At 63.1% G+C, this 41,102-nt stretch carries 43 protein-coding genes, 1 pseudogene and 1 riboswitch; of the genes and pseudogenes, 27 read left to right on the top strand and 17 right to left on the bottom strand.

Annotated elements, in window-relative coordinates; all coding sequences use genetic code 11:
- Positions 1–4 precede the first annotated feature (4 nt).
- Positions 5–1,723, bottom strand: a complete 1,719-nt coding sequence (locus tag NEI07_RS11250) for an OmpW family outer membrane protein (RefSeq protein ID WP_256034623.1) — start codon at positions 1,721–1,723, stop codon at positions 5–7.
- A 347-nt stretch (positions 1,724–2,070) separates the two neighbouring features.
- Between NEI07_RS11250 and purL the strand changes: the two genes are divergently transcribed.
- From purL to NEI07_RS11220, 6 genes are all read left to right on the top strand, one after another.
- Positions 2,071–4,317 carry a phosphoribosylformylglycinamidine synthase subunit PurL gene (purL, locus tag NEI07_RS11245; RefSeq protein WP_256034622.1) on the top strand — a complete coding sequence of 749 codons (2,247 nt, stop codon included), beginning with the start codon at positions 2,071–2,073 and terminating at the stop codon, positions 4,315–4,317.
- Position 4,318: 1 nt separating this feature from the next.
- Positions 4,319–4,549 carry a BolA/IbaG family iron-sulfur metabolism protein gene (locus tag NEI07_RS11240; RefSeq protein ID WP_256034619.1) on the top strand — a complete coding sequence of 77 codons (231 nt, stop codon included), beginning with the start codon at positions 4,319–4,321 and terminating at the stop codon, positions 4,547–4,549.
- 46 nt (positions 4,550–4,595) lie between these two features.
- Complete coding sequence (gene grxD / locus NEI07_RS11235; RefSeq protein ID WP_256034616.1) at positions 4,596–4,940, top strand: Grx4 family monothiol glutaredoxin; 345 nt, start codon at positions 4,596–4,598, stop codon at positions 4,938–4,940.
- A gap of 210 nt (positions 4,941–5,150) precedes the next feature.
- Positions 5,151–5,393: a hypothetical protein gene (locus tag NEI07_RS11230; protein WP_256034614.1), complete on the top strand. Its 243-nt coding sequence runs from the start codon at positions 5,151–5,153 to the stop codon at positions 5,391–5,393.
- 325 nt (positions 5,394–5,718) lie between these two features.
- Positions 5,719–6,717 (top strand): 4-hydroxythreonine-4-phosphate dehydrogenase PdxA, encoded by a 999-nt coding sequence (pdxA, locus tag NEI07_RS11225; protein ID WP_256034613.1) that lies wholly within the window; start codon positions 5,719–5,721, stop codon positions 6,715–6,717.
- Positions 6,718–7,674 (top strand): ribosomal RNA small subunit methyltransferase A, encoded by a 957-nt coding sequence (locus NEI07_RS11220; RefSeq protein ID WP_256034612.1) that lies wholly within the window; start codon positions 6,718–6,720, stop codon positions 7,672–7,674.
- Here the strand turns inward: NEI07_RS11220 and NEI07_RS11215 are convergent.
- The 4 genes from NEI07_RS11215 to mltG form a co-directional block, all read right to left on the bottom strand.
- Complete coding sequence (locus NEI07_RS11215; RefSeq protein WP_256034611.1) at positions 7,668–8,027, bottom strand: DUF488 domain-containing protein; 360 nt, start codon at positions 8,025–8,027, stop codon at positions 7,668–7,670. The genes NEI07_RS11220 and NEI07_RS11215 overlap by 7 nt on opposite strands.
- Before the next feature lie 31 nt (positions 8,028–8,058).
- The gene (gmk, locus tag NEI07_RS11210) at positions 8,059–8,700 is read right to left on the bottom strand and encodes a guanylate kinase (protein ID WP_256034610.1); all 642 of its coding nucleotides are present in this window, start codon (positions 8,698–8,700) and stop codon (positions 8,059–8,061) included.
- Positions 8,701–8,769: 69 nt separating this feature from the next.
- The gene (locus NEI07_RS11205; RefSeq protein WP_256034609.1) at positions 8,770–9,657 is read right to left on the bottom strand and encodes a YicC/YloC family endoribonuclease; all 888 of its coding nucleotides are present in this window, start codon (positions 9,655–9,657) and stop codon (positions 8,770–8,772) included.
- Between the two features lie 75 nt (positions 9,658–9,732).
- The gene (gene mltG, locus NEI07_RS11200; protein WP_328516978.1) at positions 9,733–11,424 is read right to left on the bottom strand and encodes an endolytic transglycosylase MltG; all 1,692 of its coding nucleotides are present in this window, start codon (positions 11,422–11,424) and stop codon (positions 9,733–9,735) included.
- Between the two features lie 91 nt (positions 11,425–11,515).
- Between mltG and NEI07_RS11195 the strand changes: the two genes are divergently transcribed.
- A complete protein-coding gene (locus NEI07_RS11195; protein ID WP_256034626.1) occupies positions 11,516–12,100 on the top strand; it encodes a hypothetical protein in 585 nt (194 codons plus the stop codon).
- A gap of 29 nt (positions 12,101–12,129) precedes the next feature.
- On the opposite strand, the gene fabF is transcribed toward NEI07_RS11195, so the two are convergent.
- The 3 genes from fabF to fabG all read right to left on the bottom strand — a co-directional run bounded on the left by fabF (position 12,130) and on the right by fabG (position 14,762).
- The gene (gene fabF / locus NEI07_RS11190; RefSeq protein WP_256034608.1) at positions 12,130–13,392 is read right to left on the bottom strand and encodes a beta-ketoacyl-ACP synthase II; all 1,263 of its coding nucleotides are present in this window, start codon (positions 13,390–13,392) and stop codon (positions 12,130–12,132) included.
- A 93-nt stretch (positions 13,393–13,485) separates the two neighbouring features.
- Positions 13,486–13,725, bottom strand: a complete 240-nt coding sequence (locus NEI07_RS11185) for an acyl carrier protein (protein ID WP_014891668.1) — start codon at positions 13,723–13,725, stop codon at positions 13,486–13,488.
- Between the two features lie 299 nt (positions 13,726–14,024).
- The gene (gene fabG, locus NEI07_RS11180) at positions 14,025–14,762 is read right to left on the bottom strand and encodes a 3-oxoacyl-[acyl-carrier-protein] reductase (protein WP_256034605.1); all 738 of its coding nucleotides are present in this window, start codon (positions 14,760–14,762) and stop codon (positions 14,025–14,027) included.
- A gap of 423 nt (positions 14,763–15,185) precedes the next feature.
- Here fabG and NEI07_RS11175 point away from each other — a divergent pair, with 423 nt between their 5' ends.
- Positions 15,186–15,959 carry an outer membrane protein gene (locus tag NEI07_RS11175; RefSeq protein ID WP_256034604.1) on the top strand — a complete coding sequence of 258 codons (774 nt, stop codon included), beginning with the start codon at positions 15,186–15,188 and terminating at the stop codon, positions 15,957–15,959.
- A 103-nt stretch (positions 15,960–16,062) separates the two neighbouring features.
- On the opposite strand, the gene fabD is transcribed toward NEI07_RS11175, so the two are convergent.
- Positions 16,063–17,019: an ACP S-malonyltransferase gene (gene fabD / locus NEI07_RS11170; RefSeq protein ID WP_256034603.1), complete on the bottom strand. Its 957-nt coding sequence runs from the start codon at positions 17,017–17,019 to the stop codon at positions 16,063–16,065.
- Positions 17,020–17,123: 104 nt separating this feature from the next.
- On the opposite strand from fabD, the gene NEI07_RS11165 reads away from it, so the two are divergent.
- From NEI07_RS11165 to NEI07_RS11155, 3 genes are all read left to right on the top strand, one after another.
- A complete protein-coding gene (locus tag NEI07_RS11165; RefSeq protein WP_256034602.1) occupies positions 17,124–17,690 on the top strand; it encodes a nucleoside deaminase in 567 nt (188 codons plus the stop codon).
- 71 nt (positions 17,691–17,761) lie between these two features.
- Positions 17,762–18,109 carry a type II toxin-antitoxin system RelE/ParE family toxin gene (locus tag NEI07_RS11160; protein WP_256034601.1) on the top strand — a complete coding sequence of 116 codons (348 nt, stop codon included), beginning with the start codon at positions 17,762–17,764 and terminating at the stop codon, positions 18,107–18,109.
- On the top strand, positions 18,109–18,402 hold the full coding sequence (locus NEI07_RS11155; RefSeq protein WP_256034599.1) for a helix-turn-helix domain-containing protein: 294 nt from the start codon (positions 18,109–18,111) through the stop codon (positions 18,400–18,402). The genes NEI07_RS11160 and NEI07_RS11155 overlap by 1 nt, the downstream gene beginning before the upstream one ends.
- Positions 18,403–18,461: 59 nt before the next feature.
- Here NEI07_RS11155 and NEI07_RS11150 read toward each other — a convergent pair.
- From NEI07_RS11150 to NEI07_RS11140, 3 genes and pseudogenes are all read right to left on the bottom strand, one after another.
- Positions 18,462–18,626: pseudogene (locus NEI07_RS11150) on the bottom strand (transposase); the annotation flags it as partial.
- Positions 18,627–18,659: 33 nt separating this feature from the next.
- Positions 18,660–20,594: an acetate--CoA ligase gene (acs, locus tag NEI07_RS11145; RefSeq protein WP_256034598.1), complete on the bottom strand. Its 1,935-nt coding sequence runs from the start codon at positions 20,592–20,594 to the stop codon at positions 18,660–18,662.
- Positions 20,595–20,789: 195 nt separating this feature from the next.
- Positions 20,790–21,422, bottom strand: coding sequence for a Crp/Fnr family transcriptional regulator (locus NEI07_RS11140; protein WP_256034597.1), 633 nt, complete (start codon positions 21,420–21,422; stop codon positions 20,790–20,792).
- A gap of 127 nt (positions 21,423–21,549) precedes the next feature.
- On the opposite strand from NEI07_RS11140, the gene NEI07_RS11135 reads away from it, so the two are divergent.
- The 6 genes from NEI07_RS11135 (at position 21,550) to NEI07_RS11110 (ending at position 27,261) form a co-directional block, all read left to right on the top strand.
- Positions 21,550–22,068, top strand: coding sequence for a DUF2243 domain-containing protein (locus NEI07_RS11135; RefSeq protein WP_256034596.1), 519 nt, complete (start codon positions 21,550–21,552; stop codon positions 22,066–22,068).
- An 87-nt stretch (positions 22,069–22,155) separates the two neighbouring features.
- On the top strand, positions 22,156–22,761 hold the full coding sequence (gene leuD / locus NEI07_RS11130; RefSeq protein ID WP_256034595.1) for a 3-isopropylmalate dehydratase small subunit: 606 nt from the start codon (positions 22,156–22,158) through the stop codon (positions 22,759–22,761).
- A gap of 133 nt (positions 22,762–22,894) precedes the next feature.
- Positions 22,895–23,887, top strand: coding sequence for an LPS export ABC transporter ATP-binding protein (gene lptB / locus NEI07_RS11125; protein ID WP_256034594.1), 993 nt, complete (start codon positions 22,895–22,897; stop codon positions 23,885–23,887).
- A gap of 346 nt (positions 23,888–24,233) precedes the next feature.
- Positions 24,234–25,802: an RNA polymerase factor sigma-54 gene (rpoN, locus tag NEI07_RS11120; protein WP_256034593.1), complete on the top strand. Its 1,569-nt coding sequence runs from the start codon at positions 24,234–24,236 to the stop codon at positions 25,800–25,802.
- Positions 25,803–26,053: 251 nt separating this feature from the next.
- Positions 26,054–26,629, top strand: a complete 576-nt coding sequence (gene hpf, locus NEI07_RS11115; RefSeq protein ID WP_256034592.1) for a ribosome hibernation-promoting factor, HPF/YfiA family — start codon at positions 26,054–26,056, stop codon at positions 26,627–26,629.
- A 167-nt stretch (positions 26,630–26,796) separates the two neighbouring features.
- Positions 26,797–27,261 carry a PTS sugar transporter subunit IIA gene (locus tag NEI07_RS11110; RefSeq protein WP_014891684.1) on the top strand — a complete coding sequence of 155 codons (465 nt, stop codon included), beginning with the start codon at positions 26,797–26,799 and terminating at the stop codon, positions 27,259–27,261.
- 13 nt (positions 27,262–27,274) lie between these two features.
- Here the strand turns inward: NEI07_RS11110 and NEI07_RS11105 are convergent, their stop codons facing one another.
- The gene (locus tag NEI07_RS11105; RefSeq protein ID WP_014891685.1) at positions 27,275–27,553 is read right to left on the bottom strand and encodes a con-10 family general stress protein; all 279 of its coding nucleotides are present in this window, start codon (positions 27,551–27,553) and stop codon (positions 27,275–27,277) included.
- Positions 27,554–27,711: 158 nt separating this feature from the next.
- Complete coding sequence (locus NEI07_RS11100) at positions 27,712–28,527, bottom strand: response regulator (protein ID WP_256034588.1); 816 nt, start codon at positions 28,525–28,527, stop codon at positions 27,712–27,714.
- A 174-nt stretch (positions 28,528–28,701) separates the two neighbouring features.
- Between NEI07_RS11100 and NEI07_RS19620 the strand changes: the two genes are divergently transcribed.
- The 7 genes from NEI07_RS19620 to NEI07_RS11065 all read left to right on the top strand — a co-directional run bounded on the left by NEI07_RS19620 (position 28,702) and on the right by NEI07_RS11065 (position 36,355).
- A complete protein-coding gene (locus NEI07_RS19620) occupies positions 28,702–29,094 on the top strand; it encodes a NepR family anti-sigma factor (RefSeq protein WP_328516977.1) in 393 nt (130 codons plus the stop codon).
- Positions 29,091–29,660: a sigma-70 family RNA polymerase sigma factor gene (locus NEI07_RS11090; RefSeq protein WP_256034587.1), complete on the top strand. Its 570-nt coding sequence runs from the start codon at positions 29,091–29,093 to the stop codon at positions 29,658–29,660. Before NEI07_RS19620 ends, NEI07_RS11090 begins: the two co-directional genes overlap by 4 nt.
- A gap of 63 nt (positions 29,661–29,723) precedes the next feature.
- Positions 29,724–31,121 carry a class II fumarate hydratase gene (gene fumC / locus NEI07_RS11085; protein WP_256034586.1) on the top strand — a complete coding sequence of 466 codons (1,398 nt, stop codon included), beginning with the start codon at positions 29,724–29,726 and terminating at the stop codon, positions 31,119–31,121.
- 202 nt (positions 31,122–31,323) lie between these two features.
- The gene (locus NEI07_RS11080) at positions 31,324–32,712 is read left to right on the top strand and encodes a M20/M25/M40 family metallo-hydrolase (protein WP_256034585.1); all 1,389 of its coding nucleotides are present in this window, start codon (positions 31,324–31,326) and stop codon (positions 32,710–32,712) included.
- Between the two features lie 26 nt (positions 32,713–32,738).
- Positions 32,739–32,942: riboswitch (cobalamin riboswitch) on the top strand.
- 110 nt (positions 32,943–33,052) lie between these two features.
- The gene (locus NEI07_RS11075; RefSeq protein WP_256034584.1) at positions 33,053–35,131 is read left to right on the top strand and encodes a TonB-dependent receptor plug domain-containing protein; all 2,079 of its coding nucleotides are present in this window, start codon (positions 33,053–33,055) and stop codon (positions 35,129–35,131) included.
- A 14-nt stretch (positions 35,132–35,145) separates the two neighbouring features.
- On the top strand, positions 35,146–35,745 hold the full coding sequence (locus NEI07_RS11070; RefSeq protein WP_256034583.1) for a DUF7676 family protein: 600 nt from the start codon (positions 35,146–35,148) through the stop codon (positions 35,743–35,745).
- Between the two features lie 55 nt (positions 35,746–35,800).
- The gene (locus NEI07_RS11065) at positions 35,801–36,355 is read left to right on the top strand and encodes a hypothetical protein (RefSeq protein WP_256034582.1); all 555 of its coding nucleotides are present in this window, start codon (positions 35,801–35,803) and stop codon (positions 36,353–36,355) included.
- Between the two features lie 84 nt (positions 36,356–36,439).
- Here NEI07_RS11065 and NEI07_RS11060 read toward each other — a convergent pair whose 3' ends face one another.
- A complete protein-coding gene (locus NEI07_RS11060; RefSeq protein WP_256034580.1) occupies positions 36,440–36,892 on the bottom strand; it encodes a hypothetical protein in 453 nt (150 codons plus the stop codon).
- 191 nt (positions 36,893–37,083) lie between these two features.
- On the opposite strand from NEI07_RS11060, the gene NEI07_RS11055 reads away from it, so the two are divergent.
- Entirely contained in the window at positions 37,084–37,761 is a 678-nt protein-coding gene (locus NEI07_RS11055; protein ID WP_256034578.1) for a sensor histidine kinase, read from the top strand.
- Positions 37,762–37,787: 26 nt separating this feature from the next.
- On the opposite strand, the gene NEI07_RS11050 is transcribed toward NEI07_RS11055, so the two are convergent.
- Complete coding sequence (locus NEI07_RS11050) at positions 37,788–38,069, bottom strand: hypothetical protein (RefSeq protein ID WP_256034577.1); 282 nt, start codon at positions 38,067–38,069, stop codon at positions 37,788–37,790.
- A gap of 122 nt (positions 38,070–38,191) precedes the next feature.
- On the opposite strand from NEI07_RS11050, the gene NEI07_RS11045 reads away from it, so the two are divergent.
- Positions 38,192–38,902, top strand: a complete 711-nt coding sequence (locus NEI07_RS11045) for a L,D-transpeptidase family protein (RefSeq protein ID WP_256034576.1) — start codon at positions 38,192–38,194, stop codon at positions 38,900–38,902.
- 53 nt (positions 38,903–38,955) lie between these two features.
- On the opposite strand, the gene NEI07_RS11040 is transcribed toward NEI07_RS11045, so the two are convergent.
- The gene (locus NEI07_RS11040) at positions 38,956–39,480 is read right to left on the bottom strand and encodes a cob(I)yrinic acid a,c-diamide adenosyltransferase (RefSeq protein ID WP_256034575.1); all 525 of its coding nucleotides are present in this window, start codon (positions 39,478–39,480) and stop codon (positions 38,956–38,958) included.
- A 328-nt stretch (positions 39,481–39,808) separates the two neighbouring features.
- On the opposite strand from NEI07_RS11040, the gene hemA reads away from it, so the two are divergent.
- A complete protein-coding gene (hemA, locus tag NEI07_RS11035; RefSeq protein WP_256034573.1) occupies positions 39,809–41,095 on the top strand; it encodes a 5-aminolevulinate synthase in 1,287 nt (428 codons plus the stop codon).
- Positions 41,096–41,102 lie beyond the last annotated feature (7 nt).

Here is a 41,102-nt window from a genome sequence, read left to right as displayed (position 1 = left end):
AATCTTAGAACAGCGGCGACAGGAGGCTGCCGCCGAAGCGATAGGTCAGGCCCGCGGAGATGACGATCGGATTGATCGGCAGCGACACCTTGACAGGAATGAAGATCGCTCCTGCCGCAGGCGCCTGGGGGGCGAAAGAGATGACGGTCGAGTGAACCATCGGATGCAGCCCGACATATTTGAAGTCGAGGTTCACGCCCCAATGATCGTTGAGCATGTAATCGAAGCCCGCCTGTCCGACCACGCCCCAGGAAGGAGAAACCGTGGCGTATTGGAACGTGCTGAGCACGGCCGGAACGCCGAGTGTGGAAAGGAAGGAGCCAGGCGCCATCGGGATACCCCAAACGTCGTTGTTGACGCGGGTGTTCCAGAAGGTGGTGAAGTTCACGCCAACGCCAAGATAGGGCTGGAAAGCGCCGAAATTGGTGACGTGATATTGCAGCATGACAGACGGCGGAAACAGCCAGGCGCGAGCGAAGTCGCTGGCGATCGTGCCGGTGCCCTGGATGTGATGCGGCGCGACGCAGCAAATCGCTTCGATCGCCCAATTCTTGTTGAGGTAATAGGCCACATCAAGCATCGGGATGATCGACGTCGAGGTGTTGGTGCTCGCGCCGGCGATCACGCCATTCGCGCCGGTCAGGCCCGAGCGCACGCCAATGGATCCCAAGCCGGCCGCAAGAGTCCCGGCGCCCGAGTCGTACACCGTGCCATGGCCGTCCAGCGGAATGACGCCGGCGACCTTCAGGCGGACCTGAAACGGCTGATAGCTGTCGACGAAAGCCGGCGGGGGTCCCTTGACGGACGGAAGAGCGCCGCCCGCGCTCGAAGGCGCCACAACCGCGAAGGGATCGAAGTGCCAGTTGATGCCAGCGCGAACCGTGTGAAAGCGGGTCGGCGAGCTCTGCGTTCCTGCGAACAGCGGCGTCGTGACGCCGAGGCCGATCGAGGGGACGCCGCCATTGAGCGGGACCGAATTCGCGCGCGTCGAGCCCAGATCGACATAGAGATATTCGGCCTTGAGCGACCACGTCGGGAACATGGAGGGCGACCATTCGAGGCCGCCGCCCGCCGCCCAGCCGACTTTGGTGTTGTCGTAGTAGCCGTGGCCGACCGAAGAGATCGTGGTGCCGATGAAATTATCGGCGAAGCCGACATTATGGACGACCTGGCCATAGGCGAAGCCGCCCGTGCCGTAAACCATCAGGTTGGGCATGGAGGGCAGCGTGAAGCCGACCCGGCCGCGCACCGTGCCGAACCAATCGACCTTCTTCGTCGAATTGACCGACTGCACATGAGGTCCTACGGCATCGACGATTCCCACCACCGCGTTGCCGTGGGACCCAATATCGGCGGCCTGGATGTCCGCCTCGGCGCCGAGAACGAGCCAGGGGTTGAACTGATAATTGTAGCCGAGCTGTCCGCCGCCCAGGACGCCTTGCAGATTTTGTCCGGTGGTCCAGGCCGAGCCGAGCGGCACTACGTTGACCGGAGGGTCGACGCCGACCGGAACTCCGGTGAGATAGCCGAGACCGCCCGTTTCCGAGGAGCTGGCCCCGAAGCCGTAACCAATGTTGACGCCCCCGTAGAGACCCGTCCAGGTGAACGCGGGCGGAAGCGGCGGCGGCGGAGCCTTATAGCTGGGCAGGTCGGCGGCCTGGGCGGCGGCGCCCACGCTCCCGACCAAAAGCGCGGCTAGCGCGCCGCGAACAAAATTCTTCATCGGAACCCCCGGATTAAATTCTGCGGTCGACGGTCGACGACGAAGGCGCCGAAGTCCCGTTCACGTTGCTATAAAATTTTTGTAATGCAACTAAGTCTGATGCAAAATTAGGCTGGGGCATGCTCATTCTTGGCTGCTGTGGCTCTCGGGCAACATTCCCTTGAGATTAATGTGAGATAGCAAGCATCGCTTTGCTGCAACCGCTGCCGTGCGCAGCGTCTTGGATGCGACTTTACCCATAGGCGCGGCTTGCCGCGCCAGACGGCGCGCAGTAATCCTTGCGCCGCCGCAGCGCGGCGAAGACGCTTGAAGCGCAGCTGAGATTTTTCACGTCAATGCGAGGTTAAGTGAGCGCGACCGAACCCGCCGTTACGCCGGAACTCGGCGCCGCGCATGGCCTCAAGCCCGATGAATATGCGCGCATCCTGACTCTCATCGGCCGCACGCCGAGCTTCACCGAACTCGGCATATTCTCGGCGATGTGGAACGAACACTGTTCCTACAAGTCGTCGCGCGTCCATCTGCGCAAGCTTCCGACCAAAGCTCCTTGGGTGATTCGCGGTCCGGGCGAGAACGCCGGCGTCATCGACATTGGCGATGGCGACGCCTGCGTCTTCAAGATGGAGAGCCACAACCACCCCTCCTTTATCGAACCTTATCAAGGCGCAGCGACGGGCGTTGGCGGCATTCTGCGCGACGTGTTCACGATGGGGGCGCGGCCGATCGCCTGCTTGAACCTCCTGCGCTTCGGCCGCCCTTCGCATCCGAAAACGCGGCGGCTCGTCGCGGGCGTCGTCGCCGGCGTTGGCGGCTACGGCAATAGTTTCGGCGTGCCCACCGTTGGCGGCTCGACGGAATTCGATCCCTCTTACGACGGCAACATTCTCGTCAACGCCATGGCGGTCGGGATTGCGCGGGCCGACTCGATCTTCTACTCGGCCGCCGCCGGCGTCGGAAATCCGATCGTGTATCTTGGCTCTAAGACCGGCCGCGACGGCATCCATGGCGCCACCATGGCTTCGGCGTCCTTTGAGGAGGACGCGGAGGAAAAGCGCCCCACCGTGCAGGTCGGCGATCCTTTTTCGGAAAAGCTGCTGTTGGAGGCCTGTCTGGAGTTGATGGCGTCGGGCGCGGTCATCGCCATCCAGGATATGGGCGCGGCCGGGCTCACGTCTTCGGCGGTGGAGATGGGCGCCAAGGGCAATCTCGGCATCGAGCTCGACCTCGACGCCGTTCCCTGCCGCGAAGAGGGCATGACCGCCTATGAAATGATGCTCTCGGAGAGCCAGGAGCGCATGCTCATGGTTCTCAAGCCCGAACTCGAAGAACAAGCCGAGGCGATCTTCAAGAAATGGGGGCTAGACTTCGCGATCATTGGCAGGACGACCGACACGCTGCGCTTCGTCGTCAAGCACCAGGGCGAGGTGAAGGTCGATCTGCCGATCAAGGAACTGGGCGACGAAGCGCCAGTCTACGACCGCCCCTGGACGCAAACGCCGAAGCAGCCCGCGCTCGATGCGGCGTCGATCAAATCGCCCCTGTCGAACCGTGAAGCGCTGCTGAAACTCCTGGCGACGCCGAATCTCTGCTCGAAGCGCTGGGTCTGGGAGCAATACGACCACCTCATTCTCGGCAATAGCGTGCGGCCTCCCGGCGGCGACGCCGCCGTGGTCAGGGTGAAGGAGGGACCCAAAGGACTGGCGCTGACCACCGACGTCACTGCGCGCTATTGCGCCGCCGACCCTTACGAGGGCGGCAAGCAGGCGGTCGCTGAAAGCTGGCGCAACATCACCGTGCGCGGCGCGACGCCGCTGGCGCTCACCGACAATCTGAATTTCGGCAATCCGGAGCGGCCTGAATATATGGGCCAGTTCGTCGGATGCCTTCAGGGGATCGGCGAAGCCGCCCGTGCGCTGGATTTCCCCATCGTTTCGGGAAACGTCTCGCTCTACAACGAAACGCAGGGCGCGGGCATCTTGCCCACCCCGGCGATCGGCGGCGTCGGACTGATCGCCGACGTCGCCAAGGCGGCGCAGACCGGCTTTGCGAGTGACGGCGACGCGATCCTGCTCATCGGCGAGACGAAAGGCTGGCTTGGTCAGTCAGCCTATGCGCACGATCTATGCGGGCGCACGGACGGCGCGCCGCCGCCGGTCGATCTCGCCGCCGAGCGCCGGAACGGCGACTTCGTTCGGGGACTGATTCTTTCCGGGCGCGCCAGCGCGGCGCATGATCTCTCGGATGGCGGTCTCGCCGTCGCGCTGGCGGAAATGGCGCTCTTAGGCGACAGGGGAGCCGAAATCGCGGCGCTCCCTTCGGGTCCTGGACACGCGACGCTGTTTGGAGAAGACCAGGCCCGCTATCTCGTCGCCATTCCACAGGGCGCGGACGCCGCCGAGATCGTCCGGGAGGGCGCCGCGGCAGGGGTGCATGTCCTGGCGATCGGCCGCGCCGGGGGCGACGCCTTGATCCTGCCCGGCGAGGCGCCGATATTGCTGATCGAGCTGCGCAAGGCGCATGAAGCCCCGCTGCCGGCCTTCATGGCCGGAGATGACAACGCGCTTTCGGGCGCTTTCCCGACACAGGTGTCATAAAATGCCCATGCCCTCCGCTGAAATCGAGCGTCTCATCAAGACCGCCATACCCGACGCGCAGGTGGAGCTGACCGCGCTCGTCAACGACGATGATCATTGGGCGGCGACGGTCGTCTCCGAAAGCTTCCGCGGCCTCACCCGCGTCAAGCAGCATCAGATGGTCAACGCCGCGTTCGGCGATCGGCTCGGCGGCGAATTGCATGCGCTGCAGCTGACTACGCGGGCGCCATAATCTCCTCCTCACCGGCGCCTTGAACGCCGCAACAAAGGCAAGCAAAATGTCCGACGACGCTAACGCCCGCATCAAAAGCGAAATCGAATCCTCCGACGTCGTGCTCTTCATGAAGGGAACGCCGCAGGCGCCGCAGTGCGGCTTCTCCATGCAGGTGGTGCAGATCCTCAACCACCTCGGCGTGCCTTACAAAGCCATCAACGTGCTCGCCGACGGCGCGATACGCGAGGGCATCAAAGCCTATTCCAATTGGCCGACCATTCCGCAGCTCTACGTCAAGAATGAATTCATCGGCGGCTGCGACATCGCCAAGGAAATGTTCCAGAGTGGCGAACTTGTCGCTTTGCTCGACAAAGAAGGCGTCCCTCATGCCCCGTCGGGCAAGGCCTAAGCCTCATCGCCGTTCAGCGTTGTGATGCGCGTCGCTCGCTGAGCGGCGCGCATTTGTTTTATCGATAGATGGTCGATTGCTGCGTCGCACACGCGCGGCGGAAGGGCTAAGTATCATACAGTTTATTATGACATGCAGATGAAGGATCCTTTCTCCACAGGGCGCCCGGGCATCCCCGCCCGCGAGCGCATTGTCAGGATGGAGAATACGATGTCCTTTAAACTCGTCTTTGCCGCCGCGGCGCTCGGGGTCGCGCTTTCAGCCGGCTCGGCCTTTGCGTATGAGCGGCACTATAATTTCCGCGAGGTCTGGGGCGACGCGGTGCGCGAGCACGGGCGCGATGAAGCCTTGAGCGCTACGCCGCGCGACGTCATGCGTCACTATCCGCGTCAGTTGACGGAGGACGGAGCGCACGATCCGAGCGGCAAGATCATTCTCGAAGGCGCGCAGTAGCCACGACCGCCAAGAAAAGCTTCGGCCGGCGCTTAAGACCAGCCGGAGCTTGTTTTGCAAAGCGCAATGGCGCCGCGAGCGTGTCCGCCGTCGGAGATTAAAATAAATATGCTTGTTTGCGGCGCAGTATTGGGACGGCGGCAGATAAATCTCTCTACTGCCTTGAGGCTAGCTTATGGGCTGAATCCATAGGTTCCGGCTATGCATCGTGGCGAGCGGGGGTTTGATTTCATGCCGCGTCTGCGGCACAGTCGCTCATGACCAAGCAGCGCCTGCGCAATTTCGGGTTCGGCGCCCGCGACTGCCGTGAGGGCAGCCAAGAGCCGTGACGCTCGCGCCCATTGCCCTGACTCAAGGCGACCCTTCAGGCATCGGGCCGGAGCTCGCGCTCATGGCCTATGTCATGCGCGAATCACGCGATCTGCCACCGTTTTTTTTGCTCAGCCATCCCGCTTTTATCGCCCGAGTCGCGGCCACTCTCGCGCTCGAAATCCAGATTGAAAGCACAACGGCCGCGCAGGCGCGCGATGTCTTCTCGCGCGCGCTGCCTATCGTCGATACGGGGCGTCATGTTGTTGGCGGCGCGCCAGGCCGTCCCGATTGTCACGACGCTCAATCAACGATTGGCTCCATCGAGCAGGCGGTGGAATGCGTCGCAAAGGGCGAAGCGCGCGCCGTCGTCACCAATCCGATCGCGAAATCGGTTCTCTATGAAGCCGGATTCAAACATCCCGGGCACACCGAGTTTTTGGCGGAGCTCGCGCATCGCCATTATGGCGGCGATTACCGCGCGGTGATGATGCTGTGGTCGGAGGAGCTCGCCGTCGTTCCGATCACGATCCACATTCCGCTCGCCGACGTCTCGAAAAAGCTGACGCGCGAACTGATCGTTAAGACGGGAGAGATTGTGGACCATGATCTGCGCGCGCGTTTTCACATCAGTAAGCCGCGCCTGGCTTTCGCCGGCCTCAACCCTCATGCGGGCGAAGAGGGCGCGCTTGGCCGTGAGGAGATCGACGCCATCGCGCCGGCGATCGCCGAATTGCGCGCGCGCGGCGTCCAAGCGTCCGGACCTTTTCCCGCCGACACGATGTTCCACGAATCAGCTCGCGCGAAATATGACGTGGCGCTATGTCCGACGCATGATCAGGCGCTAATTCCGATCAAGACGCTCGCTTTTGACCGCGGCGTCAATGTCACGCTCGGCCTTCCTTTCGTGCGCGCGTCGCCCGATCATGGAACGGCCTTCGACATCGCCGGCAAAGGAATCGCCGATCCGACGAGCCTGATCGAGGCGATCAAACTTGCAGGACGCATCAGTTAAGTGATCGACGCGCTGCCGCCGCTGCGAGAGGTCGTCGCCCGTTACGGACTCGACGCAAAAAAGTCGCTCGGACAGAATTTTCTGTTCGACCTCAATCTCACCGCGCGCATCGCCCGCGCCGCCGGGCCTTTCGATGACACGATCATCGTGGAGATCGGTCCCGGTCCCGGCGGGCTGACGCGTGCGCTGCTCGAGCAAGGCGCGCGAGTCATCGCCGTCGAACGCGATCCCCGTTGTCTGCCGGCGCTCGAAGAGATCGCAGCATATTATCCAGGCCGGCTAACGATCGTCGAAGGCGATGCGCTGGAGATCGATGTCGCGGCGCTGGTTCGAAGTTATGCGCCTGTCATTCCGGGCGACCGCGTAGCGGGCGATCCGGAATCCAATGCAAAATCCGATAGCGCTGTTGCACTGGATTCCCGATCAGGCCTTCGGCCTGCCGGGAATGACAGCCGTCCTTCCGCCCGCATTTGCGCCAATCTTCCCTACAATGTCGCGACGGCGTTGCTGACGAAATGGATCGCAGCCGAACCCTGGCCCTCGGTCTTCGACCGCTATGTGCTGATGTTTCAAAAAGAGGTTGCGCTGCGCATCGTCGCGACGCCGAAAGAGCGCGCCGATTATGGTCGGCTCGCTGTGCTGTGCGGCTGGCGCGCGCAGGCGCGCATTCTTTTCGATGTGTCGCCCGCCGCCTTCACGCCGCCGCCGAAAGTGACCTCTTCCGTCATTGAGCTGACGCCAAACCCCACGCCGCTTCACTGCGATCCGCGCGCATTGTCGCGCGTCACGCAAGCCGCGTTCGGACAGCGCCGTAAGATGTTGCGGCAAAGTTTGAAGTCGCTTGGCGTCGATGCGGCGGCGCTGCTCGCAGCGGCCGGAATAGAAGGAACCAAACGCGCGGAAGAAATCGACGTCGCCGATTTCGTCGCTTTGGCCAATGCCCTTTCGGCTCAGTGACGCTTGCGCAGATAGTCTCGCAGCACGACGGCGTTGTTCATCGACTCGTCGTGCGCCGCATAGAGCAATGTGACGCGGCCTTTGCGCGTCATGGCGCGAAGCGCCTCGACCTGCGTCTGCGCCTCGGGCGCGGCAAGCTCGGCGCGATAGCGCTTTTCAAATTCTTGCCAGCGTTCCGGCCTATGGCCGAACCAGCGCCGCAGCGCGGTGCTTGGCGCAACGTCTTTCGCCCAGAGATCAATGTCCGCCTTGTCCTTGCGCAAGCCGCGCGGCCAAAGCCGATCGACGAGCACGCGGGTTCCGTCTTCCGGCTCGGCGGGTTCGTACACGCGCTTGAGAGCAATAGGCGCCATGGTGACGAGATAGCGCGCCGCGCGCGAAGAGCTATTCGCTCAAGAGCTTGGCGACGAATTGCTCGATTTCCTTGTCGCGCCTTGGCCGCCGCTGCCGTTCGGCGCGCAGGATCGCGATCAGATCGTCGAAGGCGCGCTGCAGATCGTCGTTGACGATCACATAGTCGTAGTCTTTCCAGCGCGCGATTTCCTTGCGCGCATTCTCCAGCCGTCGCGCCATCGCGTCGCGCGTATCTTCGGCGCGCCGCTCGAGTCGGGCGCGCAGCTCGTCCATCGACGGCGGCAGAATAAAGACGGTGACGGCGTCAGCGCCCATCTTCTCGCGCACCTGGCGCGTGCCCTGATAGTCAATGTCGAAGAGGCAGTCGCGGCCTTGCGCGAGGATGTCTTCGACGGGCCCGCGCGGCGTGCCGTAGAAATTACCGTGCACCTCGGCCCATTCCAGGAGTTCGCCGGCGTCGCGCATCGCGACGAAGCGGCGTTCCGAAATGAAGCTGTAATGGATGCCGTCGACTTCGCTCGAACGTCTTGTGCGCGTCGTTACCGAGATCGACAGCGTCAAGTCGAGATCGCGGTCCTGCAGCAGCATCCGCGTCAGCGTCGTCTTGCCCGCCCCGGAGGGCGAGGAAAGGATGAGGACAATGCCGCGGCGGCTGGATGGAGTCGGAAGCATGACTTTTCGAGAGCGAGTAGCCAATATTGAGTAGCGAGTTAGCGAGTAGCGGCCTCGCTGTCCACTCGCTCACTCGATGTTTTGGACCTGCTCGCGCAGCTGCTCGACCTCGATCTTCAGTTCAAGCCCGATCGCCGAGAGTGCAGCGTCGTTCGATTTGGCGCAAAGCGTGTTGGTCTCGCGGCCAAGCTCCTGCGCCAAAAAATCCAGACGACGGCCGATCGGCCCGCCCGCGACGAGAAGTTTGGAAGCGCTGTCGACATGCGCCTTCAATCGGTCGAGCTCCTCGCGAATGTCGGCTCGAACCGCAAGCAGCGCCGCCTCCTGATGCAGTCGCGCCGGATCGAGGCAGTCGGCGTTCTCCAGGACGCGCGCGAGCTGCTGCTTCAGCCGCGCGCGAATTGCTTCCGGCTGGCGCGCCGGCGCCGCGTCGGCCTGCGCGGCGAGAGTCGATATGCGGTCGAGCCGCTGATGAAGAACCGCCGCCAGAGCGCCGCCTTCCGCCGCGCGGGAGGCGATCAGCGCGTCAAGCGCTTCGTCCAGCGATCCGAGAATACGCGCGTCGAGTTCGGCGCGATCGGCTTCTGACAGTTCGGGCTCGACGATCTCGACGACGCCGCGCACCGCGAGCAGACCATCGAGCGTCGCGGGGCCGATATTGGCGGGCGGCGGGCGTTCGGAGAGCGCGGCGAGAAGGGCGTCTAGAGCGGCGCGGTTGAGACGGGCGACCTGACTTTCGTCTTCGCGCTTTGCGACAAGATTGGCGAAGACCGCCCCGCGCGCGAGCCGCGCCGCGATTTTCTCCCGCGCCTTGATCTCCACGAAGTCAAAATCGGGCGGGGCGCGCAGACGCAGGTCCAGCCCCTTGGCGTTGACGCTCTTGAGCTCCCACGCATAGCGAAAGGCGGCGACGGCGCCCTGAACCCGGGCGAATCCCGTCATGCTGTGAATGCTCATTTGCGGCGGCGACTCCGAGACGGCGAATCGGCGTGAGGCCGACATGCGCCCCGCCTCACTATCGCCGCGCCGGCCTTACCGCAAATCGCTCGTCATAGGGACCGTTTTTGCCGAGGTGAGATCCCAGCTCTTGTCACGCAGCGGGTCGAGCGGCGTGCCTTCTGAAGCGTCGAAAGCGCGCGGACGAATGGGCCGACCGGTCGCGGCCAAAGCCGTGGCGCCCGCCGGCGGCGCGGCGTCCTGGGCAAGTCGTTCGCCGAGCGCTTCGCCGGGAAGCTCGTCGGAGCCTGCCGCAAGTCCAAGACGCGCCGCGCGGGCTCTCTGTTCAGCGCGCTGCGCCGGCGAGACAGGATAGGCGGCGATCTCGCCGCCGTCATCAGGTGAAACGTCCGGACTCTCTCGCGCGATCGTCGTCATATCCGGGTTAAGCCGCTCCTCCTCCTCAGGGGGCGGCGCCGGGCGGCCGGCGAGAAGCATCGGGTCGAACAGCGCCTTGGCGCGCAGTTGCACGGACTCTTCGGTAAAAAAGGGTCGCGCCCGCCGCAAGGCGGCAAATTCAGCCGCCTGGACCTGCGTGCGGTCGCCATGGCCGCCGAGGAAAAAATCGGCTTCGGCGTAAGCAAATTTGCCGAGCCGGTGAGTCGGCCCGTCATCCGGCGCCATGGCCCGGTTCGGCGGAAAGTCTTCGTGACTGTCGGCAAGCGTGACGAGGCGTCCGATGGGCGCTTGCGTGCGTTTATCGGGCTTGGGCGCGGCCGGCGCGGGGAGCCCGGGCGTGGCGCGATCAACCGCGCCATCGGTCTTTTCCTTCTCCAGACGCCGCCAGTTCTGGACGTTGCGCGAATGCTGGTCGAGCGATTCGGAGAAGACATGACCGCCCGTGCCGTCGGCGACAAAATAAAGATCGCGCGTCGGCGCCGGATGCGCGGCGGCTTCAAGCGCTGCGCGGCCAGGATTGGCGATCGGTCCCGGCGGCAGACCGTCGATGGCGTAGGTGTTGTAAGGCGTCCACTTCTCGATTTCGGCGCGCATGATCGGCCGGCCGAGCGTCGCTTTTCCGCCGACGAGGCCGTAGATGATCGTGGGATCAGACTGAAGGCGCATGCCTTTGCGCAGCCGATTGACGAATACGGCGGCGACGCGCGGCCGCTCTTCCTCCTTGCCGGTCTCCTTTTCGACGATCGACGCCAGCGTCACCAGTTCATAGGGCGTGCGCAACGGCAGGTCCGGGGAGCGCTTCGCCCAGATCGCATCGAGCGTCTTGCGCTGATCCTCCTGCATTTTCGTGAGGAGACGCGCCCGAGGGTAACCGCGCGGATATTTGTAGGTCTCGGGCAGCAGAGCGCCTTCCTTCGGCAAGTCGACGACATCGCCCGCCAGCAGTTCGGCCTCTTTCAGCTTTTGCACGATTTGTTCGGAAGTCAGACCTTCCGGAATGGTCACGCTGTGCATGATCTGGCGACCAGAGGCGATCTGATTGATCACGTCGCGCAGGCTGATGTTTTTCTTGAAGGCATATTCGCCGGGCTTCAGCTTGCCGAGCTTGCCTTCGAGAACGATCCCGAGCTGCATGAGCGTCGAACTGGCGATGACGCCTTCGCGCTCGAGTTGGGAGATGATCTCAAGCAGGTCGCTGCGGGGCGGAATATAGACGACCTTGTCGGCCGCGAGCGGCCCCGGTTCTTTCAGCTTGTGCATGGCGGCGATCACGCCGAAGACGCTGGCGACCAGCGCGACGAGCACGAAACTCAGGAAGCCGCTCGCCACCGAGAGCGTTCCCTCGCGGCGCTTACGCTTTTTGGGCGGAGGCGCCGCTTCTGCCTGCTGAGGGCTGGACCGCGCGGCGCGCCGCCCGAATATGCCGCCAAGGAAGGCGCCCTCGGGCTTTTTCGCCGAGGTCTGGCCGGGCGGTTGGAGCGACGGCGCTTCAGTTTTCGCCGCCGGTGACGGCGGCGGCGCTGTCCAAGACGCGGGAGTTGGCGATGGTCCCGCCGGCGGCGGTGGAGACGGCTTGGCGGTTTCGACGGCAGGCGCAACGCCGCTTGGCGTAACCGCTGGGGCCGCCTGCGCGGGCGGCGGAGCGCTCGAAGGGGTCGGAGCCACGGGCGGCTGGGAAAGTGGCGATTCGGCCTTAGCCGCAGTGGGCGGCGAGCTTGGCGGTTCCGGCGCAGCCGCGACCATGGCCGGCTCTTTCACCAATGCGGCGTCGGGCGGCGAAACTTCCCTTGGCGGCGCGCCAGAGCGCTCGGCGGCCGAGGTCGGCTCGCCGGGCGGCGCCGCTGCAGCGTCAGTTGGTTTTCCGGGCGCGCCTTTTTCCTCCGCTTCGCTCATCGCTATACGCCCACCAAACGTCGAAGATCTCACGCCGATTATCGCCGAGGACTTACACTATGCCTCATTATGGCGAATTCAGGAAAGCGCCGTTCGCAGGCTTCGGCGCTGAGCGAGAATGCGCCGGATGAGCCGCCATGCTCAGGATGCGCGGCGAAACAGCAGCGAGGCGTTCGTGCCGCCAAAGCCGAACGAATTCGACAAAGCGATATTGATTTCCTTCTCACGGGCCTTGTGCGGCACGAGGTCGATCGCCGTTGCAACGGAGGGATTGTCGAGATTGCGCGTCGGCGGCGCGACATTCGCCTGCATCGCCAGGATCGAATAGATCGCTTCGACGGCGCCGGCGGCGCCGAGCAGATGGCCGATCGCCGATTTCGTCGACGACATGGCGAGCTTGGGTTCGACATTGCCGAGAAGGCGTTCGACGGCCTTGAGTTCGATCTCGTCGCCGAGCGGCGTCGACGTGCCATGCGCGTTTACGTAATCGATCTCGCTTACGGAAACGCCGGCGCGCTTTAGCGCCGCCTTCATGCAGCGATAGGCGCCGTCGCCGTCGGGCGACGGGGCGGTGATGTGATAGGCGTCGCCCGACATGCCGTAGCCGATAAGTTCGGCGTAGATTTTCGCGCCGCGCGCCTTGGCGTGCTCATATTCCTCGAGCACCACGCAGCCGGCGCCTTCGCCCAGCACGAAGCCGTCGCGGTCCTTGTCATAGGGCCGGGAGGCGGCTTCAGGACGATCGTTGAACCCGGTCGACAGCGCGCGGCAGGCGGCGAAGCCAGCGACGCCAATGCGATTGACGGGCGATTCGGCGCCGCCGGCGACCATCACGTCGGCGTCGCCCATCGCGATGATGCGCCCCGCGTCGCCGATGGCGTGCGTGCCGGTGGCGCAGGCCGTCACCACCGCATGATTCGGGCCCTTCAGGCCATGCATGATGGAGACATAGCCTGCCACGAGATTGATGATTCTGCCCGAGACGAAGAACGGCGACACGCGGCGCGGTCCCTTCTCCCTCAGCGTGACGGAGGTTTCATAAATGCCGCCGAGGCCGCCGATGCCAGAGCCGATCAGAACGCCGGTCGATTCCTGCTTCTCCGGGGTGTCGGCCACCCAGCCGGAGTCTTTTAGCGCCTGCGTCGCGGCGCTCGCGCCATAGATGATGAAATCATCGACCTTGCGCTGCTCTTTGGGATCGAACCAGTCGTCAGGATTGAACGTGCCGTCCGCGCCGTCGCCGCGCGGCACGACCGCCGCGATCTGACATGCGAGGTCGGAGGCCTCGAATGTGTCGATACGTTTGAAGCCGCATTCTCCGGCGGCGAGACGGCGCCAATTGACGTCAACGCCGCAGCCCAAAGGAGATACGACGCCAAGACCGGTGACGACCACCCTGCGCATGGCTCTACTCTCGAACTTTTTCTTGTTGTCGGAATGGCGGCGTCGGCGAAGCCTCGCGAGAGGGTTCGCCGCGCGCTTGGATCGTTTAGTTCCTTAGGCGGCCTTCGCCTTTTCGAGGAACTTCACCGCATCGCCCACAGTGAGAATCGTCTCGGCGGCGTCGTCGGGAATCTCGACGCCGAATTCTTCCTCGAAAGCCATGACGAGTTCGACGGTATCGAGCGAATCGGCTCCCAGATCGTCGATGAAATTGGCTTTGTCGACGACCTTGTCGGCTTCGACGCCGAGATGCTCGACAACAATCTTTTTCACGCGCTCGGCGACATCGCTCATCTTCTTTGATCCCTGTCTGCGTTTGGCGCCTTACGCGCCGTATGGCGATTGAGAGCAGGCCTGCTGGCGCGCTCCATGATCGCCCTTCATCTCTTTAACCTGCAATCGCGCGCCGATTGTCCCTGATGTGTGCGAGACGCGTTGCGGCTTGCTCCACCGGGTTTAAATCGCGGCGACGCCGCCCCTCAGCGGCGAGGTCTGGTAGCATACTTCCCTGGGCATGGCGAGAGGCGCCCCCGCGTTCTCGCGGACGCGGCGAAAGGTCGCCGCAGACGGGTTTTTCCAGGGATTCGCCTCTCCTAGATCATCGCCATGCCGCCGTTGACATGCAGGGTCTGCCCGGTGACATAGGCCGCCTCGGCGCTGGCGAGATAGACGCAGGCCGCGGCCACATCCGCGCCGGTCCCGAGCCTTCCCGTGGGCACCATGCGCAGGATCGCCTCCTTCTGCCCCTCCGTCAGCGCGTCGGTCATCGGGCTTTCGATGAAGCCTGGCGCGACGCAGTTGACCGTCACGCCGCGCGAGGCGACCTCGGCGGCCAGCGACTTCGACATGCCGATCATGCCGGCCTTGGCGGCGGCGTAATTGCCCTGCCCGGGATTGCCGGTCACGCCGACGACCGAAGTGATCTGGATGATTCGGCCGAAGCGCTTTTTCATCATACCGCGCAGCGCCGCGCGCGACAGGCGAAAGGCCGACGTCAGATTGACGTTGATGACGGCGTCCCAGTCCTCGTCCTTGAGGCGCATGAACAACATGTCGCGGGTGATGCCGGCGTTATTGACGAGAATGTCCAGACCGCCCATCGCCGCCTCCGCCGCCGGCACGAGTTTCTCGGTCTCGTCCTTTTGCGAAAGATTGCAGGGGAGAATGTGCGTGCGGCCGTTCAATTCGCCGGCAAGCGCCTCGAGCGCCTCTTTCCTCGTGCCGGAAAGCGCCACGGTCGCGCCGGCGGCGTGAAGCGCGCGCGCGATCGCCGCGCCGATTCCGCCGCTCGCGCCCGTGACCAGCGCAGTCTTGCCGTTAAGATCAAACATATTCCCCCCTCTTCCCTCGCGTCGATGGCGCGAGCTTTATAGCTCAGTTCGCGGGAGTGGCCTTTTTTCAGCCGCGGTTCAACTTCAAACGACCGGCTCCACGACGGCGGACGCCGCCGATGCTCGGTCGGATTGCGAGAAAGTGGGCGCCGGCCCGGCTTCGTTTCGCAAGCGACGGATTCAAGACTGAATTGCTGAAACGACGCATCGGAATCGGCCTCAAATTTCATTGTGGCGCAACTGCAACAGTCGAAATCTTTTGGGTCTTTTGGGCCCGATTTTACCTTCTGTTTGTTGTTTCCCACGCGAAATTTGCGCACAGTCCGCCGTGCTTGGGGGTCAGCGTCCTTAAACGTCCGAGAGAGTCACGGGACTGACGCGCACCTATTAATTTGAGTTGGCTCGAAAATGAAGGATAGAGAGATGAAGACAGCGATCTCGGCCCTGGCTCTGGCGACGGCGCTTTTCGCCGGCGCCGCGAACGCCGCCGATCTACCCTCCCACAAGGCTCCTCCGCCGTACATCCCCCCGCCGCCGATCATGACCTGGACCGGGTTCTACGCCGGTCTTAACCTCGGCGGTGGCTTCTACGCCTCCAACTCGTCCAACCAGGGCTGGAATTGGGGCTGGAACAACGGCAACAACAGCACCGGCGGTGTCATCGGCGGCGGTCAGCTCGGCTATAACTTCCAGGTTACGCCGATGTTCGTCGTCGGCGTTGAGACCGACTTCCAGGGCACCAGCCTTGGTTCCGGCGGCAACAACAACAACTGGTGGTTGTTTGGCGGCGGTTTCGGCGGCGGCGGCGCCACGGCGCGCCTGAACTGGTTCGGCACCGTTCGCGGCCGCGTCGGCATCACCCTGCTGAGCCCGCAACTGCTGGTCTACGGCACGGGCGGCTTCGCCTATGGCGAAGTGCAGCGCAATGGCTGGTGGAACCAGAACAGCGCCGTGCAGACGGGCTGGACCGCTGGCGGCGGCGCCGAGTGGATGTTCTTCCCGAACTGGTCCGCCAAGGTCGAGTATCTGTATACGCAGATCAGCGGCACCGGGAACAACAACAACTGGCTGTGGGCGTTCAACCCGGGTTGGGGCCTCAACAGCACCAACAACCGCACGCGCTTCCACACGATCCGCGCGGGCATCAACTACCACTTCAACTTCGGCTCTCCGGCGCCGGTGTTGGCCAAGTACTAATCCAAGTACTAATCCTACCGATCGGCCTTACGGTCGAGAGAATGGGCCCGGTCCTCGCGACCGGGCCTTTTCTTTTGGCGCTTCCGTTTCTCTTCCCGCGCCTCTACGCGAAGCCGCGATAGGCGCGATAGGCGTCGAAATCGGCGGGCGCGCCCACCGAAATGCCCGCGGCCTGCGGCGCGATCCGCTTCAATAGTCCCGCGAGAACCTTGCCCGAGCCGCATTCGACGAACTTCGTCGCGCCGTGACTTGCCATATAGGCCACGCATTCGCGCCAGCGCACCGCGCCGGTGACCTGCTCGACAAGCAGTCGGCGAATCGCCTCCGGATCTCGCGTCGGCTCCGCGGTCACATTGGCGACGACCGGAACGCATGGGGCGCTGATCGCCGCGCCGGCGAGCGCCTCGCGCATGGCGTCGGCGGCGGGCTGCATCAAGGCGCAATGGAAGGGCGCGGAGACCGGCAGCAGCACCGCGCGCTTGATTCCCTTCTCCTTGGCGATGTCGATCGCCTTGTCGACGGCAGCCTTGGCGCCGGAAAGCACCACCTGGCCGCCGCCATTGTCATTGGCGACCTGACAGACGCCGTTCGCGGCCGTCGCCGCCTCCGCAGCGATGGCGCGCGCCTGATCGAGCTCGGCGCCGAGCAGCGCCGCCATGGCGCCTTCTCCGACAGGGACCGCCTTCTGCATGGCGTCGCCGCGAATGCGTAAGAGCCGCGCCGTGTCGGAAATCGTCAGCGCGCCGGCGGCCGCGAGAGCGGAATATTCTCCCAGCGAATGTCCGGCGACGAAGGCCGCGTCGCGCGAAAGATCGAGGCCGCATTCGGCCTCCAGCGCGCGAATCGTCGCGAGCGAAACCGCCATCAGCGCCGGCTGGGCGTTGGCGGTGAGCGTCAACTCCGATTCAGGGCCCTCGAACATAAGTTTTGAGAGCGGCTGCGACAGCGCGTCGTCGATCTCGGTGAAAACCGCGCGCGCGGGCTCGAAGGCGTCGAACAGCGCCTTGCCCATGCCGACCGCCTGAGACCCCTGACCGGGAAAAATGAATGCCTTCACCATGCGCAACCGTCCCTGCCTATTATTGTTTGCGTCGCCGCGTGTGGCGCCGGGGGGTTCGCTGTGTCAAGTTGGCGCTGAATTTTGGAAGCGCGGCGGGGCTGGAGATGAACCATAAGACATGCGGCTGCGGCGCCGGCCGTTTCAATCGGCGCGCCGCGCTGGCGACGATGGGCGTCGGCCTCGCGAGTGTATTTGGCGCCACGCCGGCGCAGGCGCATGCGAAGCGCTCCGCCGTCCGACCGGAAGACGAAGGCTTCATGCGGATGGCGATCGCGGAAGCCGCCAAGGGCGACTTTCCCTTTGGCGCCGTGATCGTGCGCGACGGCAAGGTCGTCTCGACAGGACGCAATCTCGGCGTCACCCACAATGATCCGACCGCGCATGGCGAGATGGTGGCGATCCGCCGCTTCGTCGCCGACAATCCGGCCAAGGATCTCAAAGGCGCGACGCTTTACACGTCGGGCGAGCCCTGCCCGATGTGCATGGGCGCGATCGTCTGGTGCGGGATGGGACGCGTCGTCTATGCGGCGTCGATCGAGCAATTATCGAAGAAGCTCGGCCAGATCATGATCACGAGCCGCGCCGTGGCCGAAGCCGCGCCCTTTCTGACGGTCGAGATCACCGGCGGCGTTCTGGCGCCGGAAGCGCTGGCGCTGTTTGATAAGAAATGAGCGCCGATATGGCCTCGAACTTTCGTTTACGGCCCTTGCTAAATCGTGCCATTAATGACACATAGAGCCAAATGATCGACCGAAGCAAAAAGCTTCCGGCGCGATTCTATTTGAGCCCTTCGGGCGGCAATCCCGTTCGCGAATGGATTCTCGAATTATCCGAAGCCGATCGTCACACGATCGGCAAGGATATTCAAAAAGTCGAGTTCGGATGGCCGATCGGACGACCGCATTGCGCGCCTCTTGGCCAGGGATTGTGGGAGGTGCGCAGCACGCTTCAGGGAAACCGAATTGCGCGGGTGATTTTTTGCATGGGTGAGGGCCAAATGATTCTTCTGCATGCCTTCATCAAGAAAACGCAGAAAACGCCGCAGGCGGATATCGATCTTGCGCTCAAGCGCAAAGGCGAGGTGACATAATGGCCACAAAGCGCAAAGCCGGCGTGAGCGAAGAGACCTTCGACGATTTCCTTGCAAGCCAGGGCATGTTGGAATCCTGCGAGGATCGCGCCATCAAGGAAATCATTGCGGAGCAGCTTGCCGCCGCCATGGCGGAACAGGGCATCACCAAGATGGAAATGGCGGCGCGTATGAAAACGAGCCGCAGACAACTCGATCGGCTTCTCGATCCTTCGATCCCCTCGGTGACGCTCGACACGCTGCGCCGTGCCGCGAGCGCCGTTGGGAGAAGGCTGCGGGTTGAATTGATGTGACGACCACGCGTGACTCGCGTCGTGCATGACTGCGCGTCAGATGGAAATAGCGCCAGACTCATCGTGGTGTACGTCCCGTAGGCCGCCGGGCAATCCTTCCAGCGCCCGCCCGAACGCAGCATGTGCATGATGCCCGAGATCACCCGCCGGTCATCCACGCGCCGCGCTCCTCGACGGCCACGCGGCAGATGCGGCTGGATCGCTTCCCACTCCGATAGGCGAATTTTCCAGAGGCGAAAGCTTCACGCAAACGCCAACTACCTCCTCGGCCTCTCCCTTACCAACTCCTCAACCACCCCCGGGTCCGCCAGCGTCGACGTGTCCCCCAGCGCGCCAAATTCCCCTTCGGCGATCTTGCGCAGGATGCGCCGCATGATCTTGCCCGAGCGGGTCTTCGGCAGTCCCGGCGCGAATTGCACGATGTCGGGCGTGGCGATCGGCCCAATCTCGTGGCGCACCCAATGCACGAGTTCCTTGCGCAGATGTTCGCTGGCCGCGACGCCCTGATTGAGCGTGACGAAGGCATAGATGCCCTGCCCCTTGATGTCGTGCGGATAGCCGACGACGGCCGCTTCCGACACTTTCTCATGCGCGACGAGCGCGCTTTCGACTTCCGCCGTGCCGAGGCGATGGCCCGAGACATTGATGACGTCGTCGACGCGCCCCGTGATCCAGTAATCGCCATCAGAATCGCGCTTGGCGCCGTCGCCGGTGAAATATTTGCCTGGGAAAGCGGAGAAATAAGTCTGCGCGAAACGCTCATGATCGCCATAGACGGTGCGCATCTGCCCCGGCCATGAATCGGCGATGACGAGCAGCCCTTCACATTGGCCTTCAAGAACATTGCCGGCCTGATCGACGATCTCGGGCGCGACGCCGAAGAAGGGCCGCGTCGCCGAGCCGGGCTTCAAATCGATCGCGCCCGGCAGCGGCGAGATCAGCACGCCGCCGGTCTCCGTCTGCCACCATGTGTCGACGATGGGACAGCGGCCCTCGCCGACAACGCGGTGATACCATTCCCACGCTTCCGGGTTGATCGGCTCGCCAACGGAGCCGAGCAGACGCAGCGACTTGCGGCTGGTCTTTTTGACGGGCGCTTCGCCGGCGGCCATCAGCGCGCGAATGGCGGTCGGCGCCGTGTAGAAAATATCGACCTTATGCTTGTCGACGATCTCCCAGAAGCGCGACACGCTCGGATAATTCGGCACGCCTTCGAACATCAACGTCGTCGCGCCATTGGCGAGCGGGCCGTAAAGAATATAGCTGTGGCCGGTCACCCAGCCCACATCCGCCGTGCACCAATAGACGTCGCCCTCGCGATAGTCGAAGACGAGTTCATGCGTGAGTGATGTGTAGACGAGATAGCCGCCGGTCGTATGCAGCGCGCCCTTCGGCTTGCCGGTCGAGCCGGACGTGTAGAGGATGAACAGCGGGTCTTCGGCGTCCATCTCCGCATAGGGACAATCGGCGGAAACGCGCGCGGCTTCTTCCTCGTAGCGGAAGTCGCGGCCGGGCTGCATGTCGATTTCGCCGCCGGTGCGCGTCACGACGATCACCGTCTTCGCGGAAACCTTGTCGAGCGCCGCGTCGACATTGGCTTTCAGCGGAATTTTCTTGCCGCCGCGCTGGCCTTCGTCCGCCGTGACGATGACCTCCGATTCCGCGTCCGCGATGCGCCCCGCGAGCGAATCGGGCGAGAAGCCGCCGAAGACCACCGAATGAATGGCGCCAATCCGCGCGCAAGCGAGCATGGCGAAGGCGGCCTCGGGAATCATCGGCAGATAGATGGTGACGCGGTCGCCTTTCTTGACGCCGTGTTTCTTGAGCACATTGGCGAAACGGCAGACGTGCTCATGCAGTTCGGCGTAAGTGATATGGCGCGAGACCGAAGGATCGTCGCCTTCCCAGATGATCGCGGTTTGATGCGCGCGCGCCGGCAGATGCCGGTCGATGCAATTCATCGCGACATTGGTCGTGCCGCCCTCAAACCAGCGTATCGAGACATTATGCGTGTCGAAGCTGGTGCGCTTCACTTTCGCAAAGGGCGTGATCCAGTCGATGCGCTGCGCCTGTTCGGCCCAGAAGCCGTCGGGGTCTTTGATGGAGCGTTCGTAGAGCCGGCGATAGGTCTCTTGGTCGATGCGCGCGCGCTTTTTCCAATCGTCCGGGACGGGGTAGAGTTTTTGCGACATTATTGTTCTGACGCCCTCGAATTCGTCATGGCCGGGCTTGACCCGGCCATCCACGCCGTGATGCTGCGTAATCCCTGGTCAGTGAAGCGTATTACAGCCTTTCAAGCAGAGCCGATACGTCTCCGTGGATGCCCGCGACAAGCGCGGGCATGACGCGTAACTGAGGGAGCCAGTCGCTTCGCTGTGCAATGACGCTCATCCTTTGCGGGCGCGGGCGAGCTCCACATTATGCTGCATGCGCTGAACCATCAGCCGCATCAGGTAAAAGCCGAATTGCGGAGTCTGCGCCGCGAGCTGCAAGAGATCGTCATAGCGCACGCAGAGAAGCTCGACGTCGGTCGCGGCGACTGCGGTGGCGGTGCGGCGATTTTCATTGGTGAACATGCCCATCTCGCCAAACAGCGTTCCGGGCCTCAACGTGACGTCGGGCTCGCGCAGATGGATCTCGCCCCGCACCAACAGATAGGCTTCCTCGGAGAGATCGCCGATGCGATGCAGGACGAAGCCTTCGGAAAGCTTTACGGGCCGCATATAGGGACGCAGCCATTCGAAATCGAAATCCTCGGAGGCGGCGGCGCGAATGTCCTGGACGAGGCGGCGGATCTGTCGGAGCCGCACGATGTTGACCGGGACCAGAAAGGCGTTGAGCGCGAAGAGCGGGTAGAGACCCTTGAGAAAGAAGTAGGCGGCGAACAGCGCATTGGCCAGGATCGCCGCGATCCGCAGCGGGATCATGGTGTTCGACACATAAACGAACACGCTCGCCGCAGCGGCGAGATAGCCGATGACTTCGATAAGCAGACCGTTCAGCGTCGTGGGCAGCGTCATGGCGAGATCGCTCGGACTTCAGCTTCGCCCAACACCTTTAGCAGAAGACTTTGTAAAAATGCGAGGGCCGGAACACGTCCCCGCCCCCGGCGTTGCAAAGGTCTATGGGCGAGGAGTGGGAATCGCCATGACGCAGTCAGCCAGCATTCGCCCCGTCCGCGCCCGGGCTGCTTTTCCGACCGCCGCCGCGATCATTCTTGGCGTGGGCCTTGGCGTTTTCTTCGACGGCATCGTTCTGCATCAACTCTTGCAGTGGCATCATTTGGTCAGCAACTGGCGCCCCGCCGGGACTGTCGAGGGCATGGAGTTCAACACCTACTGGGACGGAATCTTGCACAGTTTCGCTTATGTCTGCGTCGCCGTGGGCCTCTTCCTTTTGTGGCGGGCCTCACGCCGCGCGGGCGGCATGATGTGGTCCGGCCGGCGCCTGGCGGGCGCGCTGCTGATCGGCTGGGGCGGATTCAACCTCTACGATGGCGTCATTAACCATCTTGTCCTCGGCATCCATCATGTGAATGAACGGGTCGATCGCGCCCAGTGGCCGATCTATGACGCGGGCTTCATCATCTGGGGCGCCGCGATGTTGCTGATCGGCTTTCTGCTTCTGCGCGGTTCGAGGCGGGAGGTGGCGCCGCAGGAGGTTTGAGCCGCGCCTCATCCGTTTGGCGCTTTGCCCTTGCGGCGGCGATTTGGTAAAGGGCGGGAGACTTCCTCGCGCCACACCGAAAGAAACATGGACAAATTCACCACGCTGACGGGCGTCGCGGCGCCGTTGCCGATCATGAACGTCGATACGGACATGATCATCCCCAAGCAATATCTCAAAACCATTCAGCGCACTGGCCTCGGCAAGGGCCTCTTTTCGGAGATGCGCTATCTCGACGACGGTTCCGACAATCCCGACTTCGTCCTGAATCAGCCGGCCTACCGCAACGCCCGCATCCTCGTCGCCGGCGATAATTTCGGCTGCGGCTCGTCGCGCGAGCACGCGCCCTGGGCGCTGCTCGACTTCGGGATCCGCTGCATCATTTCGACGAGCTTCGCCGATATTTTCTATAACAATTGCTTCAAGAACGGGATCTTGCCGATCGCCGTCAGCGAGGCCGAGCTCGACAGGCTGATGGACGACGCCAAGCGCGGCGCGAACGCCACCCTCACCGTCGACCTCGCGGCGCAGGAGATCCGCGGGCCGGACGGCGGCGTGATCACATTCGACATCGACCCCTTCCGCAAGCACTGCCTGCTGAATGGTCTCGACGACATTGGGCTCACGCTCCAGAAAGCCGACAAGATCGACGCCTATGAAAAGCAGGCTGCGGCGAAGCGCCCTTGGGCCTGACAGCAACATTGACGCCGCCGCGCGGCGCCGGGTTCATGTTTCCGAAGCGGCGGTTATGGGATAGAGCACCCCTGACGGGGCGGCGAGCGTCGCTTCCAACCGCTGGACGCCCAGAGCGACGGACAAGGCGCGCTTGAGTTATCTTTCGGCCCTTTCCATGCGTTTTCGCGCCGCCGGCCAGTCGCTGGCGCGGCTCGCTAACGGCGTCAGGCGTTCGCGAAAGCCCGACGAGATCGCGGAAGGCCAATGGCGTGACGCCGGCGCCCAAAACTTAGGCGCCGATTCCGACGAGGCGGCGCTCGACGCCAACTTCTGGGGACCCGCGCCGACGAACGCACAAGCCGAACCGCTATCGGCCTTCGAGCCGAGCTCCGCCTATCGGGAACCCGCCGGATTCGACGGCCAGGGTCTGCTTTCGATCCATAATCTGGCGAAGTCCTACAAAGCGCGCCGCGTCGTCGAAGACGTGAGCCTGCATGTGGCGCGGGGCGAGGCGGTCGGGCTGCTGGGTCCCAACGGCGCCGGCAAGACCACAGTTTTTTACATGATCACCGGGCTGGTGAAGCCCGACAAGGGCGTCATCTCGCTCGACGGCTATGATGTGACGCCGCTGCCGATGTATCGCCGCGCGCGGCTTGGAATCGGCTATCTGCCGCAGGAGGCGTCGGTGTTCCGGGGCCTCTCGGTGGAGGACAATATCCGCGCCGTGCTCGAAATCACCCAGCCCGACGCCAAGAAGCGCGAGGAGGAGCTGGAGGCGCTGCTCGAAGAGTTCCGCCTCACCCGCATGCGCCACACGCCCGCCGTGGCGCTTTCCGGCGGCGAACGGCGTCGCTGCGAGATCGCCCGCGCGCTCGCCGGCCACCCGTCCTTCATGCTGCTCGACGAGCCCTTCGCCGGCATTGATCCAATTGCGGTCGGCGGCATTCAGGACCTCGTGCGGCATTTGAAAGCGCGCGGCATCGGCGTGCTCATCACCGACCATAGCGTTCGCGAGACTTTGGGCCTCACCGACCGCGCCTACATCATCTACAACGGCCATGTGCTGACCGAAGGAACGCCCGACGAAATCGTCGCCAATCCGGACGTTCGGCGCATCTACCTTGGTGAAGATTTCCGCATGTAGCGCTGCAGGCGCCGTTTCTTAAGAGACGGCAGGGCGCCTTTTAGCGCTGCGGCAAAGGGCGCTTTCGCTGCCGCTGTCGGGCTGGCGAGTTCAAGCTTTTTCGCGCGGCGGCGAAGCCCCGTCGTGCAGCGCCAAGGTCGCGTTCTCGGCGACCCGACGGACGTTCTCGCCCGTTGCCCGTTCGGGAGAGGCAAGTCTTCGCGCTCGACAAATTGGTGATTAAGGCTTGGGCGTTTTGCTCGGCGGCGCGCTGCTTTTTTGGCCCTGCGCGCGCTGGTCCAAAGTGATATAAGCAAGAACCGGGCCGCACAGCGGCGGCCGATGCGTTTCGAGTGGGCCGAGCGAAATGGCGATTTCCACCAAGTTGATGATGCGTCAGGGCCAAGCCCTGGTGATGACGCCGCAGCTGCTCCAGGCGATCAAGCTGCTGCAGTTCTCCAATTTGGAGCTTGCCGCCTTTTTGCATGATGAGCTCGAGCGCAATCCGCTGCTGGAAGCGCAGGAAGGCGACGGCGGCGTCGACGCGGCCGATCATTCTTCGCAGGGCGCGGAGTCGGGCGGCGCAGAGGCCTATGAAGGGCCGCAGGAGGGCGACTGGGCGCAGCAGGATCTCGCCGTCGACTCGGCGACGCTCTCCGCCGATCTTGGCGCCGACATGAGCAACGCTTTTGAGGCCGAGGGTCCTTCGATCGGGGAGCGGGCGCGGGATGAGGCCCCCGACGGCGCCGGCCTTTCGGCGACCTCCTGGAACGGCGCCGCCGGCGGCGGGTCGGCCGACGGCGAAGCGCCCAATCTCGAAGCCTATATCGCCGACCGGCAGAATCTCCACGAACATCTCGCCGAACAGCTGGCGCTCGCCTGTCCAGATCCGCGGCATAGAATCATCGGCCAGGCGATTATCGATGCGATCGATGACAGCGGCTATCTGCGAGAGGACCTTGGCGAGATCGCCGCCCGTCTCGAGGCGGACAGGGCGGAGGCCGAGCGCGTTCTCGCGACGATCCAGACCTTCGACCCTTCGGGCGTCGGCGCGCGCGATCTGGCGGAATGCCTCGCGATCCAGCTCAAGGAGCGCGACCGTTACGATCCGGCGATGCAAGCGTTCGTCGCCAATCTCCCGCTCGTCGCGCGCCGCGATTTTGCGCAACTCGCCAAGCTGTGCGGCGTCGACGACGAAGACGTCGCCGACATGGCGGCGGAGCTGCGCCGGTTGGAGCCAAAGCCCGGCCGAGCATTTGGCGGCGCCCCCATTCAGCCGCTCGTCGCCGATGTCATTGTTCGCGCCGCCGCGGACGGCGCCTGGCATGTGGAGCTCAACGCCGACGCGCTGCCGCGCGTATTGGTCAATCACAGCTATGCGGCGCAGGTCAGCGCCGTCGCCACCGGCCCCGCGGACAAAAGCTTCATTTCGAGCTGCCTGCAGAACGCCAACTGGTTGACCAAGAGTCTCGAGCAGCGGGCCCGCACCATTCTGCGCGTCGCTTCTGAAATCGTGAGGTTGCAGGACGCCTTCCTCACACATGGCGTCGAACATCTGCGGCCGCTGAACCTGCGCACGGTCGCCGATGCGATCGGCATGCATGAGTCGACGGTCTCGCGGGTGACGTCGAACAAATATATGATGACGCCGCGTGGCGTCTTCGAGCTCAAATATTTCTTCTCCGCGTCGATCGCCACGACGAGCGGCGCCGCCGCGCATTCGGCCGAGGCGGTGCGCTTTCGCATCAAGCAGATGATTGATCGGGAAACGCCCGACGGCATCCTGTCGGACGACGCCATCGTCGAACGGCTGAAGGCGAGCGACATTGAAATCGCCCGGCGCACGGTTGCGAAATACCGCGACAGTTTGCGCATTCCATCCTCGGTCGATCGCCGCCGTGCCAAGCTTGCGCAGGCGCGCATGACCACCAATTAATTGTCCTATGTCGCCTGAGGCTTGAAGCTTCGCCGTGGGTGAAGACTCCATTGACTTCGCGCGTCGAGGCTTCTAACGCTGCGCGGAATTTCCGCTCTTTGGCTAGATGGCGGGCGATTCGCTGACCCTTCAGGCGGAGTTCCAGGGCGGATGGGGGCGCGTTGGCGGTGGGTCTGACGGCGGCGCGGCAGTCGCGCGGCGGGCTCTTTCCGCGCCGAAACTTCGCTCGCAACGAAAGTTCGGATTGCAAAATGTCTCTTAGGGTTTCCGGCAAGAACATCAACATCGGCGAAGCGCTTCGGGCTCATGTGACGCAGAGGCTGGAGACGGCGGCGGCGAAGTATTTTGACGGCCGAGTCAGCGGCCACGTCACCATCTCGCCGGAGGGCTCGGGCTTTCGAGCCGACTGCAGCCTGCATCTCGCCTCCGGAATTGTGCTGCAGGCCGACGGCCGCGCACAGGAGCCTTACGCCTCCTTCGATCAGGCGGCCGAGCGCATCGAAAAGCGCCTGCGCCGCTACAAGAGCAGGCTCAAGAGCCATCACGGCGATGGCGCTCAGGCCGAGGTCGTCGCCTATCACGTGCTCGAGGCGCCGGATCAGGAAAATGAGGCGGCGGCGGAGTTCAGCCCCGCCATCATCGCCGAATCCACCACGCAATTGCGCCGGCTGTCGGTTTCGGCGGCGGTTCTCGACCTCGATCTCACGGGCGCGCCCGTCGTGGTCTTCCGGCACGCCAACACCGGCCGTGTGAATGTCGTCTATCGACGCGGCGACGAAAATATCGGCTGGATCGACACCCCCGAGTCGCAAGGCGACGCGCACTGAGGCAAAAACGTCGTGGGACGGCCATAATAACGGCCTCCTCGGCACGTATCTTGCCATTTTCCCACGTCCCTTCGGGTTTGGCGAAAATAGCGAGACGTTGAAATTTCAAGGATGGTCTGCGCCTTCGGCGGCCCTAGACCTCCCGTGAGAAGCAGGATGATCGTCGCATGCGGCCAACGGACTTGGTTTCGCCGGATTCAGTTTGCGCCTCGCTGAAGGCGACGACGAAGAAGCATCTTCTCCAGGAACTCAGCGAGAAGGCCGCGAAGATTTGCGGGCTTCCCGCGCGCGAGATCTTCGATGCGCTTCTTCACCGCGAGCGGCTGGGCTCGACGGGAATTGGCGAAGGCATCGCCATTCCACATGGCAAGCTTGCGAAATTGAAGGGGATTTACGGGGTGTTCGGCCGTCTTGACCGGCCTGTCGACTTCGGGTCTCTTGACGGCGCGCCGGTCGATCTCGTGTTCATGATCCTCACGCCCGAGAGTTCGGGCGCCGATCATCTCAAGGCGCTTGCCTGCGCGGCCCGGATGCTGAGGGAGCAGGGGCTCGTGGCGACGCTACGCGGGACGCGCGACGACGACGCGCTGTATTCGCTGATCGCGCAGCGCTCGAAGCCGTTTGCGGCATAAATTGCGCCGCTCCTTAGAGCGGCGCGCTGCGTTTTTGGGCGCCGCCTCCGTGCGAGGCGTGTCCGCCTTTGCGGCCGGCTTCCGAAGCGAGCGCATGGTCGCGCGAGAAGCTCCGCTTGGCCGGATTCACGCTTTGACCGCCCTTGCGCCCTGCCCGGGCCGCAAGATCGGGGTTCTGCGAGAAACTTCGTTTCTCGTCAGGAACGCTCTGGCCGCCCTTGCGTGCGATGGCCCGCTGCTTTTCGGGATCCATTGACGCAAAACCGCGACTGGATTTTTTATTCTCCTCCATGGGCCGCCTCACAAAGTTCCCCCAGCGCCTTCGGCTATAACTCGCCGGGTCGGCCAATGTTTCTGAGAGGCGGCGATTTATCTTCGCAGTCCCGAAGGATCCTTCCGCCCGGGGAGGCGCGGGCGCAAAAATTTAATGTTTGCAATGAGATCAGAGGCTCACATGCCGACCCGCGGCGCGCTTTGTTCGCGGCGTCCGGCGCGTCGTTCAAAAAACAGCGCCTGACTGATGACGGCCTTCAGGCTGTCGACATTGAAGGGTTTGGCGATAAGAAAGGCCGGTTCAGGCGGCTCGCCGGTCAAAAACCGCTCAGGGTAGGCGGTGACGAAGATCACCGGGATGGACAGAGAGACGAGGATCTCGTTGACGGCGTCGAGCCCGGAACTGCCGTCCGCGAGCTGGATATCGGCGAGAATCAGTCCCGGGTTGCCGTCTTGTATGGCCGCCAGCGCCTCGGCGTGCGTGCGCGGCATGCCGACCACCCGATGTCCCAGCTCCTCGACGATGCTTCTCAGGTCATGGGCGATCAGGGGCTCGTCCTCGATAATCAGCACGTCGGTCGCAATCTGGTCGGCGATCTCGCCGTTTGCCGCCTCGATCAGGGCGCCAGCCTCGAGCTCCGAAACCTTTAGAGTCTGACCGATCTGGTCGAGATCAAAGCCTTCGAGCGCCTGCAGCAAAAAGGCTATTCGCGGCTTCAGCGAAATAGCGTCGAGATTGCGTCGGCCGTTTTCCGCCAGCGCGCCGGAGCGATCGGTGTGGGCATTGATCGGCGACGCCGCCCAGACATCCAGGAACAGACGGTATACAGCGACGCGCAGATCATCGGAATCTGTGATGCGGCTTGGTTCCGCGACGACGGTTTCGAGAGTGGCCAGCACATAGGCGTCGCCACCCTCCCGATCGCCGACCAATGCGCGAGCAAAACGTCTCAAATAGGGAATATGCGCTGAAATTTCCTTTGACGCCGACATGTCTTACAACTCCAGCAGCATCGAGCCTCGCAGAGAGAGAGGAGTGCGGGCTAAGTAGATTCAAAACATGGACAATGCGTCAAAACTGCTCGGCATTTTAGGGAACCAATCCTTCAGCGGTGCGTTTTGCCTATCGTCCTTGCGACGCAGTATAACGCGGCGGCTCCAGAAATCATGCATATTAAAATAGAGGGCTCCATGGGGAATAAGAATCCGGAGAATATAGTTGCGCGGGCGAAAGCAGACGACGACGCTTTCGCGGGCGACGGGCGGTATTCTTCGAGACCGGGCCCTCGCAAGGTGGAGACGTTTGCAGGGTGGGTGATGACACGTGACGAATTCGGCGAGCGTCGCCGAGGAGTAGGGGAGGCGCGCTGCGGCGCACAACCGGCCCAGCGACAGCGGCCGGTGGAGTTTCAGGACTCGATCGGAAAGGAGCTCCGCAATCTCTACGACGATGTCGTGGCTCAACCGGTCCCCGATCGGTTTCTGAAACTTTTGAACCAACTCGAAACGAATGTGCTATCTTCCGCGGCGACATCCAGCGCGCCGAGGAAGAGTGAGTGAAGGCAAGCGAAGAAGCGCATCCAGCAGGACAGGGATTGAAGGCTGATCTGATCTCGGCCATCCCGAGCTTGCGCGCTTTTGCCGTGTCGATTTGCGGAAACTCCGATCGCGCCGACGACCTCGTTCAGGAAACGCTGGTCAAGGCTTGGGGCAGCCTCGCGACGTTTTCGGAAGGCACCAATCTCACCGCTTGGCTGTTCACGATTCTGCGCAACATCTACTACAGCGAGTTTCGCAAGCGCCGACGCGAGGCCCCCGATCCCGACGGGCTGATCGCCGGACGATTGATCGCGCCGGAATCGCAGCACGCGCATATGGATTTTCTCGACTTCCGCGACGCGATGCAGAAGTTGCCGCTCGACCAGCGCGAAGCCCTGATCCTCGTTGGCGCCTCCGGCATGTCATATGAGGAAGCGGCTCAAATCTGCGGCTGCGCGCCGGGCACGATGAAGAGCCGGGTGAACCGCGCCCGCAATCGGCTCTCAGACCTGATGTCGGCGCCGCCGACCGCCGAGCCGCGCGAATGGTCCTCGGCCGAGCAGCTCTCCGCCGCCACGCGCGATTGAACGCTAGTGCGAAATGCCGCATAGGGAGGCGCGCGAAACGCCCCTTTCCATGCGAGCGAGCCGATGACCGACGATCACAGAATTGAACGCGACTCCTTTGGCGACATCGCCGTGCCGTCCTGGGCCTATTGGGGCGCGCAAACGGAGCGCTCGCGCGAGAATTTTCCGATCGGCGGCGACCTCATGCCGATCGAGATCGTGCATGCGCTGGCGCGCATCAAGCTCGCGGCCGCCAAGGTCAACGCCAGGAAAGGCCTGCTCGAGCCTAAGATCGCCGACGCGATCGTCGCCGCCGCGCGCGAGGTGATCGACGGCAAGCTCGATGAGCATTTTCCGCTCGTCGTCTGGCAGACCGGCTCCGGCACCCAGACGAACATGAACGTCAATGAGGTCATCGCCAATCGCGCCAATGAAATGCTCGGCGCGCCGCGCGGCTCGAAATCGCCGGTGCATCCGAACGATCACGTCAATCTCGGGCAGTCGTCGAACGACAGTTTTCCGACCGCCATTCACATCGCCGGCGCCACGACGATCTCCGGTCGGCTGATTCCGGCCGTCGAGCGGCTGCATATTTCGCTCAACGCCAAGGCGGTGAAATTCGCCGATATCATCAAGATCGGCCGCACCCATCTGCAGGATGCGACGCCGGTGACGCTCGGCCAGGAGTTTTCCGGCTATGCGGCGCAGGCCGAATACGCGGAAAGGCGCATCAGAACCACCCTCGCCGACCTTCTGCAACTGGCCCAGGGCGGCACGGCGGTTGGCACGGGCGTCAACACTTTCAAGAGCTTTGGCGAAGAGGTCGCGGCCGACATCGCCGAGCAGACAGGACTGCCTTTCGTATCGGCGCCCAACAAATTCGAGGCGCTCGCGACCCATGACGCGATCGTCTTCGCGCATGGCGCGCTCAACGCGCTGGCGGCGGGTCTCTATAAAATCGCGAGCGACATTCGCCTGCTCGGGTCCGGGCCGCGCGCCGGCCTCGGAGAGCTGAGGCTTCCCGAGAACGAGCCGGGTTCGTCGATCATGCCGGGCAAGGTCAATCCGACCCAGGTCGAATCGCTGACGATGGTGTGCACGCGGGTTTTCGGCAACAACGCGACGATCACCTTCGCCGCTTCGCAAGGCCATCTCGAACTGAATGTGTTGAAGCCGGTCGTCGGCTTTGCGCTGCTCGAATCGACCATTCTGCTCGCCGACGGCATCAACAGTTTCGTCGCGCGCTGCGTCGACGGCATCGAAGCGGATGAGGCCAATATCAAGCGCTTCCTTGATCGCTCGCTGATGCTTGTCACCGCGCTCGCGCCGAAGATCGGCTATGACGCGGCCTCGAAGATCGCCCGCGCCGCGCATAAAAACGGCACGAGCCTGAAGGAAGAGGCGCTGGCTTCCGGCAAGGTGACGGACGTCGAGTTCGACGCGATCGTGCGGCCGGAAAATATGCTCGCGCCGAGCGCGTGAGCAATCTCCTCTTGACCTCGTCCTTCGAGACGCCGCCTAAAGGCGGCTCCTCAGGATGAGGTCAAGAGGAGCAACAGGCTTCCTCATCCTGAGGAGACCGCGAAGCGGTCGTCTCGAAGGACGAGGAAGCCCTGTGCCATCGCGCGTCTTCCCCTCGCCATGCATCCGCACTAGTTTCGGCTCCTCACCGAGGAGCTGATTCATGGCCGCGATCGAAGCCGTCCTCAATACGATAGACGCCAATCTCGACGCTTCGAGAGAACGCCTGTTCGATCTCTTGCGCATCCCCTCGGTTTCCACCGATCCAGCCTATCATGCGCAATGCCTGCGGGCGGCGAACTGGCTCAAGGATCAGCTCGCTGGCCTTGGCTACGCCGCCGAAGTGCGCGAGACGCCCGGCCATCCGATCGTCGTTGGCCACGCCAAGGCGAAGCGCAAGGATGCGCCGCATGTGCTGTTCTACGGCCATTATGACGTGCAGCCCGCCGATCCGCTGGAGCTGTGGGAAACGGAGCCCTTCGCGCCGCGGCTGACCGAGGGCAAGGACGGCAAGGACATCGTCGCCCGCGGCGCCTCGGACGACAAAGGCCAGCTGATGACTTTCGTCGAGGCGTGCCGCGCCTTCGAGGCGAATGGCGGCCTGCCCTGCAACGTCACTTTTCTGTTCGAGGGCGAAGAGGAGACCGGGTCGCCCTCGCTTCCGGGATTTCTCGCCGCGCATAAGGACGAACTCTCGGCGCCCGATCTCGCGCTCGTCTGCGACACCAGCATGTGGAACGCGTCGACGCCGGCGATCACGGTGATGCTGCGCGGACTCGCGCTCGAAGAGGTGATCATCACAGGGCCGAGTCATGACCTGCATTCCGGCATGTTCGGCGGGCCGGTGCTGAATCCGATTCATGTGCTGGCGAAAATCATCGCCGATCTGCATGACATCGAGGGCAAGGTGACGCTGCCAGGCTTTTACGCCGGCGTGCCGGAGATCCCCGAAGACATCGCCGAGCAATGGCGCGCCATCGACTTTAACGAGGCCAAATGGCTCTCGGACATCGGCCTCACGCGCGTTGGCGGCGAAACGGGCCGCGGAATTATCGAGCAGATCTGGGCGCGCCCGACCTGCGACGTGAATGGAATTATCGGCGGCTACACCGGCGCGGGATCAAAGACGGTGCTGCCGGCGCAGGCGTCCGCGAAATTTTCCTTTCGCCTCGTCGGCAAGCAGGACGCCAAAACAATCCTCGAAAGCTTCCGCAGTTTCGTACGCGAGCGCCTGCCGACGGACGCCAAGGCTGAATTCATTTCGCATGGCGCTTCGAACGCTTTGCAACTTCCCTTCGGCTCGGAGGCGCTCAATCGCGCGCGCCGCGCGCTTGCGGAAGAATGGGACAAGGAGCCGGTGCTCGCCGGTTGCGGCGGCTCAATCCCGATCGTGGGCAGTTTCAAGCGCGACCTCAATATGGATTCGCTGATGATCGGCTTCGCGCATGACGACGACCGCATCCATTCGCCGAACGAGAAATATTCCTACACGTCGTTCCACAAAGGCGCGCGCTCTTGGGCGCGGGTGCTGCACGCGCTGGCGGCGGCGTAGCGCTCTTGACTCGCGGAGCGATCAGCATTCTATTTCGCGAAGACGGTTCCTAACGGGATCAAAATGGGAATGCGGTGAGCGCGCTGCTTTGCGCGCAATTCCGCGGCTGCCCCCGCAACTGTAAGCGGCGAGCCGAAGACCACTAAGCCACTGGAGCCACAAGGCTCTGGGAAGGCGGTCCGAGGCGACAACCCGCGAGCCAGGAGACCTGCCGTCGCTTCGTGGTCACGCGCGAAAGCGTCGGGCGGGGTGCACCGATGCGGCCGATGCCTCTCGCCTTATCGGCGTCGGGCAAAGACCTTCGCAGTGACGGCCCACGTCTCGCTGCGAGTCTGCGCGCATGCATATCCTCATTCAGAGCCCCGCCTTGCGCGGCGCGTTTGTGTTGTCCTTATCCCTCTCCGCACCTGCCGCTTTCGCCCAGCAATCCTTGCCTGTCATCGAGGTCGGCCCGTTAAGTCCGGCGCAACCAGGCTCGCCCGGCGAGGCGCTTGAGGACCAAACCGTCGTCACGCCGACGCGCGTCGAGCAGCCGGTGTCGAGCACCGGCGCCTCGGTCAGCGTCATTCACGCGCGCGACATTCAAAAGCGCGGATCGCTCGGCTTCAACGACGTTCTGCGCGGCGTTCCCGGACTGGACGTCTTTTCCAACGGCGGGCCTGGAACGCAGACCTCCGTCGCTTTGCGCGGCTCGACGCCGGGCCAGACGCTGGTGCTGATCGACGGCATTCGCATTGGCGATCCGACGAGCACGGACGGTTCGGTGGATTTTGGCCGGCTGCTTCCGACCGACATTGAGCGGATCGAAGTGCTGCGCGGCCCGCAATCGGCGCTCTATGGCTCGGACGCCATGGGCGGCGTGATCAATATCATTACGCGCCGCGGCAAGGGCGCGCCGCAAGGCTGGCTCAATTCGGAAGGCGGCTCCTATGGAACGTCGTCGTCGCGCGCGTCGATCTCCGGCGCCGACGGACATGGTTCCTACGCGCTGTCGATCTCCGGCCTGCATGCCGATGGCTTCCCGCGTTACGGCTATCGTCAGCAGCGTCCCATCGTGATTGGCGATCAGACGACGCCGCTGCCGCCGCTTCCCGCCGATGATCCGACCAACAATGTCGGGGTCACCGGGCGCATTGGCTATGAATTCACGGAAGATGCGCGGATCGAGGCGGGACTCGCCGGCTATGACAGCGCGGTTCGCTACGACAATCCCTACGCCTTCAATCCCTGGAGCGTTTTCGATCCCTTCAATCATCAGCATGCGACATTCATGCAGGGCTATGTGCGGCTCGGCGCCGACATGTTTGACAAGAGTCTGCGCAACAGGCTGACGCTCTACGCCAATCGGGGAAACCGTGACGTCTGGTCGACGGAAGCCTGTTTCGACATGCTGACCTTCACGTCGCAAAACTGCCGCTTCGGCTATCTCGGCGGGCGCAGGGGCGTCGAATATCAGAACGATATCGCGCTGGGACCGCTGGGTCTTGCGACCATCGGTTCGCGCGTCGAAACCGAGACGGCGCAGACGTCGCGCGAGGCCTGGATCGTCGATCAGTACGCGCCGACGCACGCCGTCCAGACGACATGGTCCGGCTATGCGCAGCATCAATTCACGCTCTTCGACCGGCTCGACATTTCCTATGGCGGGCGCGCCGATGCGGTGAGCAAGAACCAAACGTTTCTCACCTGGCGGACGATGGCGAATTTCCGCATCGATGAGATTGGCATGCGGCTGCGCGGCTCCGCCGCCACGGGCGCCAAGACCGCGTCGCTCTATCAGCGGTTCAGCCAGTACGGCGATCCAACGCTCGCGCCCGAACGCGTCATCGGCTTCGACGCCGGCATCGATCAGAGCTTTTTTGGCGGCCGCGCCACGGCCTCCGTCTCCGTCTTCGCCAATCGCTACGCAAACCTCGTGCAGTTCGGGAAGGCCGAGAGTTGCACGGCGACGCAGATCTTCGGCTGCTATTTCAACGTGGGGCGCGCGGAGACGCGCGGCGTCGAATTCTCAGGCGAAGCCGCTCTCGTGCCCGGCGCTTTGCTGTTGCGCGGAAGCTATACGTTCCTTTCCGCCCGCAATCTCGATGTCGACGAGGACAGCATCTATGCCGGACGCACGCTTTTGCGTCGCCCGCGACACAAGGGCATGTGGTCGGTCATTTATACGGGCGCGCCGGGTCTCGAACTTGAGGCGCGCGCCAATATCGTCGGCGCCGCGCATGACGTGGATTTCATCTTCAACAAACGCGTGATGCTCGCGCCCTATGTGCGGCTCGATCTCTTCGCCAATTACAGGCTGACCGACCAGCTGACGCTGCATGGGCGCATCGAGAATGTGGGCAATGCGCTCTACGAGGAAGTCTACAATTATTCCACGACGGCGCGCGCCTTCTACGGCGGCGTGAAATACGCCTGGTGACGAGGGAGACAGAGATGCAAACGAATGCAGAAGTAACGCCAAGCATAACGCCAAGACGCATCGTCGAACTCGATGGCGCGGCGCTCGACGTCTTTCCGCTGCCGACAGATTCGGCGAGTCTCGAAGAACTGTTTCGCGACCTTTTCGAACATCACTGGCGCGAAATCGTCTTCGGGCCGATCATTCAAGGCGCGGCGTGGGAGATCCACGCCGATCGCGCGCCGACGCGCATCAGGCTGCTCGACGGCTATCTCACCGTCGCCTTCGGCGTCACGCATTTTCACGTCTGCATTGGCGAGAACAAGGGATCGCGCGCGCGGCCGACGTCTCCCGAACTCGCACAGCTCAGACGCACGTCGCGCGCCGAACTCTATCGCCGGCGAAACACGAGTTGCGTGCCGATGTCGTGGGGATTGCAGCTGTTCAACGGCGCCGGGGAACAGCAGATCACCGTGCTGCTGCCCAATCCCTTCCTCGACGCGGAGACGGACAAAGTCCTGAAAGAACCCGATTGGTCGCGCCTCGCGCTGTGGGACAAATTGCGGGCGCGCTGGTTTGGCCTGCGCGAATCCGATCCCATTGATCGTTCAGCAGGCCGGTTGCGAGGCGACTGACGCGCCGCACTTTTGAATTCAACTTCCTTAGTGTTCACTTGAAAGGAGAAACCTCATGTCGCTTATGCTTTCCACTATTCCGACGACAAACCGCCGCATCTATTGGGCGGCGACCTTCATCGTCGCGAGCATTGTTTTCAGCTTCGGTTGGGCGTGCGCCTTGCCGCTCGCGGGCTTCGCCGCCGTCGCGGCGCTCACCACTGCCCGTCGCGAGGCCCTGCTGCTGACGGGCGCGGTCTGGTTCGCCAATCAGGCCGTGGGTTTTCTGTTCCTGCATTATCCGACGGACGCCATGACGCTGTTTTGGGGCGGCGCGCTCGGCGTCATCGCTCTGCTGTCGTGTGAAAGCGCCGGCCTTCTCGTGCGCCGCTTTCCTGGTTTCGCTGGGGGCGTCGCCGCTTTCCTTGCGGCCTTCGTCGTCTATGAGAGCCTGATTCTGGCGGTCACGGCGGCGACGGGCCCCGGCGTCGATCATTTCACCGCGCCGGTCGTGACGCGGATCTTTTTGATCAATCTTGGCGCCTTCGCCGCGCTGTTGATGTTGAAGACCGCAGGCGCCGCGGCGGCGAAGCGCGATGTGACGAAGACGTTCGCTTCGCGCCCGATCTAGGCGCGAAGGAGCCATGGACGAAGGTGCTCGCGACCCTTAGCGGATGTTTTTGGCAGGTGTGGCGCGCCGATATCGGCGCGCGCCTCATTTCAAAATCGACAGCGGCAGCCTGTCGGCGCGGGAATCCATCAAGGACGCCTCGCCGACTGCATTTCCATATTGGTCATGCAGTCGCAAAGTCGCGCCTTGTCGGGCGCCGCCGTCTATTAAATCTGCGGCGGCTCTAATCAGAATGTTGCCTATCTCGACGCCGCGCGCCCTATCATCTAGGCCGAAAGCCTTCGTCTTACAAGCTATTGACAGTTCAAAGCGCATGGGTTGCGGCCTCCGCATATTCAAACAATGCAATATAGTTAGACTACATGTCGAGCATGTCGCGTTCAAGATGATTTGTTCGCCATCCGGGCGGGAAACACTCCCATATTCGAAATCAATCCATAAACGCGACAGAATGAAATCGAATGCGGCTTTGGTTGAGTCGCTGACCGGTGAGATCCGGGAAGAAGGAAAGAAGATCCGGGAAGAAGGAAAGAACAAGGACTAACTCGCGATGGCCGAGTTCTTTTCGCCGAACAGGGAATCGTAGCCCGCGCGTGCGCGTCGCCTCTGACCGTCTCCACAATGCGACTTACACGACTGAGTCTGCTTCGAAAAATATCTGAACATAAAACAGCCAAGATGAATTTGCTTGATACCATAATAGCTTACGTGATTGAGGCATAATCCTTTTGAACGTTGAATCAGGCGAACCGCCGGAATTGAAGCAGGAAATTGCCTCGCTGAGAGCGCAGCTGGCCGCGTCGCAGCAGCGCTACGAAGAGATTTGCCATCGGATCAGAAACGAATTGCAGGTCTTATCGGCTCTCTTTGCCGCGCAGCGGAGACAGTGTGGCCATCCGGCACAATGCGACATCTGCGTTTCGCGCATCTGCGCGACCGCAGCGCTCCACGGCGTGCTCGATACGAATGAGCACGAGATTTGCAGCCTCGGCTCTTTCGTCAGGCTTCTCGCTGAAACTCTGCATTCGGCCTTTTACAGTCGTTATGAGAGCACCGTGACCATTGACGGGGATTTTGAAATCGACTGCGCGCGCGCAAAAAGCGTCGGGCTTGTGGTCGTCGAAGCGACGGTAAATGCTGTCAAATACGCCCTCGCCGGTCTCGAGAAGGGCAGGATCGAAACGCGCGTCCGGTGTTCCCGGGGTGAGGTCGAGCTTGTCGTTGAAAACAACGGAGCGTCCTTTCCTTTAAGAGCATTGTCCCAGTCGACCGAAATTTCAGGAAAGGGCCTCAAGCTCATGCATGATATTGCGGAGAACCTCGACGGCGCCTTGGAGATCACGCCGAGTCCCATGGGAACTGCCCTGCGGCTCACTTTTCGGGTCGCTCTCCCGCAGCGATGCTAGGGGCTCGATAAGCCACGGCGATTTGCTCAAGCGCGCACACGGTCCGTGGCGGGCGCCCCCGGCGGCTTATCAAGTGCGGCGAGCTGCGCCACGGCGCGCGCGACGTATGAAGACACGCTCGCCTCGGCTTCTCCCGGAGAGATGAAATCGCATAACGGCGGCGGAGCGTCCGTTGCGCGATCGATCTCGGCTTTGAGCGCCGCGGTCTCGGCGTCGCCAGATGCAAGATCGAGCTGTCGCGCTTTGGCGCTGACGATGGCGCTGATTTGTAAAATCGCCGCCACAGAATGACCGGAATTTCCGGTCAAAGCCGACGTTCTTTACTTTCCGAAAAGCAAGTGATGGCAAGGTCTCAGCTCAGCAAAGACGTTCAGCGGGTTCAGGCCGGAGTATTCTTTGGTCGGCAACTGGACATGGGAACTCCAAAATCATGATTAAGGACGATGGGATAGCCGACGCCGGCAAAAGAAACGAAGACGCTCTACTTGGGCTTGCGTCGGGGCGTCTCAATCGCCGGTCGTTTCTGGTCGGCTCGGCCGTCGGTCTCGGCGCGGCCGGTCTCGCCGGTTGCGTGTCGTCCGACGACATGATGCGCGCCGAGGCGGCGAAGCTTTACGGGCCGGTTCCCCACGACAAATTCGCGATCCCCGCGGTCGATATCAGCAGGGTCGATCCGAAATATTTTCGCCAGAAAGTGCGCTACGACTCCAAGGAAGCGCCCGGCACGATCATCATCGACCCCGGCAAGTTCCATCTTTACCGCATCGAAGGCGACGGCATGGCCACCCGCTACGGCGCCAATGTCAGCCGCCCCGGGTTCCTGTGGAGCGGTGAAGTTTATGTCGGGCGCAAGGCCGAATGGCCCACCTGGACGCCGCCCAAGGAAATGATCGCGCGCCAGCCAGAGGCGCGCAAATATGCCGGCGGCATGCCGGGAGGTCTGGAAAATCCGCTCGGCGCCCGCGTGCTGTATCTCTATAAGAACGGCGTCTACACGGTCTACACGATCTATAGCACCAGCGACCCCGACACGATCGGGCAGGGCATAACGAGCGGCTGCACCGGCCTCCTCAGTCAGGACATGATCGACCTCTATTCGAGAACGCCGGTCAAGACGAAGGTGGTCATGCTGCCGGCATAGCCAACGGCGGCAATCCCCGGTCCAGGCGCCGGCTGCGCCGGCCCAAAGAATCCTCACCCGCCGAGCATCCGGTCCGCATGTCCGCTGTGCAGATCCGCGAGCCGCGCCAGCGCGAACAATAGATCGCTCAGGCGATTGAGATAGGCGAGCGCGCTCTCGGGCGCCGGCGGCGCGTCGAGCGCGGCGAGGCTGCGTTCGGCCCGCCGGGCGACGGCGCGCGCCATGTGGAGACGCGCGCTCGCCTCGGCCTCTCCCGGATAGATGAAATCGCGCAAGGGCGGCAGCGCGTCGGTCGCGCGATCGATCTCGATTTCGAGCGCCGCGGTCTCGGCGTCGTCAAAGGCAAGATTGATCTGCCGCGCTTCGGCGCTGACGATGGCGCTGATCGTGTAGAGCGCCTTTTGAGCGCGGCACAAAATATCAGTCGCATTGGGGTAGGCGACGCGCGCGAGACCCAGGCTCGCCGACAATTCGTCGAGATCGCCGACCGCCGCGACGCGCGGATCGAACTTCGCCGCCCGCCGGCCCGAGAAGAGGCTCGTCTGGCCTCTGTCGCCTTTTTTTGTATAGAGCTTCATCGCCGTCACGCGCCCCCGTCTCTTCGTTACCTCACGCGAGGCCGGATGGTCATCCCATAAACGCTTCTCTCGAAAAAGCCTCGGCGACGGCGGCGCCAGGCAAGCCGCTGCTTTGATGCCGCCGGGGGCTCCGCCATTGCGTGGCGCCATTGTTTTCATTGGCGGTGGCCCGGCGTTGCGCAAGAAAAGAGGCGCGGGCGCGTCATTCGGCCACTCGCCTTTCAGGCGCGGATCGGCTATGTAAGAAAACGTCCAAACTAGACGGCGGGCAGGACGGGGGCCTTGTCGTCGGTTTCGGGGGCAAAGAGAAAAATCAAAGGGTTGGAGCATGGTCTATCGGCGTTACTTCGAGGCCGCCGTCTCCCGTCTAAAGGACGAGCGCCGCTACCGCGTCTTTGCGCATCTGGAGCGCGACGTCGAAGCTTTTCCCCTCGCCAATTGGCATCGCGACGACGGCTCGGTCGAGCCCGTGACCATATGGTGCTCCAACGACTATCTCGGCATGGGTCAGCACCCTGACGTGATCGCCGCGATGGTCGACACGGCTGGCAGGGTAGGCGCCGGCTCCGGCGGCACCCGCAACATTTCCGGCACCAGCCACGCCATAGTCGAGCTTGAGCGCGAACTCGCCGATCTTCACGGCAAGGAAGCCGCGCTCGTCTTCACCTCGGGCTGGATTTCCAATCTCGCGGCGATTTCGACCATCGCCGACCTGCTTCCCAACTGCGTCATTCTATCCGACGCCTCGAATCATAATTCGATGATCGAAGGCGTGAAGCGCTCGCGCGCCGAGAAGAAGATCTTTCGCCATAACGATCTTGCGCATCTTGAAGAGCTGCTGATCGAAGCGGGCGATCGGCCCAAGCTCGTCGTCTTCGAAAGCCTCTATTCGATGAACGGCAATATCGCGCCCGTCGGCGACATCGTCGCGCTGGCCGAGCGCTATGGCGCGATGACCTATGTCGATGAGGTGCATGCGGTCGGCATGTATGGCGCGCGCGGCGGCGGCGTCTGCGAGCGCGAAGGCGTCATGGCGCGCGTCCACGTGATCGAGGGCACGCTCGCCAAGGGCTTCGGCACCATGGGCGGCTATATCGCCGGCGACGCCGTGATCATTGACGCGATCCGGTCCTACGCGGCCTCCTTCATCTTCACGACGGCGCTGCCGCCGGCGGTCGCCGCCGCGGCCTGCGCCGCGGTGCGGCTGCTCAAGCGCCGGCCGGATTTGCGCGCGGCGCATCAGCGCGCCTCGCATATCACCAAGCACGCCCTCGCCGCCGCTGGCCTGCCCGTATTGGAAAACGGCTCGCATATCGTGCCGGTGATGGTGCGCGACGCCGAGCTCTGCAAGGCTGCGAGCGACATGCTGCTCGATCGCCACTCGATCTATATCCAGCCGATCAACTACCCGACGGTGGCCAAGGGAAGCGAGCGGCTGCGCGTGACGCCGACGCCCTGCCACACGCAGGCGCATATCGCGAACCTCGTCGAGTCGCTCGTCGACGTCTGGCACACGCTCGGCATTCCTTTCGTCGAGCCGCCGTCGCATCTCCATGTCGAGGAGAAGAGCGACGGGAAGTGCAGCTATCCCGAGATCAAACTCGCGGCGCAGTAGGCGTCGC

It is taken from the genome of Methylocystis suflitae (genome assembly GCF_024448135.1).
Classification (GTDB): domain Bacteria; phylum Pseudomonadota; class Alphaproteobacteria; order Rhizobiales; family Beijerinckiaceae; genus Methylocystis; species Methylocystis suflitae.
This window is presented reverse-complemented; position numbering and strand designations above follow the sequence as displayed.

What these genes read in the sequence shown, in the direction of transcription:
- NEI07_RS11250 (WP_256034623.1), bottom strand. Translation starts at nt 1,723, where the DNA reads ATGAAGAATTTTGTTCGCGGCGCGCTAGCCGCGCTTTTGGTCGGGAGC.
- NEI07_RS11240 (WP_256034619.1), top strand. Translation starts at nt 4,319, where the DNA reads ATGCCCATGCCCTCCGCTGAAATCGAGCGTCTCATCAAGACCGCCATA.
- grxD (WP_256034616.1), top strand. Translation starts at nt 4,596, where the DNA reads ATGTCCGACGACGCTAACGCCCGCATCAAAAGCGAAATCGAATCCTCC.
- NEI07_RS11230 (WP_256034614.1), top strand. Translation starts at nt 5,151, where the DNA reads ATGTCCTTTAAACTCGTCTTTGCCGCCGCGGCGCTCGGGGTCGCGCTT.
- NEI07_RS11215 (WP_256034611.1), bottom strand. Translation starts at nt 8,027, where the DNA reads ATGGCGCCTATTGCTCTCAAGCGCGTGTACGAACCCGCCGAGCCGGAA.
- gmk (WP_256034610.1), bottom strand. Translation starts at nt 8,700, where the DNA reads ATGCTTCCGACTCCATCCAGCCGCCGCGGCATTGTCCTCATCCTTTCC.
- NEI07_RS11205 (WP_256034609.1), bottom strand. Translation starts at nt 9,657, where the DNA reads ATGAGCATTCACAGCATGACGGGATTCGCCCGGGTTCAGGGCGCCGTC.
- NEI07_RS11195 (WP_256034626.1), top strand. Translation starts at nt 11,516, where the DNA reads ATGCCGCCAAGGAAGGCGCCCTCGGGCTTTTTCGCCGAGGTCTGGCCG.
- fabF (WP_256034608.1), bottom strand. Translation starts at nt 13,392, where the DNA reads ATGCGCAGGGTGGTCGTCACCGGTCTTGGCGTCGTATCTCCTTTGGGC.
- NEI07_RS11185 (WP_014891668.1), bottom strand. Translation starts at nt 13,725, where the DNA reads ATGAGCGATGTCGCCGAGCGCGTGAAAAAGATTGTTGTCGAGCATCTC.
- fabG (WP_256034605.1), bottom strand. Translation starts at nt 14,762, where the DNA reads ATGTTTGATCTTAACGGCAAGACTGCGCTGGTCACGGGCGCGAGCGGC.
- NEI07_RS11175 (WP_256034604.1), top strand. Translation starts at nt 15,186, where the DNA reads ATGAAGACAGCGATCTCGGCCCTGGCTCTGGCGACGGCGCTTTTCGCC.
- fabD (WP_256034603.1), bottom strand. Translation starts at nt 17,019, where the DNA reads ATGGTGAAGGCATTCATTTTTCCCGGTCAGGGGTCTCAGGCGGTCGGC.
- NEI07_RS11165 (WP_256034602.1), top strand. Translation starts at nt 17,124, where the DNA reads ATGAACCATAAGACATGCGGCTGCGGCGCCGGCCGTTTCAATCGGCGC.
- NEI07_RS11160 (WP_256034601.1), top strand. Translation starts at nt 17,762, where the DNA reads ATGATCGACCGAAGCAAAAAGCTTCCGGCGCGATTCTATTTGAGCCCT.
- NEI07_RS11155 (WP_256034599.1), top strand. Translation starts at nt 18,109, where the DNA reads ATGGCCACAAAGCGCAAAGCCGGCGTGAGCGAAGAGACCTTCGACGAT.
- acs (WP_256034598.1), bottom strand. Translation starts at nt 20,594, where the DNA reads ATGTCGCAAAAACTCTACCCCGTCCCGGACGATTGGAAAAAGCGCGCG.
- NEI07_RS11140 (WP_256034597.1), bottom strand. Translation starts at nt 21,422, where the DNA reads ATGACGCTGCCCACGACGCTGAACGGTCTGCTTATCGAAGTCATCGGC.
- NEI07_RS11135 (WP_256034596.1), top strand. Translation starts at nt 21,550, where the DNA reads ATGACGCAGTCAGCCAGCATTCGCCCCGTCCGCGCCCGGGCTGCTTTT.
- leuD (WP_256034595.1), top strand. Translation starts at nt 22,156, where the DNA reads ATGGACAAATTCACCACGCTGACGGGCGTCGCGGCGCCGTTGCCGATC.
- rpoN (WP_256034593.1), top strand. Translation starts at nt 24,234, where the DNA reads ATGGCGATTTCCACCAAGTTGATGATGCGTCAGGGCCAAGCCCTGGTG.
- hpf (WP_256034592.1), top strand. Translation starts at nt 26,054, where the DNA reads ATGTCTCTTAGGGTTTCCGGCAAGAACATCAACATCGGCGAAGCGCTT.
- NEI07_RS11110 (WP_014891684.1), top strand. Translation starts at nt 26,797, where the DNA reads ATGCGGCCAACGGACTTGGTTTCGCCGGATTCAGTTTGCGCCTCGCTG.
- NEI07_RS11105 (WP_014891685.1), bottom strand. Translation starts at nt 27,553, where the DNA reads ATGGAGGAGAATAAAAAATCCAGTCGCGGTTTTGCGTCAATGGATCCC.
- NEI07_RS11100 (WP_256034588.1), bottom strand. Translation starts at nt 28,527, where the DNA reads ATGTCGGCGTCAAAGGAAATTTCAGCGCATATTCCCTATTTGAGACGT.
- NEI07_RS19620 (WP_328516977.1), top strand. Translation starts at nt 28,702, where the DNA reads ATGCATATTAAAATAGAGGGCTCCATGGGGAATAAGAATCCGGAGAAT.
- fumC (WP_256034586.1), top strand. Translation starts at nt 29,724, where the DNA reads ATGACCGACGATCACAGAATTGAACGCGACTCCTTTGGCGACATCGCC.
- NEI07_RS11080 (WP_256034585.1), top strand. Translation starts at nt 31,324, where the DNA reads ATGGCCGCGATCGAAGCCGTCCTCAATACGATAGACGCCAATCTCGAC.
- NEI07_RS11075 (WP_256034584.1), top strand. Translation starts at nt 33,053, where the DNA reads ATGCATATCCTCATTCAGAGCCCCGCCTTGCGCGGCGCGTTTGTGTTG.
- NEI07_RS11070 (WP_256034583.1), top strand. Translation starts at nt 35,146, where the DNA reads ATGCAAACGAATGCAGAAGTAACGCCAAGCATAACGCCAAGACGCATC.
- NEI07_RS11065 (WP_256034582.1), top strand. Translation starts at nt 35,801, where the DNA reads ATGTCGCTTATGCTTTCCACTATTCCGACGACAAACCGCCGCATCTAT.
- NEI07_RS11045 (WP_256034576.1), top strand. Translation starts at nt 38,192, where the DNA reads ATGATTAAGGACGATGGGATAGCCGACGCCGGCAAAAGAAACGAAGAC.
- NEI07_RS11040 (WP_256034575.1), bottom strand. Translation starts at nt 39,480, where the DNA reads ATGAAGCTCTATACAAAAAAAGGCGACAGAGGCCAGACGAGCCTCTTC.
- hemA (WP_256034573.1), top strand. Translation starts at nt 39,809, where the DNA reads ATGGTCTATCGGCGTTACTTCGAGGCCGCCGTCTCCCGTCTAAAGGAC.